Annotated in this window: 45 protein-coding genes (1 of these 45 running past the window's edge); 21 read left to right on the plus strand and 24 right to left on the minus strand. The window is 70.0% G+C overall.

Going from position 1 to position 57,671, the window contains the following annotated elements:
- The first annotated feature begins 137 nt into the window (after positions 1–137).
- The 3 genes from AB0E90_RS41940 to AB0E90_RS41950 all read left to right on the plus strand — a co-directional run bounded on the left by AB0E90_RS41940 (position 138) and on the right by AB0E90_RS41950 (position 4,604).
- Positions 138–2,759, plus strand: a complete 2,622-nt coding sequence (locus tag AB0E90_RS41940) for a LuxR C-terminal-related transcriptional regulator (protein WP_360417892.1) — start codon at positions 138–140, stop codon at positions 2,757–2,759.
- Positions 2,760–2,871: 112 nt separating this feature from the next.
- A complete protein-coding gene (locus tag AB0E90_RS41945) occupies positions 2,872–3,594 on the plus strand; it encodes a DUF4386 domain-containing protein (RefSeq protein WP_360417893.1) in 723 nt (240 codons plus the stop codon).
- Between the two features lie 137 nt (positions 3,595–3,731).
- Positions 3,732–4,604, plus strand: a complete 873-nt coding sequence (locus tag AB0E90_RS41950; protein WP_360417895.1) for a glutamate ABC transporter substrate-binding protein — start codon at positions 3,732–3,734, stop codon at positions 4,602–4,604.
- A gap of 153 nt (positions 4,605–4,757) precedes the next feature.
- Here the strand turns inward: AB0E90_RS41950 and AB0E90_RS41955 are convergent, their stop codons facing one another.
- Positions 4,758–5,660, minus strand: a complete 903-nt coding sequence (locus tag AB0E90_RS41955) for a helix-turn-helix transcriptional regulator (RefSeq protein WP_360417940.1) — start codon at positions 5,658–5,660, stop codon at positions 4,758–4,760.
- 36 nt (positions 5,661–5,696) lie between these two features.
- A complete protein-coding gene (locus AB0E90_RS41960) occupies positions 5,697–6,254 on the minus strand; it encodes a carboxymuconolactone decarboxylase family protein (protein ID WP_360417896.1) in 558 nt (185 codons plus the stop codon).
- A gap of 245 nt (positions 6,255–6,499) precedes the next feature.
- On the opposite strand from AB0E90_RS41960, the gene AB0E90_RS41965 reads away from it, so the two are divergent.
- The 3 genes from AB0E90_RS41965 (at position 6,500) to AB0E90_RS41975 (ending at position 10,950) form a co-directional block, all read left to right on the plus strand.
- Positions 6,500–7,894 (plus strand): DUF6461 domain-containing protein, encoded by a 1,395-nt coding sequence (locus AB0E90_RS41965; protein WP_360417897.1) that lies wholly within the window; start codon positions 6,500–6,502, stop codon positions 7,892–7,894.
- 31 nt (positions 7,895–7,925) lie between these two features.
- Positions 7,926–10,034: an ATP-binding protein gene (locus tag AB0E90_RS41970; protein ID WP_360417898.1), complete on the plus strand. Its 2,109-nt coding sequence runs from the start codon at positions 7,926–7,928 to the stop codon at positions 10,032–10,034.
- 70 nt (positions 10,035–10,104) lie between these two features.
- Positions 10,105–10,950, plus strand: coding sequence for an SDR family oxidoreductase (locus AB0E90_RS41975; RefSeq protein ID WP_360417899.1), 846 nt, complete (start codon positions 10,105–10,107; stop codon positions 10,948–10,950).
- Here AB0E90_RS41975 and AB0E90_RS41980 read toward each other — a convergent pair.
- Genes AB0E90_RS41980 through AB0E90_RS42005 form a run of 6 tightly spaced genes read right to left on the minus strand, consistent with a single transcriptional unit; the run spans position 10,926 to position 18,083 of the window.
- Complete coding sequence (locus AB0E90_RS41980) at positions 10,926–12,656, minus strand: beta-L-arabinofuranosidase domain-containing protein (protein WP_360417900.1); 1,731 nt, start codon at positions 12,654–12,656, stop codon at positions 10,926–10,928. The genes AB0E90_RS41975 and AB0E90_RS41980 overlap by 25 nt on opposite strands.
- On the minus strand, positions 12,653–13,627 hold the full coding sequence (locus tag AB0E90_RS41985; RefSeq protein ID WP_360417901.1) for a hypothetical protein: 975 nt from the start codon (positions 13,625–13,627) through the stop codon (positions 12,653–12,655). Before AB0E90_RS41985 ends, AB0E90_RS41980 begins: the two co-directional genes overlap by 4 nt.
- Positions 13,624–14,640, minus strand: a complete 1,017-nt coding sequence (locus AB0E90_RS41990; protein ID WP_360417902.1) for a hydroxyacid dehydrogenase — start codon at positions 14,638–14,640, stop codon at positions 13,624–13,626. Before AB0E90_RS41990 ends, AB0E90_RS41985 begins: the two co-directional genes overlap by 4 nt.
- Positions 14,637–16,178 (minus strand): ABC transporter substrate-binding protein, encoded by a 1,542-nt coding sequence (locus AB0E90_RS41995; protein ID WP_360417903.1) that lies wholly within the window; start codon positions 16,176–16,178, stop codon positions 14,637–14,639. Before AB0E90_RS41995 ends, AB0E90_RS41990 begins: the two co-directional genes overlap by 4 nt.
- 34 nt (positions 16,179–16,212) lie before the next feature.
- Complete coding sequence (locus tag AB0E90_RS42000; protein WP_360417904.1) at positions 16,213–17,094, minus strand: carbohydrate ABC transporter permease; 882 nt, start codon at positions 17,092–17,094, stop codon at positions 16,213–16,215.
- A complete protein-coding gene (locus AB0E90_RS42005) occupies positions 17,091–18,083 on the minus strand; it encodes an ABC transporter permease subunit (protein ID WP_360417905.1) in 993 nt (330 codons plus the stop codon). Before AB0E90_RS42005 ends, AB0E90_RS42000 begins: the two co-directional genes overlap by 4 nt.
- A gap of 353 nt (positions 18,084–18,436) precedes the next feature.
- On the opposite strand from AB0E90_RS42005, the gene AB0E90_RS42010 reads away from it, so the two are divergent.
- Positions 18,437–21,340: a hypothetical protein gene (locus AB0E90_RS42010; protein ID WP_360417906.1), complete on the plus strand. Its 2,904-nt coding sequence runs from the start codon at positions 18,437–18,439 to the stop codon at positions 21,338–21,340.
- A gap of 31 nt (positions 21,341–21,371) precedes the next feature.
- On the opposite strand, the gene AB0E90_RS42015 is transcribed toward AB0E90_RS42010, so the two are convergent.
- The 5 genes from AB0E90_RS42015 to AB0E90_RS42035 all read right to left on the minus strand — a co-directional run bounded on the left by AB0E90_RS42015 (position 21,372) and on the right by AB0E90_RS42035 (position 27,361).
- A complete protein-coding gene (locus AB0E90_RS42015; RefSeq protein ID WP_360417907.1) occupies positions 21,372–22,451 on the minus strand; it encodes a LacI family DNA-binding transcriptional regulator in 1,080 nt (359 codons plus the stop codon).
- 104 nt (positions 22,452–22,555) lie between these two features.
- Complete coding sequence (locus AB0E90_RS42020) at positions 22,556–23,311, minus strand: alpha/beta hydrolase (RefSeq protein WP_360417908.1); 756 nt, start codon at positions 23,309–23,311, stop codon at positions 22,556–22,558.
- Positions 23,308–23,955: a ThuA domain-containing protein gene (locus tag AB0E90_RS42025; RefSeq protein ID WP_360417909.1), complete on the minus strand. Its 648-nt coding sequence runs from the start codon at positions 23,953–23,955 to the stop codon at positions 23,308–23,310. The genes AB0E90_RS42020 and AB0E90_RS42025 overlap by 4 nt, the downstream gene beginning before the upstream one ends.
- Positions 23,955–25,865 (minus strand): glycoside hydrolase family 36 protein, encoded by a 1,911-nt coding sequence (locus AB0E90_RS42030; protein ID WP_360417910.1) that lies wholly within the window; start codon positions 25,863–25,865, stop codon positions 23,955–23,957. The genes AB0E90_RS42025 and AB0E90_RS42030 overlap by 1 nt, the downstream gene beginning before the upstream one ends.
- Positions 25,862–27,361 (minus strand): glycoside hydrolase family 43 protein, encoded by a 1,500-nt coding sequence (locus tag AB0E90_RS42035; protein WP_360417911.1) that lies wholly within the window; start codon positions 27,359–27,361, stop codon positions 25,862–25,864. Before AB0E90_RS42035 ends, AB0E90_RS42030 begins: the two co-directional genes overlap by 4 nt.
- A gap of 153 nt (positions 27,362–27,514) precedes the next feature.
- Here AB0E90_RS42035 and AB0E90_RS42040 point away from each other — a divergent pair, with 153 nt between their 5' ends.
- From AB0E90_RS42040 to AB0E90_RS42050, 3 genes are all read left to right on the plus strand, one after another.
- Positions 27,515–28,930 (plus strand): L-fucose/L-arabinose isomerase family protein, encoded by a 1,416-nt coding sequence (locus tag AB0E90_RS42040; RefSeq protein WP_360417912.1) that lies wholly within the window; start codon positions 27,515–27,517, stop codon positions 28,928–28,930.
- Between the two features lie 232 nt (positions 28,931–29,162).
- Positions 29,163–30,422 carry a DUF3500 domain-containing protein gene (locus AB0E90_RS42045; protein WP_360417913.1) on the plus strand — a complete coding sequence of 420 codons (1,260 nt, stop codon included), beginning with the start codon at positions 29,163–29,165 and terminating at the stop codon, positions 30,420–30,422.
- The gene (locus AB0E90_RS42050; protein ID WP_360417914.1) at positions 30,422–31,753 is read left to right on the plus strand and encodes a HupE/UreJ family protein; all 1,332 of its coding nucleotides are present in this window, start codon (positions 30,422–30,424) and stop codon (positions 31,751–31,753) included. The genes AB0E90_RS42045 and AB0E90_RS42050 overlap by 1 nt, the downstream gene beginning before the upstream one ends.
- On the opposite strand, the gene AB0E90_RS42055 is transcribed toward AB0E90_RS42050, so the two are convergent.
- A complete protein-coding gene (locus tag AB0E90_RS42055) occupies positions 31,737–32,969 on the minus strand; it encodes an alginate lyase family protein (RefSeq protein WP_360417915.1) in 1,233 nt (410 codons plus the stop codon). The two genes, AB0E90_RS42050 and AB0E90_RS42055, sit on opposite strands and share 17 nt — an antisense overlap.
- 206 nt (positions 32,970–33,175) lie before the next feature.
- Entirely contained in the window at positions 33,176–33,655 is a 480-nt protein-coding gene (locus AB0E90_RS42060) for a hypothetical protein (protein WP_360417916.1), read from the minus strand.
- On the opposite strand from AB0E90_RS42060, the gene AB0E90_RS42065 reads away from it, so the two are divergent.
- The 3 genes from AB0E90_RS42065 to AB0E90_RS42075 all read left to right on the plus strand — a co-directional run bounded on the left by AB0E90_RS42065 (position 33,639) and on the right by AB0E90_RS42075 (position 39,176).
- A complete protein-coding gene (locus tag AB0E90_RS42065; RefSeq protein WP_360417917.1) occupies positions 33,639–34,469 on the plus strand; it encodes an LLM class flavin-dependent oxidoreductase in 831 nt (276 codons plus the stop codon). The genes AB0E90_RS42060 and AB0E90_RS42065 overlap by 17 nt on opposite strands.
- A gap of 195 nt (positions 34,470–34,664) precedes the next feature.
- Positions 34,665–36,194 (plus strand): alpha-galactosidase, encoded by a 1,530-nt coding sequence (locus tag AB0E90_RS42070; protein WP_360417941.1) that lies wholly within the window; start codon positions 34,665–34,667, stop codon positions 36,192–36,194.
- 129 nt (positions 36,195–36,323) lie between these two features.
- Complete coding sequence (locus tag AB0E90_RS42075) at positions 36,324–39,176, plus strand: glycoside hydrolase family 3 C-terminal domain-containing protein (RefSeq protein ID WP_360417918.1); 2,853 nt, start codon at positions 36,324–36,326, stop codon at positions 39,174–39,176.
- Here AB0E90_RS42075 and AB0E90_RS42080 read toward each other — a convergent pair.
- Positions 39,160–39,999, minus strand: coding sequence for a response regulator transcription factor (locus AB0E90_RS42080; RefSeq protein WP_360417919.1), 840 nt, complete (start codon positions 39,997–39,999; stop codon positions 39,160–39,162). The genes AB0E90_RS42075 and AB0E90_RS42080 overlap by 17 nt on opposite strands.
- Positions 40,000–40,730: 731 nt before the next feature.
- On the opposite strand from AB0E90_RS42080, the gene AB0E90_RS42085 reads away from it, so the two are divergent.
- Both AB0E90_RS42085 and AB0E90_RS42090 read left to right on the plus strand, forming a co-directional pair.
- Positions 40,731–42,797 carry a M4 family metallopeptidase gene (locus AB0E90_RS42085; protein ID WP_360417920.1) on the plus strand — a complete coding sequence of 689 codons (2,067 nt, stop codon included), beginning with the start codon at positions 40,731–40,733 and terminating at the stop codon, positions 42,795–42,797.
- 69 nt (positions 42,798–42,866) lie between these two features.
- Positions 42,867–43,319 carry a hypothetical protein gene (locus AB0E90_RS42090; RefSeq protein WP_360417921.1) on the plus strand — a complete coding sequence of 151 codons (453 nt, stop codon included), beginning with the start codon at positions 42,867–42,869 and terminating at the stop codon, positions 43,317–43,319.
- On the opposite strand, the gene AB0E90_RS42095 is transcribed toward AB0E90_RS42090, so the two are convergent.
- Both AB0E90_RS42095 and AB0E90_RS42100 read right to left on the minus strand, forming a co-directional pair.
- The gene (locus tag AB0E90_RS42095; protein WP_360417922.1) at positions 43,312–44,739 is read right to left on the minus strand and encodes an endo-1,4-beta-xylanase; all 1,428 of its coding nucleotides are present in this window, start codon (positions 44,737–44,739) and stop codon (positions 43,312–43,314) included. The genes AB0E90_RS42090 and AB0E90_RS42095 overlap by 8 nt on opposite strands.
- A gap of 402 nt (positions 44,740–45,141) precedes the next feature.
- Positions 45,142–45,717 (minus strand): CGNR zinc finger domain-containing protein, encoded by a 576-nt coding sequence (locus tag AB0E90_RS42100; RefSeq protein WP_360417923.1) that lies wholly within the window; start codon positions 45,715–45,717, stop codon positions 45,142–45,144.
- 85 nt (positions 45,718–45,802) lie between these two features.
- On the opposite strand from AB0E90_RS42100, the gene AB0E90_RS42105 reads away from it, so the two are divergent.
- Together AB0E90_RS42105 and AB0E90_RS42110 are read left to right on the plus strand one after the other, a co-directional pair.
- A complete protein-coding gene (locus AB0E90_RS42105; protein WP_360417924.1) occupies positions 45,803–46,708 on the plus strand; it encodes a DMT family transporter in 906 nt (301 codons plus the stop codon).
- Positions 46,709–46,717: 9 nt separating this feature from the next.
- The gene (locus AB0E90_RS42110) at positions 46,718–47,548 is read left to right on the plus strand and encodes a GNAT family N-acetyltransferase (RefSeq protein ID WP_360417925.1); all 831 of its coding nucleotides are present in this window, start codon (positions 46,718–46,720) and stop codon (positions 47,546–47,548) included.
- On the opposite strand, the gene AB0E90_RS42115 is transcribed toward AB0E90_RS42110, so the two are convergent.
- Complete coding sequence (locus AB0E90_RS42115) at positions 47,512–48,375, minus strand: helix-turn-helix transcriptional regulator (protein WP_360417926.1); 864 nt, start codon at positions 48,373–48,375, stop codon at positions 47,512–47,514. The two genes, AB0E90_RS42110 and AB0E90_RS42115, sit on opposite strands and share 37 nt — an antisense overlap.
- A gap of 138 nt (positions 48,376–48,513) precedes the next feature.
- Here AB0E90_RS42115 and AB0E90_RS42120 point away from each other — a divergent pair, with 138 nt between their 5' ends.
- Together AB0E90_RS42120 and lon are read left to right on the plus strand one after the other, a co-directional pair.
- The gene (locus AB0E90_RS42120; RefSeq protein WP_360417927.1) at positions 48,514–49,236 is read left to right on the plus strand and encodes an SDR family oxidoreductase; all 723 of its coding nucleotides are present in this window, start codon (positions 48,514–48,516) and stop codon (positions 49,234–49,236) included.
- Between the two features lie 92 nt (positions 49,237–49,328).
- Positions 49,329–51,638: an endopeptidase La gene (gene lon, locus AB0E90_RS42125; protein ID WP_360417928.1), complete on the plus strand. Its 2,310-nt coding sequence runs from the start codon at positions 49,329–49,331 to the stop codon at positions 51,636–51,638.
- 51 nt (positions 51,639–51,689) lie between these two features.
- Here the strand turns inward: lon and AB0E90_RS42130 are convergent, their stop codons facing one another.
- Positions 51,690–53,576, minus strand: a complete 1,887-nt coding sequence (locus AB0E90_RS42130) for a DUF4173 domain-containing protein (RefSeq protein WP_360417929.1) — start codon at positions 53,574–53,576, stop codon at positions 51,690–51,692.
- A gap of 288 nt (positions 53,577–53,864) precedes the next feature.
- Between AB0E90_RS42130 and AB0E90_RS42135 the strand changes: the two genes are divergently transcribed.
- Together AB0E90_RS42135 and AB0E90_RS42140 are read left to right on the plus strand one after the other, a co-directional pair.
- Complete coding sequence (locus AB0E90_RS42135) at positions 53,865–54,083, plus strand: hypothetical protein (RefSeq protein WP_360417930.1); 219 nt, start codon at positions 53,865–53,867, stop codon at positions 54,081–54,083.
- A gap of 154 nt (positions 54,084–54,237) precedes the next feature.
- Entirely contained in the window at positions 54,238–54,963 is a 726-nt protein-coding gene (locus tag AB0E90_RS42140; RefSeq protein WP_360417931.1) for a DUF72 domain-containing protein, read from the plus strand.
- 150 nt (positions 54,964–55,113) lie between these two features.
- Here the strand turns inward: AB0E90_RS42140 and AB0E90_RS42145 are convergent, their stop codons facing one another.
- From AB0E90_RS42145 to AB0E90_RS42160, 4 genes are all read right to left on the minus strand, one after another.
- The gene (locus AB0E90_RS42145) at positions 55,114–56,031 is read right to left on the minus strand and encodes an ABC transporter ATP-binding protein (protein ID WP_360417933.1); all 918 of its coding nucleotides are present in this window, start codon (positions 56,029–56,031) and stop codon (positions 55,114–55,116) included.
- A complete protein-coding gene (locus AB0E90_RS42150) occupies positions 56,028–56,417 on the minus strand; it encodes a GntR family transcriptional regulator (RefSeq protein WP_360417934.1) in 390 nt (129 codons plus the stop codon). Before AB0E90_RS42150 ends, AB0E90_RS42145 begins: the two co-directional genes overlap by 4 nt.
- A 130-nt stretch (positions 56,418–56,547) precedes the next feature.
- A complete protein-coding gene (locus tag AB0E90_RS42155) occupies positions 56,548–57,582 on the minus strand; it encodes a transmembrane transport protein (protein WP_360417935.1) in 1,035 nt (344 codons plus the stop codon).
- Positions 57,579–57,671, minus strand: partial view of an ABC transporter ATP-binding protein gene (locus tag AB0E90_RS42160; RefSeq protein ID WP_360417936.1) — the 3' end only. Its footprint extends 822 nt past the window's final position; the window shows 93 of its 915 coding nt (coding positions 823–915); its start codon lies off the right edge, out of view; the stop codon is at positions 57,579–57,581. Before AB0E90_RS42160 ends, AB0E90_RS42155 begins: the two co-directional genes overlap by 4 nt.

Raw genomic sequence — 57,671 nt, forward strand, 5'->3', positions numbered from 1 at the left:
TCCAGCCGTTGCCAGTCCTCATCAGTCAAATCACCAGCCACGACGAGACAACGATCGATCATCGCAACCAGTGATGATCCGTCAGATGCGCCCTAGGCTCGAGGTGCGTCCGTCGTCGGCGCGCGAAGGGCGCTGTCATGGCCGGCTCGTTGGTGGAGACCAAGTTCTACCTGCCTCGGGTGCGGCGCGGCCTGGTCGCCCGGGAGCGGTTGGTCGAGCGGCTCGGCCGTGGGGCCGAGGCGCGGCTGACGCTGGTGTCGGCGCCGGCCGGGTTCGGCAAGACGACGTTGCTGGCCGAGGGGTTGGCCGGGGCGAAAGCGCGGGTCGCCTGGGTGTCGCTCGAGGAGAGTGACCGGCAGCCGGGTTCGTTCTGGAGCTATGTGCTCGCGGCGCTGGACCGGGTCGTGCCGGGCATCAAGCTGCTGCACGCGGCCCGGCTGCCGATCGAGGCGCTGCTCACCACCGTTATCAACGAGCTCAGCGCCGAGCCGGAAGACGTCTATCTGGTGCTCGACGACTACCACCTCGCCGACGGGCCCGAGATCCAAGCCGGCATGGCGTTCCTGCTGGCCCACCTCCCGCCGCAGGTGCATCTGGTGGTCAGCACCCGGGCCGACCCGGCTCTGCCGCTGGCCGGGCTGCGGGCGCGCGGTGAGCTGGTCGAGATCCGGGCGGCCGATCTGCGCTTCACGCTGGGCGAGGTCACGGCGTACGTCAAAGGGCTTGATCTGGCCGTGAGTGACATCGCCGTGCTGGCGGGCCGGACCGAAGGGTGGATCGCCGCGCTGCAGCTGGCCGCGCTGTCGATGCGCGGGCGCGCGGACGTGGCCGGGTTCATCGCGGGCTTCGCCGGTGACGATCGGTACATCGTCGACTATCTCGTCGGTGAGGTCCTCGATCGGCAGCCGGCCGAGGTCCGTGAGTTCCTGATCTCGACCTGTGTCCTCGATCGGCTGACCGGGCCGCTCTGCGACGCCGTCACCGGGCGGGCCGGGGGCCGGGCGATGCTGGAGGCGCTGGACCGGGGCAACCTGTTCGTGGTGTCGCTGGACGGCAACCGCCGGTGGTACCGCTACCACCACCTCTTCGCCGACATGCTGCTGGCCCGGCTCACCGACGGGCAAGACGAGCAGGACGAGCAGCCCGGCCAGGTCGCGGAGCTGCACCGGCGGGCCGCCGGCTGGTACGAGCAGAACGGCGAACCGGCTCCGGCGATCCGCCACGCCCTGGCCGCCGGCGACGTCGAGCGGGCGGCCGGCCTGATCGAGCTGGCCATCCCGGCGCTGCGCCAGGACCGGCAGGAGGCCACCATCCGGGGCTGGCTCGACGCGATTCCGGCCGAGGTCGTCCGGGTGCGGCCGGTGCTGGCGATCGGCTTCATCGGGGCGTTGATGGCCGGCAACGAGTTCGCCGACGTCGAGCGGCGGCTGGGCGAGGTGGCGGCGGTGCTGGCCGGCGACCGTGGGTCGATGGTGGTCGTCGACGAGAGCGAGTTTCCCCGCCTGCCCGCGGCGATCGAGATGTATTACGCCGCGTTCGCGCTGATGCGGGGCGACCCGGTCGCTGTCGCTACCCACGCCCGGCAGGCGATCGACCACGCGGCAGCGGGCGACCACGTCATCCGGGCGGCGGCGTCGGCCCTGCTCGGCCTCTCGCTCTGGAGCGGCGGCGACCTCGAGGCCGCACACCAGGCCTACTCGGCCAGTGTCGACGGGCTGCGGCGGGCCGGCCACCTCTCGGACGTGCTCGGCTGCTCGATCACCCTGGCCGACATCCGGATCACCCAGGGCCGGCTGGACGAGGCGCTGCGCACCTACGAGCGGGCCCTGCTCCTCGGCCCGGAGCTGCGCGGCAACGCCGACATGCACGTCGGGATGAGCCGGATCGCCCTGGAGCGCAACGACCTGACCGCCGCCGCCGAGCACCTGCGCCGGGCCGAGGAACTGGGGGAGCACACGTGGCTGCCGCAGAATCCGTACCGGTGGCGGGTCGCATCGGCGGCGCTGCGGGAGGCGCAGGGCGATCTGGACGGCGCCGTCGAACTGCTTCAAGAGGCACAGCGGGTGTACGTGGGTGACTTCTCCCCGAACGTACGCCCGGTCCCGGCCATGATCGCCCGGGTGCTGGCCGCGCAGGGCCGAATCGGCGAGGCTCTCGCCTGGGCCGGCGAGCAGGGCCTGGCCGCGGACGACGAGCTGTCCTACCTCCGCGAGTTCGAGCACATCACGCTGGCCAGGGTGCTGCTGGCCTCCCCGGCGCCGGCGGACGCCGACCGGCTCCTCACCCGGCTCCTCGCGGCGGCCGTCGCCGGCGGGCGGACCGGCAGCGCGATCGAGATCCTGGTGCTGCAGGCGGGCCGCCGCGGCGATCCGGTCGTCCTCGAGCGGGCGCTCACCCTGGCCGAGCCGCACGGCTACGTCCGGGCCTTCGCCGGCGTCGAACCGGCCCTGCTGCGCCGGCTCGCCAGACAACAACCAACCTGGGGGTACGTGCGGCGCCTGCTCGACTCCTCGGCCGGCCTCCCCGGGGCCGGCCTCCCCGGCGCCGGATCGGTGCCGCTCGTCGATCCGCTGAGCGAGCGCGAACTGGACGTGCTCCGGCTGCTCCGCTCCGACCTGGACGGGCCGGCGATCGCCCGCGAGCTCACCGTCTCGCTGAACACGCTGCGCACCCACACCAAGAACATCTACGCCAAGCTCGGCGTCAACAGCCGCCGCGGCGCCGTCCGCCGCGCCGCCGAGCTGGCACTTTTTCACTAGGCCGCTCACCACATGTGGTGATGTGCGGTCACCACCTGCGCTCCTACCTTTCGGATTGCTGGGCGCCCTGCGCGACCTCGGCCCCCTTGATCTCAGTGCATCGGAGTCAGCAATGACCGGCATCCGCAAGACCGCGCTCGTCGCGGGCCTCCTCTACCTGATCACCTTCGTCTCCTCGATCCCCGCCCTCTTCCTGCTGTCGCCGGTCCTGCACCACGCCGACTACATCATCAGCGCCGGCGCCGACACCCGGGTCGTCTGGGGCTGCCTGCTCGACGTGGTCAACGCCCTCGCCGCGATCGGCACCGCGGTCGCCCTGTTCCCGGTGGTGAAACGGCAGAACGAGGGCCTGGCGCTGGGCTTCGTGATGTCCCGCATGCTCGAGGGCGCGGTCGTCCTGATCGGCGTGGTCAGCCTCCTGGCGATCGTCACCCTGCGGCAGAACCCGGCCGGCGCCGACCCGGCCACGCTGCTGGCCACCGGCCATTCCCTGGTCGCGGTCCGCGACTGGACGTTCCTGCTCGGCCCGGGCCTGATGCCCGCCTTCAACGCCCTGCTGCTCGGCACCCTGCTCTTCCGCTCCCGCCTGGTGCCCCGCCTCATCCCGCTGATCGGCCTGATCGGCGCGCCGCTCCTGCTGGCCGCCGACCTGGCCACCCTGTTCGGCCACAACACCCAGACGTCCGCCGCGTCGTTCCTGCTGACCCTGCCGGTCGCCGCCTGGGAACTGTCCGTCGGCCTCTACCTGACCATCAAGGGCTTCCGCCCGTCGCCGATCCTGCCCGGCCCGGTCGCCACACCCACCCCGGACCGCAGCCTGGCCACCATCGCCTGACCGCCCGGACCGGAAACTTGCGAGCAGCTTTGAACCGTGCGCCGTGGTGCGCGTTGTGGTGCACGTGATGGATCGGATCTGACGTCTGTCCAGCACGGTTCTGAACACCCAGCGGGGATCGACTTTTCAGGAGAGCAATGTTGCGCATCACCCGATTGGCAGCGACGTTCGGCGCAATGACCATGGCGCTCGGCATGGCGGCCTGCGGCGGGGACGACAAGGGTTCCGACAGCGGCAGCACCAGCACCGCGAAGTCGGGCATCGTCGAGAAGGCGGCCAGCTCGAAGAAGCTGACCATCGGCGTCAAGGCCGACCAGCCCGGTCTCGGCTTGCAGACCGGTAGCACCTACACCGGCTACGACATCGAGATCGGCAAGCTCATCGCGAAGGGTCTCGGCGTCGACGAGAGCGGCATCACCTGGAAGACGACGGTGTCGGCGAACCGTGAGCCGTACATCCAGCAGGGCCAGGTCGACATCGTGGTGGCGACCTACTCGATCACCGACGACCGGAAGAAGAAGGTCAACTTCGGCGGCCCGTACTACATCGCCGGGCAGGACCTGCTCGTCCCGGCGGCGTCGACGATCACCGGGCCCGACCAGCTCGCCGGTAAGAAGGTCTGCTCGGTCAGCGGGTCCACCCCGGCCAAGAAGATCCAGACCGACTACAAGACCGCCCAGCTGCAGCAGTTCGACTCGTACTCCAAGTGCGTGACGGCGCTCGCCGGTGGTCAGGTCGACGCGGTCACCACCGACGACATCATCCTGGCCGGGTACGCCTCGCAGGATCAGTACGCGGGCAAGTTCAAGGTCGTCGGTAAGCCCTTCAGTACCGAGTTGTACGGCATCGGTATCAAGAAGGAAGACACCGCGGGCTGCAACAAGATCAACGACATCCTGAAGGCCGCCGCGGCCGACGGGTCGTACAAGAAGGCCTGGGACGACGCGCTCGGCAAGAGTGGCAAGGCCGCGCCCGAGCTGGACGCGTCGAAGCTGACCAACTGTTCCTGATCGGACCGGGTTGCTCCCGCCGCCCGGACGATGACCCACGCGTCGGCCGGGCGGCGGGCCGGAGCTCAGCTCGCCGGGATCGGCCGGCTGAGCATGGTGCAGACGCCGTGTCGGCCGGCTGGAACGTGACGGCACGGCACCGATCATCTCGAGTCACTGCTGCTCGGCCTGCGGCGTCATCCGCTGGTCACGCAGACCCGCTCGCAGATCATGCTCAACACCCTGAGGGGCCGGATCACTCTCTGAGTTCACCCGGCTCCGGCTCATCGCCAGCGAGGTTGCCTGGTCGCGGGTGGCGTCGTCGGCCGGGAAGAAGCACTCGATACGCAGTTCCTGCAGCGTTATGTCCTGCGCGGTCCCCAGCGTCGTTACGGTCGAGAAGTAATCGAACCGGCGGCCGTCGCGGGCGTACTGAATGGGTATCACCGGCATCGTGGGCAATATCGCGTCCAGCGACCGCAGCGAGGCCGGGACGCCGGGGTAGGCCAGAACTTCCCGCAGAATCGTTTGCGCGCGTTCGTCGCTGACTCCGCCGATGGCCTCGCGCCGCACCCGGCGAACCAGGGCCTCGGCAACCTCCGGCCAGTTCCGCACGTAGCGCCGGATACCGTCCGGGTGGAACATCCGGCGGAGCACGTTCGGCGGCCCCGGCGCCGCTGTGACGTGCCCCGCTTGCAGAAACGCGAAGAAGCGGGCGGCCGCGCCGTTGGCGTACCGGATGTTCCAATCCCGGTCGATGATCAGGGCGGGATACGGCTCCTGCTGGGCAAGGATCGCGTCGAGGGCCTGGCGGACCTCGGCCAGCTCCGGTCCGTCGAGTGCCGACTCCCGGTAGACCGGCGCGAAGCCGGCCGCGAGCAGGAGGGTGTTACGTTCCCGCAACGGCACGTCGAGGACCTCGGCCAACTTCAGGACCATGGCGCGCGACGGGCTCGAGCGGCCGGTCTCGATGAACGACAGATGCCGCAGCGAAACCGCAGACTCGGCGGCCAGCGCCAGCTGGCTGATCCGTCGAGCGTTGCGCCAATGTCTGATCAGCGTGCCGACCTCGGACATCACGTCAGTATCCTCGCTCGCTGTGTCCCGCCGGCGTCAGCGACTCGCGTCCCAGGCGTGCGCGCGCAGCTGATCCTCGAGCGGGAGGTCCGCGACCGTCGCCGCGTGGTTGCTCATCGTCGAGATCGCCACGCCGGTGATGACTTCGAGAACCTGGTCGCGGTCGAACCCGGCCGCCAGGAAATCCGCGGTCTGCGCCTGGTCGAGGTGGCCCCGTTGGCCGATCAACGCGCGGGTGAGCGCCGACAACGCGCCGAACCTCGGATCCTCGGGCAGCCCACGCCGACGGATCCTGTCGACCTCGGCCGCCGGTACCCCGTCCGCGAGCGCCTCCAGGGTGTGGAACGCGACCGCCCATCCGCAATTGTTGGTCACCGCGTTCGTCAACAGCAGCACCTGCCGCTCGGCCGCGCTGAAAGTGCCGTCGCCCCGGAAATGGCCGAAGGCCGAGAAGAAAGAGTTGATCAATGGCGCCGAATTCGCCATTGCCGCTGCTGCCGCCGGAATGAATCCGAAAGCCTCCTCAAGGACGGCAATGGGCTGCTTGGCGTAGTCCGGCGCCGTGTTGATGGTGTGGATCGGATAGTTCGTCATGGCGGCAACTCTGCGCTCACCCCCATCGCGAAACAATTCTCTCCGAGGTAAACCCCGAACAACCGCGGCCGGCGCTGGATGCGCTCATGCCGCTGTCGCGAGTGCCGGTGTTTTCGGGGAGACGGCCACCGTCCGGCCGGGCTGTCCGAGGTGACCCTGGTCAAGGAGTGACACCCGATGCAGGAGACGTGAGGAAAGCACTGCGGACACGTGAACCTCCTGGTGCGGTCGATCGTCGTTCAGGCATGCACATTGATGAACGAACCGTTCTGCGCACCGGGGAGTCTCTGTCGTCGTCGGTGTCCCTCGTCTCGGGTGGCGGGGCCTTCGCGCTGGAGCACCGCCCCGGCGGGGAACTTGTTCTGCGCGACCGGGCCCGTACCCGTGAAGTCTGGAAGGTCGGTCCCGTCCCGGCCGGACCGGGCCGGTTGGTGTTGATGCCCGACGGCTACCTGGTTCTGGTGGACCGGAGCGGTCGCCCGTTCTGGCGTTCCGGCGACGTCGACCGGCGGGTCGGCGCCGCGGTGCTGACCGACGACGGGCGACTGGTCCTGGTGGATCCGGACGGTTTCCCGCGCTGGAGCCGGGACCCGCTGACCGACACCGACCTGGCGAGCTGCCGGCCGGCCGCCGGTGACCGGCTGACGCGCGGGCAACGTCTCGACGGGCCCCTCGTCTCGGCGAACGGCAGGTACCTCCTGTCAGTCGATCCGGCCGGTCAGATCACGCTCGTCCGTGAGCGGGGCGGGATGGTCTGGTCGCGCGGCGCGAGCGCGCAGCTCACCCTCGGGCACGACGGGATGCTGCGGACCGGCGCCGATTCCACGCTGCTGGCCCGGTGGGCCGGGCGGCGGCTGGACCCGGCGGCGTACCCGATCTCGGCCCTGATCGTCGGCGACGACGGCGACCTCGTCCTGATCGGGGCGGACGGCTCGGAGGTCTACCGCAGCGGCACCGCCGCCGAGGAGGCGCGGCTCGACGAGCTGCAGGAGGAGTACGCGCGCCGGGAGCGGGAGAACGACGCGAAGCCGTTGCGGCCGCGGGACAGTGGCCTGCCCGCCGACTGGTTTCATCTGTTCGACCCCGGCCCTGACTTCCCGCACTACTCGATCACCCTGGTGCACCGGATTCCGGCCCGTGAGGCGTTGTTGCGGCTGGGCGTCGAGGAGGCTCAGATCGCGTCGATGACCTTCGCGGATCTCGCCGCGATCGAGCCGGTGGATGACGACATGCTGAAACGGGTGTTCGCCGTTCAGTTCGGCGACTGGGTGATGCTGATCGAACTGGACGCGCTGGACGCCGCCGACGAGATCGAGCCGTTGTCGCTCGGCACCAGGGCGGTGGTCAGCTCGCGGAGCTACGACGGCGAGGACTTCCTCGGCTGGGCGATCGACGGCACGTCGCTGGCGGTCTACTGGGACGACGGAGCACTGGAGCGGGGCGCGCCGGCGGGCGCAGGCACGCAACCGGACGCCATCGTCCCGTTCCTGCAAGCCGTCGGACTCGGGCGGTTCCGCGACACCCGCTACGACGACCATTTCCTGCCGCCGGCGCTGGAGGTCGCCTGCCTGATCGCGGACGTACGCCCGCGCCCCGAGCACTTCGCCGGCGAACACCTCGGCGCCGTCAGTCCCTGGTGAGGCTGCTACTTACGCGTGCTAGACAGAGGTGGTGGCCGGGCAACCAGCGGATTCGGCGCGGTTTCTGGCGGATCTCGCGTCAGCCCTGACCGTCGCGTCCACGGACCTCGAACGGGTGGTGCAGTGCGCCGCCCGGGCCGCCTCGGAGCTGATCGGCGACGGGGCGGTGGTGCGCCTGGCCAACGATGCGGGCGTCTTCGACCGGGCCGCCGTGCATCACCCCGATGCCGCGTCCGCGGAAATGCTGCGCCTGCTTCTGCCCCGGCAGCACCAGCGCGTCGACGACGGATTCGCCGCCGAGGTCCACGACAACGGCGGTGTCGTGGTCCGCAACAACCTCACCGAGGAGGCGATGCGGGAGATCGCCGGACCGCTGTGGCCCCACCTGAAACACCTGCGGTTCGGGTCGATCCTGATGGTGCCGTTGATCGCCGACGGCACCTACCTGGGCAATCTGTCGCTGGGTCGCAAAGGCCGGGACCGGCCCTTCACCGACCAGGACTCCCGGCTCGCCGTCGACGTCGCGGCCCGGGTCGCCCTGGCGGTGGCCACCGCCCGCTCGGTGGCCCGGCTGCGTGCCGAACGGGAGAACTACCGGCTGATCGTCGAGACCTGTTCGGAGGGGGTCTGGAAGATCGATGCCGAGGGCCGGACCACGTTCGTCAACGATCGGATGGCCGAGATTCTCGGTGTTGCCGCCGACCAGATGCATGGCCGGCCGGCCTCCAGCTGGCAACCGGACGATGAGGAAGGGCAGTGGTGGCGGCTGTCCGACGGGCGGCCGCACGAACGGAGACTGCGGCACGGGGACGGCCACTCGATCTGGGTGCAACTGTCGGTGTCGGCGCTCCCGGCGCCGGCCGACACGACACCCGAGTGGCTGATCATGGTCACCGACATCACCGACCGGATCCGCGGCCGTGAACTCGGCGAGCGCCTCGCGCAGATGCAACGGCTGGACAGTATCGGCCGGCTCGCCGGCGGTATCGCCCACGACTTCAACAATCTGCTGTCGATCATCGGCGGCGCCACCGAGCTGCTGCTCACCGAGGTGCCCGCCGCCTCGTCGGCCGCGGACCTGGCCCGGCAGGTCATCTGCGCGGTCGACCAGGGCGCGGCGCTCACCCGCCAGCTGCTGGCGTTCGGCCGCGGGCAGCCCGGCCATGCCGAGACCGTCGACGTCCTGGACGTGATCGCCGAGCTGGAGCCGATGCTGCGCCGCACCCTCGGCGAACACATCGAACTGGAATGCCCGGTACGCGGGACGCAGGGCGCCTCCGGTCTGGTCCGCATCGACCAGGGTCAGTTGCATCAGGTCATCGTCAACCTGACCACCAACGCCCGCGACGCGATGAACGCCGGCGGCCGGCTGCGCATCGACTGCGAACGCGTCCTGGTCGACCGGGCCGAGCTCGGCCCGGATGCGATGGACGACGACGGCGGCGACGGCAAGGCCTGGTTCGTGCGCCTGGCGGTGTCCGACACCGGAACCGGCATGGATGCCACGACCCTGCGCCGCGCCTTCGAGCCGTTCTACACCACCAAGGCCGCCGGGCACGGCACCGGACTCGGCCTGGCCGGCGTGTACGGCATCGTCCGCTCGGCGGGCGGCCTGGTCGTGCCCTACTCCGAACCCGGTCACGGCACCACCATCAAGATCTATCTACCGGCCACCGAGGCACCGATCGCCGGGCCGGACGCCGTCGTGCCGGAGGTCCGGGACCGCCCGGCGGCCAGGGCCGGCTCGCTGCATGTGCTCGTGGTCGAGGACAACCCCGCACTCGCCGAGGTCACGTGCCGGCTGCTGCGGCCCGGCGGCTACACCGTCACCGCCGTCCACGGCCCGCAGGCCGCACTGGCACTGCTGAACACCACGGACGTGGACCTCGTGATCACCGACGTGGTCATGCCGGACCTGACCGGTCCCGAACTCGTCGCCGAGATCCACCGGCGCCGGCCCGGACTACCGGTTGTCTACACCTCCGGCTACACCGCGGGCGTCCTCGGCGAACGCGCACACCTCAGCGCCGACGCGATCCTGCTCGAGAAGCCGTTCACCCGCGCCGGCCTCACCGACGCGGTCGCCCGTGCACTCGACGAGACCCCGCCCGGGATATCTGTTACCGGTGTGGTTGCGTAAATCGCGGCGCCGGGATTGCCGTCGTATTACGTCACCGATCTGGTGCACTTAATGGCGGGGAGGATTCGACATGGCTGGAGAGCTTTCCGGAAAGGTTGCCGTCATCACCGGCGGGACCAGCGGCATCGGCCTGGGAACGGTGGAACTGTTCGCCGAGGAGGGCGCGCAGGTCGTCGTCGGTGATGTGCAGGACGACCTCGGCACCGAGCTGCAGAAGCGGTTCCCCGGCACCGTCAGCTACCTGCATACCGACGTCACCGATGACGACCAGGTGGCGGCGCTGGTCGCGCACGCGGTGGCCACCTTCGGCCGGCTCGACGTCATGTTCAACAACGCCGGAGCCGGCGGGGACCAGTCGCCCATCCTGGAGCTCGGCTCGGCCGGGCTGGACCGCACGCTGCGGCTGCTGACCGGCGCGGTGGTGGCCGGGCACCGCTTCGCGGCACAGCAGTTCATCGCCCAGGGGACCGCCGGTTCGATCATCACCACGGCCAGTGGCGCCTCGTTCGAGGGCGGCTGGTCCAGCGCCGGCTACACCATCGCCAAGCACGCGGTGCTCGGTGTGATCCGGCAGGCCGCCGGGGAACTGGGCGGGTACGGCATCCGCGCCAACGCCATCGCCCCCGGCATCATCGTCACGCCCATCATGACGAAGCCGCTGGGCCTGTCGCCGGAGCGGACCGAGGAGTTCCGGCTGTTCCTGACCAAGCGACTGGACAGCTCGCAAGCCCTCGGCCGGGTCGGCCAGCCCCGCGACATCGCCCAGGCGGCGCTGTTCCTGGCCTCCGACCGCTCCACCTGGATCACCGGCGCCACGCTGCCGGTCGACGGGGGCCTGCTCGCCGTCACGCACAGCACCCTGTACGGCGACATCGGCTCGGCCGCACGTGATTACCTCGGTGGCGCCACCGTCTGATCCAGCGGGATCCAGACGCGCATGGCCGAGGGTCCGCGCCGCGCCCAGCGCCGATAGGGGATGAGCGGGACCGTGGCCTCCTCGCCCGTCTCCTGGTGCCGGAGAACTGCCGGGTCGGCCGAGACGAGCACGGCGTCGGCCAGCGCCCACCCGGCCGGGAGGTCGACCGATTCCAGCGCGAGCACGTCCGGCCCGCGCTGGACGGCCACGCAGCCGCGGACGGCGTCGACCCGATGGTCCGGGCGGGTCACCCGCTCTCGCAGGTCGAGGTCGACCGTGAAGGTGTCGCCCGGACTCCAGACCCGGGTGCGGCCGGGCGTGGACGGCGACCACTCCGGTTGCCGCAGCGTGATCGTGGCGGGCACGGCCGGCGCCTGCGTCACGGTGACGGTTATCGTGCCGGTCGTCGGATAGTCCGTCGTCACGTCGAGCGTGAACGGCGAACCGCCGATCGTCGCCTCGAGGGTCGACGACATGTACTGGTGGATCCGGATCCCCTCGTTGTCCGCCGTGGCGACGTAGTCGTCGAGGCCGGCCAGCGTGCGGGCCAGGTTCGGCGCGCAGCAGGACACCTCGTACCAGGGCTGGCGCTCGCCGGCGCCGCCCCGGATGCTGACCCCGTCGTCGTTGACCGGCACGTCGCCGCCCGGGTGCCGCTGGTGCAGGGTGTTGGCGTAGAAGAAGGACCGGCCGTCGTCGCCGGGCGCGGTCGCGAGGATGTTGTAGAGCGTCCGTTCGATCTGATCGGCATAGCGCGACTCGCCGGTGGCCAGCAGCAGCCGCCGGCTGAACATGATGGACGCGACGCCGGCGCAGGTCTCGCAGTAGGACCGGTCGGCCGGCAGGACGAAGTCCTCACCGAACGCCTCGTCCATGTGGTGCGAGCCCATCCCACCGGTGACGTAGGTACGCCGGTCCACCGTGTTCTGCCATTGGGTCTTCAAGGCCGCCAGCAGTTCGTCGTCGCCGGTCTCGACGGCGACATCGACCGCGCCGGCCGCGAGATAGAGCGCGCGTACGGCGTGGCCGCGCAGCACGGTGGCCTTGCGCACCGGCAGGTCGTCCTGGGCGAACGCCCGCCCGAACTCGATCAGCGGCAGGGTGCCGTGACCGCGCCGGTCGACGAACAGCGCCGCCTGGTCGAGGTAGCGGCGCTCGCGGGTCTCCCGGTAGAGGGCGACCAGCGCCAGCTCGATCTCGGCGTGCCCGCAGACCCGGTTGAGCCCGTGCGGCCCGAACATCACGCAGATGTGGTCGGCGAGCCGGACCGCCACGTCCAGCAGCGTGGTGCTGCGGTAGGCGCGGTGGTGCGCGACCGCCGCCTGCAGCAGGTGGCCGGCGCAGTAGAGCTCGTGCCCCCAGGTGAAGTCGCTGTAGCGGGGGCGCTGCCAGGGCCGGCCGAACAGGGTGTGCAGATAGCCGTCGGGCTCCTGGGCGGCGGCGACCCGGCCGGCCAGATCGTCGGCGACCGCGTCGAGCTCGCTGGGCCCGGATCGCAGGTGCTCCAACGAGATCGCCTCGATGATCTTGTAGATCTCCGAGTCGGCGAACTCCCGGCCGCGATGGTCGTAGCGCTCACCGGCCGCGGCCCGGTCGAAGTTCGCGACCCAGCCGAGCCGCGTCATCCACTGCACCGCGTGCGGAATCATCGCGGTTCGGTTGAGGCGCTGCAGGTCCGCCCACATGCCGCCGGTGATCCGGTTCATCGTCCGGCCTTTCGCAGGATGTCGAGGGTCTCGGTGAGCGGGCCGTCCGGGATGAGATGACCGAACGTGTCGTTGGCGAAGAACGACACCCCGTCGATCAGCTCCGCATGCTCGGCGACGACCTGCCGTTGATAGAGATAGGTGCGCCGGTCGTCGAGCCAGGTCCGGTACCAGTACCAGGGGTCGGCGAAGTCGAGGCCGAACAAGACCCGAGGTCCGCCCAGGGCGGCCTTGCCGCGCAGGTTAGGAATTATTTCCGTACGCTCCACGAGCACCGCGAACGCCGAGACCAGGATCGCGTCCATGGCGGCGTACGCCTGAGGTGGCATGCCCCACGCCGGCCGTTCGAGGTCCGCCCGCCAGTAGGTGTCCATCCAGTAGATCTGGCGCCGGCCGAAGGCCGCGCGCATCGCGGCGAAGAACCGGCCGATCCCGGCCGTGCGTTCCGGGGTGACCGGCGGGGCGTTGGCCGGATCCCAGAAGCCGAGCAGCCCGAACTGGTTACCGAGCAGGACTCCGTCGAGCCCGAAGTCGTCGACGTAGGCGGCCGTCTGCGCCGCGACGAAATCCCCGGCCGGAAGACCAGACGGAAACCCGCGGGGGTACGCGGCATAACCGCGCTCGTCGGCGGCCAGCGGCCGGGTCACGTCGAGGATGCCGGGCACGACGTGCCCGCCGGAGTCGGCGCCGGCCACCGCGACCTCGGGATGCCGCCGGGTCTTGAAATCGCTGCGGCAGAACTCCGGCCCGGGTTCCAGGTATTCGAGCAGGGTCAGCTCCATGCCGCGGGCCTGCGCGGCGTCGCGCACCGCGGCGTAGCAGCCGGCCAGCACGCCGTAGTCCATCCGCTGCTCGGAGAGGACCATCATCGGCCCGGCCGAGTACGGGTTGAACGAGCGCTCCCCGCCGTCGCGCACCCGGCGCAGCCAGTCCAGGTTGTGCGCCCGCGGCGGGACGCCCGCGGCGATCACGCGATCCGGGCGAGATCGTGCACGACGACCGGGTGCGCGAGGGGCCGGCCGGTGACGTACCGGTGCACCTCGTCCGCCGCCGACTCGCCCAGCCGGTGCAGCTCGTTGCCCTGTGCCCCGGCGATGTGCGGGGTGAGCACGACGTTCGGGAGTGTGTAGAGCGGTGAGTCGGGCGGCGGAACCTCCGGTTCGGTGGTGTCGATGACGGCGTCGATCCGGCCGGTGACCAGCTCCGCCACGAGCGCGTCCTGGTCGACGAGCGAGCCGCGGGCGGTGTTGATCAGGGTGGCGCCGTCCGGCATCCGGGCCAGTCCGGCCGCGTCGATCATGTGCCGGGTGCTGCGCAGCGCGGGCGCGTGCAGGCTGACGATGTCACTGCTGGCGAGCAGGTCGGGCAGGGTGGCCGAGGCGACGCCGAGCGCGGCCGCCTCGGCCGCGGTCACGTACGGGTCGAACAGGGTCACCTCCAGGTCGAACGGCCGGAGCAGCTCGATCACCCGCCGGCCGATCCGGGAGGCGCCGACGATGCCGACCCGGCGGCGGTACGCGCCCACGTGCGGGAACTCCGCGTTGCGGTCGACCGCCGCGCGCCGGGTGCGGTAGGTGTGTTCCAGCCGGCGGGCGCCCTTGGCCGCGAGCAGGATCCAGGCCAGCGCGTACTCGGCGACCGGCAGGGCGTTGGCCGCCGCCGCCGACGAGACGAGGATCCCGCGCTCCCAGCACTCCCGGCTGACGTGGCCCTTGACCGAGCCGCCGGTGTGCACGACGACGCGCAGCGCGGGCGCGGCGTCGAGCACCTCGGCGGTGATCCGGGGGCTGCCCCAGCCGGTGATCAGGACCTCGGCCCCGGCCAGGGCGGCCCGGGCCGGGGCGCTCTCGAACTCCTGCAACACCGGGCCGGGGGCTAGTTCGACGTCCTCGGCGAGCCGGCGCCGCACCGCCGGCGTGAACAGCAGGTCCGGCAGGTCGGCGGTCATCGCCAGCGCTGCGACGGGCCGGGTGCGGGCCGTCACTTGGCCTTCAGGTAGGCGTCGGCCTGCTTCTCCAGCTCCGCCTGGACCTTGGCGAGGCCGGCGCCGTCGATCGCCTTCTTCAGCTTGTCGAGGCCCTTGTCGACGTCGACGGCGCCGAAGAACAGTGGATTGGCGTACTGGGTGAAGGCCGCCGCCATCTGGGCGTCCTCCCGCTTGACCGGGGTCACGTCCGGGATGAACCCGGCGAACGTGTCGGTGGTGAAGTTGTCGTAGTTGCCGGCCCAGCTGAACCAGTCGGCCTCGGTCTCGCTGATCAGTTTGGACTTGCGCTCCAGCGACGCCCGCCAGCTCAGCGCGAAGCCGGGGAAGTTGTAGTCGGTGAGCTGCTCGAGGGTGTCGTCGCCCACCGGGTTCCAGTCGCGCCCCGGTATCCCGTACTCCAGAAGGTCGTGATTTTCCCGGATGGACAGCCAATCCTGCAGTTGCATGGCCTTGTCGTTGCTGGCGCCCTTGGTGTTGAGCACCACGAAGTTCTCGGCCTGGAAGGTCTGGCTGGGCTTGGACGCCTTCCCGCCGGCGAGCGGCATCACGTTGGCCAGGGCGGCGCCGGGCGTCGACTTCTTGAGCAGCGGGCCGTAGAAGGACGACGAGGTGCCGTCGGTGATGGCCCACGCGGTGGCCTGTTTGCCGTTGCCGAACAGGCTCTTCTGGGTGTCCGCGTCGACGTTCAGCGCGTCCTTGTTGATGATGCCGTCGAGGTAGTACTTCCGGATGGTGCGCAGGGCGTCGACCATGCCGGGGATGTCCCAGAACGGGATCGGCCGCGACGCCTTGGTGGTCGCGGCGTCGGCGGCGAACGCGAAGTACATCGAGTTGCCGCTGAACGACTGGGTGATCGTGTGCGGGTTCTCCCAGGTCCAGGGGTTGAGCAGGCCGATCGGGTTGGGGATGGCGATCAGGTTGGTCATGTTCGAGTTCAGCCCCATCGGCGTGACGCCGGGGACCTTCTGCTTGACGTCGTACCAGAACTTCTCGAGCGAGGCGTAGTCGGCGATGGTGCCGGCGCCGACCTTGTCGGCCAGGTCCTGCCGGACGACGAAGTGCTGGAGCCGGGCGGCGCTGTTGACCTGCGGAATTCCCCACAGGGTCCCGGACCACTTGTTGTTCTCGATCAGCCGGGAGTCCAGGGTCTTGCTGAGGTTGGGGTATTTCCCGCTGTCCAGCAGGCTGTTCACCGGCGCGAGCGACTTGCTGCCGACGAGCTGGATCATGTTGAGCCAGCGGGCCTGCAGCGCCGTGTCGAAGCGTTCGCCGGCGGTGAACTTGAGCAGCGCCTGGTTGCCGTAGTTGGTCCAGGCGATGAAGCGCGGGTCGATGGTGAAACCGTGGTCGGCCTTGAGCTTCGTGTTCACCTTGGTCAGCACGTCGGCGAAGCCGGTCGGGGTGTTGCCGGGCAGCAGCAGGGTGAGGGTGTCGGACTTGGCGGTCGAGCCGGAGGAGTCACCGCAGGCGGCCAGGAACGCGGCGACCGAGAGACCGCCACCGGCCGCGAGCAGGTTACGACGGGAAATAGGCATGGGGGTACTCCAAGAAGAAGGCGGGGGGTGGTGCTCAGCCCTTGGTGGCGCCGAGCGTGATGCCCTTGACGAAGTAGCGCTGAGCGAACGGGTAGGCCAGCAGGATCGGCCCGATGGTGACCACGGTGAGCGCGAGTCGCAGCTGGTAGACCGGCACCGCCTGCCCGGAGGTGGGCAGCATGGTGGAGGCGGACACGTTGGCGATGAGGTTCTGCAGCAGCAGCGGCAGCGGGAACTTGTCGATGTCGGAGATGAACAGCAGCGCGGTGAACCACTCGTTCCAGAAGGTGACCGCGTAGAACAGGCCGACGACCGCGAGGATCGGCTTGGACAGCGGCAGGCCGATCCGCCAGAAGATGCGCAGCTCGCTCGCGCCGTCGATCCGGGCCGATTCGAGGATCGACTCGGGGAGCTGGCGGAACGCGCCGACCTCGATGAAGACGAGGAACGGGGCGATCAGCAGCGGCAGGATCACCGCGAACCAGCTGTTGCCGAGGTGCAGGTATTGCGTGACGAGCAGGTAGAGCGGCACGAGCCCGCCGGTGAACAGCATCGGCAGGTAGGTCATCACCGCCAGCGGGCGGCTGATCAGCGGCAGGCGCCGGGCGATCACCCAGGCGAGGCCGGAGGTGCAGGCCAGTGCGAGAGCGGTGCCGACGATCGTGATGAAACCGCTGGCGATGTACGCGTCGACGACGGTCGGGCCGGCCAGGATCGTCCGGTAGGCCTCGAGGGAGAACGGGTGCGGGAAGAGGCTGTAGCCGGTCTCGGAGAGCTTCGACTCGGCGGTGAACGAGCCGGACAGGATGAGCCACAGCGGAGCGATCGACGCCAGCATGAAGAGGCTGACCCCGACGATGCTGACCACGGTGAAGGGCTCCAGCGGCGCCCGCCGGCGGCGAATGGCCGTACTCATAGGATCGAGTTCTCCTTGCTGTACCGGCGCTGGATCAGCACGGCGATCGTCACCAGGACGAAGCCGACGACCGACTGGAAGAGGCCGACCGCCGCGGTCGTGCCGAAGTCGCCGAGCTGGCGCAGGGACCGGAAGACGAACGTGTCGATGACGTCGGTGGTCGGGAAGAGCGTGCCGTTGTCACCGACGATCGCGTAGATCGTGCCGAAGTCGCCGTAGAAGATCCGGCCGACCCCGAGGACCAGCAGGATGGCCGCGGTCGGCCGCAGCATCGGCAGGGTGACCCGCCAGGCCAGCTGGGCCCGGGAGGCGCCGTCGATGGCGCCCGCCTCGTAGACCTCCTCCGGGATGGACGTGATCGCGGCCAGGAAGATCACACTCATGTATCCGCCGAGCTGCCACACCTTGACGATGGTGAGGATCCACGGCCACGGTCCGGGCTCGGTGTACCAGCTGACCTGCGGCAGGCCGAGGCCGAGCAGCGCGTCGTTGACCAGGCCGCCGGAGCCGCCCACCCCGGCCAGCAGCACCTGCAGGATGATGCTGATGACGATCGGCGAGACGAAGTACGGGAAGAAGACCGCCGACTGGGCGATCCGCTTGAAGAACCGGCCGCGGATCTCGTTGAGCATGATCGCGAGCGTGACGCCGGCGGCGAGCGTGGCCGCCAGGAACAGCACGTTCAGGAAGATCGTGTTGAGCAGGATGCGGCCGGCGTCGCCGGAGCTGAAGAAGTAGCGGAAGTTGTCCAGACCGGACCAGGGGCTGCCGAAGATCCCCTTGGAGATGTCGAACTCCTTGAACGCCACCACCAGCCCGGCCATCGGCAGGTAGTGGAAGACGACCAGGTAGATCACGGCCGGTAGGGCGAGGATCGCGACGCCGAGGCCGCGCCATCTGCTGGCCCGGACGGGTGTGGCGGCCGGGGGAGCGGCCTGCGGTGTGTCGCTCGTGGATCGTTCCGCCGCGGCGGTGCCGATCTGCGTCACAGGGGATCCTCCCGACTGTCGATGTCACTCAGAGTTGCCCGCTTGCTGAGGCATGCGGAAGGCCGTTACAGAAAACGTTTACTAGATTTGTTCCCGCAACATAGAACGACGCAAACGCCTGTGTCAAGGATCTCAGCGCGGCCAAGCTTCCCACCTCACGGGCGGTTCTGCGCCTATCGAGAGCGGGCGGCTCGATCGGGTCCGGGAAACGCCGGCGAAATCTTTGCCCTTGACCGGGCCGCCATCGAGGTCGAATGATGGCGAACGATGTAAGCGCGTACTCCTCTTCGGCGCTTCGGCACGACTCGGCTTCTCTAACTCTCAGTAGTCATCGTACGAAGGAGACGTCTGCCATGAATCCGATCAGCCGCCGCGGGGTCCTGCGTGGCGCCGGAGTCGCCGCCGCGGCCGCGGCCACCCCTGCAATTCCCTGGTCGGCGGCCGCGGCCGTGGCCGCCGCGGCGCCGCCCACCGCATCGCCGGTGCTCGATGCGGTGGTGTTCGGCGACGCCGCCTCGGAACGCTTGCACAACGTGACCGCCGAGCTGTCCGACGTGGTCGCCGGCGGGCTCGGGCAGAGCGCCCGGGTGCTCAACCCGCGCACCCCGGCGGACTGGTGGGGCGGCAGCGTCACCTGCACGCTGCGCGTCGATCCGGTCGCCACCAACTACGTCACGGTGAAGTTCTGGGGGAGCGACCTCTCCCCGAAAGCGGACAACGACTGGCGCCTGCAGCTCTTCCTGGACGGCGACATCCTCGGCTGGTTCGACCAGGCCGTCGTCGACAACATCGACCTGATCGACCTGGCGCCCCGGCTGCCGGGCCGCTTCTACACCCACACCCTGCCGCTGCCGCTGAGCCGTACGCGGGGCAAGCGCACCCTCGAGGTCACGATCCGGGCGATGGGCCGGATCTACGCGTACGGTCAGAACCCGGCCGGCTTCTACTACCCGATCACCACGCCGACCCGCGGCATCTACCGGGCCTACACCCACACGGCGCCGCACTTCACGCCGGCGGCCGGCGACGTCTACGGCACGACCGCAACGCCGACCACCCGGCCGAACACCGACGCCGAGCGGATCGCGGCGGTCCGCGCCCGGGTCCTCGCCGACCAGAACACGCTGCTCTACACGAAGGCGCCGTCGTCGTTCGACGGCTGGGCGTACCTGACTCTGCTGGAGGGCTACTTCTGGGCGGACTCGCCGGCCTACCGCAACCCGGACGCCCTGGAACGGGTCTGCCAGGCGATCGACGGCCGGTACCGCGCCTGGCTCGCCGACGACGCCGTGCTGACCGCCTCCGACCAGCAGTGGGAAGGTTTCGGCCGGGTCGGTCTCGTGCTCAGCAAGGCGTGGGACGAACTCCAGCCGGCCCTGGACCGGGACGTGGTGGCCGGTCAGGTCGGGCTGGCCAACCTGGGCTTCGAGGTCGGCGCGGCGACCCCGTCGAACTGGAGCGTGCCGGGCTGGGCGGCGGACGGCACCATCGCCCGCGACACCACCGTGGCGCACGGCGGCACGGCCTCGCTGAAGATGGTGTCGGCCGGCCAGACGATCCTGGCCACGCCGTCGTCGCGCAGCCTGGTCGGGCCGGGCGAGCTCACCTACTCGGTGTGGGCCAACACCGACGGCGTCGCGACGGCCCCGCACGTGCTGGTCCAGTTCTGGGACGCCGCCGGGACGTATGTGAGCGGCTCGCCCGATCACCACGTGACCACCGGCAGTGCGGGCTGGCAGGAGCTGACCAAGACCGTGGCGGTGCCGGCCGGCGCCACCCAGTACGAGTTCTGGCTGGTCAGCAACGGCGGGCAGACCGTCTGGTTCGACGACGTCACGATCACCGCGCCGCCGCCGGTGGTCGCCGGCGCCGTCCCTCGCCGCCAGGCCTACCGGGACATGATGCTGGCCAGCCGCGAGTACTGGCGGCAGCATCAGCGCCACTACTCCAACCAGGCGCAGTTCACCGCGATCGGCATCTACGAGTGCAACCGCGGCCTGGCCCTGCTGTCACCGGCCGACGCGTGGCCGGAGGCGAAGGCGAGGCGGTGGGTCCACGAGTCGCTCGGCATGGTGCCGTGGCGCGGCCCGGAGACCGCCGACGGCGAGGCCACCTGGACGCTCGGCCACGATTACCACGTCGCCACCCCGAAGGGCCTGACCCGGGAGCTCGGCTACGTCGCCGACTACGGCGAGATCTCCGGCATGCTCGTGCGGATGTACGAGGCGGTGACCCAGGGCAAGGGTGGGACGCCGGACGAGGCGCTCCGCAAGCGGATGGTCGAGATGATCAAGGTGCGCTCCTGGTTCCGGCACCCCGGCGAGGACTCCGAAGGCCACCGCGGCATGCGGATCGAGACGCAGATCGGCTGGCGAAACGAGCCGTACCCGGGCGACCTGGTCTACGTCCAGCGCACCGACTGGGACGGCCACCCGCTCGAGGCGGTGGCGGTGTTCCAGGACCCCGACCTGACCGGGTGGGCGCACCAGATGATCGCCGACGGCCAGCTCGCGCCGCAGCTCGACCTGTTGGTCAGCACCAGCCTCTACACCCGGGTCGGGCTCAACGCGTTCCGGTTCATCGCCCAGGACTGGCCCGCGTTCCAGAAGCTCACGGACAGCGGCAAGCGGCTGCCGGGCCGCTGGGGCGCCCCGGACTTCGTCTTCACCGACGAGACCGACGCCTGCGTGGCGATCAAACGCGGCGAGGAGATCTTCTACGCCTCCCTCTACTGGCGGGCCAAGCAGGGCGTCAACGACATGGCCCGGGTGCACCTGCTGACCCCGCAGTCGGAACGGTCGGCGACCGTCCGGGAGACGTCGATCTTCGCGAAGGATCCGCGGAACACCTACACGGTGCAGGACTGGGCGTGCTGGGACTTCGCGATCAACGACTCGGGTCAGGTCTCGACCATCCCGGCCGGCGGATTCGACTATCCCGGCGAGAAGGTGCACCAGGTGTTCGCCGGGGAGAAGTTCTACCTGGCGCCGATCCCGGCCGACGTCCCGGACCCGGCGCTCGGCTCCACCACCGTCGGGGTGGAGAAGGTCCTGGTCGGCAAGGCGCCGATGTACGTGCTCGCCTACGCCGGCTACACGGTGGTCATGAACACCACCACCGACCGGACCGTCACCTATCTGCCCGAGTGCGGCACCCGCGCCCGCGACCTGCGGACCGGCCGCCTGGTGACGCCGCGACACCCGGTGCGGCTGGCGCCGCAGACCACCCTGGTCCTGTACGACCCGGACGCGCGCTGAGTCGCTGAGCCGATGAGTCGCCGGCCCGGTTTCAGTGATGGAGCCGGGCCACCGACTGCCGCACCACCACGTGGGTGCCGAGCACCACGTGCTGATCTCCCTCGCGGGACCGGCCCTCCTTCAGGTCGATCGCCAGCCGGACGGCCGTGCGGCCCAGCTCCTCGTAGGGCACGTGCACGGTGGTCAGCCGGGGCCGCAGGTCCGAGGCGAGCTCGATGTCGTCGTAACCGACCAGCGAGATGTCGTCGGGCACGCGGACCCCGGAGTCCTCCAGCGCGGCGAGCGCGCCGGCCGCGACCATGTCGGTCTCCGCGAAGATCGCGGTGAACCGGCCGGCGCCCTGCTGCAGCCAGGCCTTGGTGCGCTCGTAGCCGGAGACCCGGGTGAACTCGCCGTGCTCGATCAGCGTCGGGTCGGGGGTGACCCCGAAGTCGGCCAGCGCCCGGTGATAGCCCAGCAGCCGGCCCACGCTGGTGGTGTGTTCCAGCATGCCGCCCAGGTAGAGGATGCGGCGGTGACCGTTGGCCAGCAGGTTGGTGGTGATCGCGTAGGCGCCGCCCTCGTTGTCGTACTCGACGGTGGTGGCGGGCACGTCGGCCCCCAGCGACGGCCGGCCGCAGAGGACCAGCCGGGAACCGCTGGCGTGCAGCCCCTGGGCGATCTCCGAATACCGCTCCCGGTACTGCTCGTCGTCGCGGACGCCGCCGATCAGGATCACCGCGCTGGCCTGCTGCTCCCGCATCAGCTGCAGGAAGGCCAACTCCCGCTCCTGGTCGCCCTCCGTGGTGCAGATCAGGCAGAGCCGGCCGCGCTGGTTCGCCTCCCGCTCGACGCCGTAGGCGGCCGCGCTGAACGACGGGCCACGCACGTCGTTGAGCACGAAGGCGACCGTCTCGGTGCGCACCCCGGCCAGGGCTCGGGCGTGGGTGTTGACCACGTAGTTGAGGTCGCGGACCGCGCGCATGACCCGCTGCCTGGTCTTGGCCGCCACCGGGTAGTTGCCGGCCAGCACCCGTGAGACAGTGGCCACCGAGACCTCGGCGCGCTCCGCCACGTCCCGGATCGTCAGCGCTGCGTCGTGCGCACCGCGACTGCGTCGTTCCGTTCCCACCGCACACCCCTGCCCGTTCGCGTGACGCCTAACAATGTAACCGGTTGCTGTTACATTTTCGAGGCATGATCCGGAGCACGGGGCGTTCCTGGTGATAGCGCTTTCTACAGCCAGTCGGTGAGGGTGCGGGCCAGTCGCTCCGGTTGCTCCTGATGAAGATAGTGGCCGGTGCCGGGCCAGTAGTCGACCCGGGAGCCCGGTGCCGCCGGCCGGTCGCGCGCCCACGCGGCGGCGGCCGGGTCGGCGAAGATGCTCAGCGTGCGGGCGGTGACCCGGCCGAGGTAGCGCTCGGTGGCGGCGCGCAGGCCGAACGACCGCCCGGTCAGGTACATCGCGACGAACGCGTCGGCCAGCACCCGCGTGTCCGTGGCCCGCAGGCCGGCCAGCACCTGGTCGCGGACCGCCGCCGGAGTGGCCGGCACGAACGCGCCCTCGGCGAACTCGTCGAGAGCGGCCCGGGCGTCAGGGGAGTACCACCGGTCGCGCAACACCTGCAGGTCGGCCACCGACGTCGCCCCGTACGCCGGATCGAGCACCACCAGGGCGGCGACCCGGTCGGCGTGGGTGACCGCCAGCGCCGTCACCAGCTGCCCGCCCCAGGAGTGCCCGATCGCCACCACCTGGCGCACGCCGGCGAGGTCGAGCACGGCGACGAGATCCTCGGCGATCACTTCCGGGTCGAAACCGCGCCCGTGGTCTGCGCCGGACCGGCCGTGCCCGCGCACGTCCACGGTAATCACCCGGTACTGCTCCAGGAAGGGCACGAGCGTGGCCCAGGTGCCGGAGTGGGAGCCCCAGCCATGCACCAGCAGCAGCACCGGGCGATCCGCACCCCCGGTGTCGGTGAAGTAGCCCGTCATGACCGGCCCGCCGCCCAGAGAAGGCCTCGTTCGGTGAGGGTGCGGGTCGGTGGCAGTTCGAGGTCGGCGGGGGCGTGGCCCAGTGTGGAGACGAACACCCGGCCCGCCCCGAAGCGGCGGATCCACGCGACCGGCATGACCGCGCCGGCCGTCTCCGGTGCGCCGTGGGCTCCGGTGAACGTGGTCGTGGCCAGCACGTCGAGGGTCGGATCGACGTGGCAGTAGTACTGCTCAGTGTGCACGTCGAAGCTGCTCAGGCCGGCCGTGATCGGGTGGTCGCCGGTGATGTCGACGCGGTAGTCGATCAGGCCGCCCGGATGGTTCAGGAAGCGGCCACCGACCATGTATTGGTAGTGGGAGGCCTCGTAACCGACGGCGAGCACACCGCCGTGCCAGCCGGCGAACCCGGCGCCGGCCCGGACCCGCTCGACGAGACCGTTCTCCTGCTCGGCAGTCAGGCGTCCGCGGGTCCAGCACTGGACGATCAGATCCGCGTCGGCGAGGGCGCTCTGATCGGCGTACACCTCAAGGGTCTCGGCGGTTTGCACGGCGAAGCCGTGTTTTTCCAGGAAGGCGCGGAACAGTTCGGTGCAGGCGACGGGCTGGTGGCCGTCCCAGCCGCCGCGGACGATCAGTGCTTTCATCAGGACTCCGTCCGGATCAGGTAGAGGCGGGCGTCGACGGTGCCGGGAAGCCGGAGCCACAGGCCGTCCGGGCCGGGGGTGGCCGGCCACGACGGTGCGGCGGCGGGGTAGAGCTGCTCCAGCGCGGTGACTCCGGGCAGCAACACCTCCGCGTCGTGTCCTCGGGACCACACCGCGAGCAGATTATCGAGGCGCAGGGCGAGCGCGGTGTCCGCGCGGCCCGGCAGGCCCAGCGGCCAGGACGGTGCCGCCTCGGCGATCGTGGTGCGCCATCGTCGATGCACCCGGACCCCCTCGGCGACGAGTGCCCGGCGGTTCTCGTCGAGGCGGTGCAGGAAGCCGGACAGGTAGAGCCGGCCGGCAATGCCGCCGAGCATTGCGAACGCGGTCTCGGCGAGGGGCATCTCCACGCTCGGGTAGGCCCAGTTGCCGGCCTGCTCGGGCGGGATGCTCATCGGCGCGGCGGCGGCGATCGCCGCGTACCGGAGATGGTCCTGCTGGTCGGAGGTGGACTGGATCGAGGAGACCTGCAGGAGGGCGGCGTCGGCCCGCATGCCGCCGGAGGCGCAGTTCTCGATCAGCAGGGCGGGGTGCCGGCGGCCGAGGTCCCGGAGCCAGTCCCGGTAAGCGCGGCCGTGTTCGAGCAGCCCGTCCGCGGCGCCCGGGTCGATGTTGTAGTCGAGCTTCAGATAGCCGACCCCCAACTCGGTGACCAGCCGATCGACCACCTCGTCGAGTCGTTCCCGCACCGCCGGGTGCCGGAAGTCGAGGTGGTAACGCTCGTGCTCGACGATCCGCTCCCCATGGCGGCGGAGGTATGCGTCGTCCGGCAGGCCGGCCGCCGCCGGGCTGCCCGTGCCCATCGCCTCGGGCTCCAGCCACAGTCCGGCGGTCATGCCACGCGCCCGGATGTGGCCGAGAACCGCGCGCAGGCCGCCGGTGAACCGGCCCGGCGCCTCGCGCCATGCGCCGACGGTGTGCCACCAGTCGCCGCCGTCCGCGAACCAGCCGGCGTCGACGCAGAACACCTCCGCGCCGGCTTCCGCCGCCGCGTCGATCAGGGGCACGACCTTCTCGGTGGACGGGTCACCCATCAGCGTGTTCATGAAGTCGTTGTAGACGACCGGCAGTCCGCCGAGCGTTGCCTGCCGCCGGGCTCGCCGGGCGACGGTGAGAGCGGCGACGGCGCCGTCGCGGCCCCGGTCGGACCAGGCCAGCAGGGCCGGCGCCGCGGCGAACTCGTCGCCGGGTGCCAGCGTCACGGCGAATCCGTGTTCGGTCCCGGTCGGGCCGAGCCCGGTGACGTGGACGCCGTCGAGGGCCTCGCCGCACTCCCACAGCCACGGGCTGCTGGTGGCCAGCTCCCAGCCGACGGCCTGGTCGCCGACGCTGAGCACACCGATCGGCAGGTGCTCGCCGGTCGACCAGGAACCGTGGCTGGTCACCGCCCAGCGGCCCCGGCCGTCCTGGTCGTGCAGCGGCAGCCCGACGTCCGGCAGATGGTCGCGCAGCGGCTCGGTCCGCCACCGTTGCTCGGCCAGCCAGCTGCTCTCCGCCCAGGTCACCTCGGCCGCCCCGGGCCGGATCCGGAACCCGAAGCTGGTCACGGCGGTCAGCGTCACCGGGCGGGACCCGCCGTTGCGCACCGTGTGCCGCAGCTCGATCGCCGAGTCGCCGAGCGTCTCGATGCGGCTGATCACCTCCAGCCCGGTAACCGGATCGGCCTGGCGGATCTCCGGGCCCGCTGAGGTCACCCGCAGGCGTTCGCCAACCGAGGTGCGGACGTAGCACCGGCTCGACCGGGCTCGCTGTTCGGCCGCGGTGCAGAGGTCCACCAGCGGATGATCGACCGCCGCGGCGATGGGGAGCCGGAGCCGGGCCGGTGCGCCGTCGTCGGTCCGCACGATCATGGGCACACCTCCGTGAAGTCGGCGTGGCAGCCCTCGCCCGCGAGGTCCTGCACCCAGAGGCCGGCGAACGCGCCGGTGAACCCGAACACCCGCACCTGGCCGTCGACTATCTCGTCGGCGTGCTCGTCGGACAGCACGGTCGCGTCGAGCTCGAGCCCGAGGTCGCGCCACCCGGTTCCGGTGTCACGGGCGAAACGCAGCACCGGACCGTCGAAGGTGAGCCACAGCCCGATGCGGTCGGGCACGTCCTTCTCGGTGTGGTGCACGGTCCGCCGGCCGCGAGAGCTGGCCGTCAGCACCAGCTCGCCGGCGGTGACCGCGAGGTAGTACCAGTTCCGGCTGTTGTAGTAGGCGGTGATCCCGGCGGCCTGATGGACACCGCCGGCGCGGAAATCCATCGAGACGGCAAGCGTTTCCTGCCGGTCGGTCACCCGGCGGGCGAGCAGGCTCGGCGCCCTCAGCCCGTACGGCGATTGCCCGCCCCGGATCCGGATGCGCTCGCCGGCCTCGGCCCACTCCGGAGTCACCGGGCGGCGCAGGCTGTTCCACGGTTTCGGCGCCGGCGGCCACGGATGGGCGGGCAGATCGGGGCCGGGCACCTCGACGGCGGGCACCGCGCCGGGCACCCGTGGCCAGCCGTCGGTCCACTCGATCCGCTGCAGGGCGGTCTCCCGGCCCAGCACGCACGGTCCGCGCCGGGAGTAGGGCCGCGCGACCAGGTGCGCCAGGTACCACTCGCCGGACGGCGTGCTGACCAGGCAGCCGTGGCCGGCCTTCTGCAGCGCCAGATCAGGGTCGTCGCGGGAGGTGAGCAACGGGCCTGCCGGGTCCGGCTCGTACGGGCCGAGCAGGGTGCGTGATCTCAGCACCCGCGCGCCGTGCTCGTAGCCGGTGCCGCCCTCGGCGACCAGCAGGTAGTACCAGCCGTCCACCCGGTAGAGGTGCGGTCCCTCGGTCAGCCCGCCCGCGGTCAGCGGCGCGATCAGCACCGGATCGCCGGCCACCGCGCCGTCGGCCAGCCGCTGGATCTCGATGCCACCGAACCCACCGTCCGGCCGGTCGTCGAACACCATGTTGACCAGCCATGTCGAGCCGTCCTCGTCGTGGAACAGCGACGGGTCGAAGCCACGCCCCGGCAGCGGCACCGGATCGGACCAGGGACCCTCGACCGCGGGGGCGGTGGTGAGCCGGACGCTCACGTCCTTGTAGCCGAAGGCGTAGTTGTCGACGACGCCGTAGACCAGGTGGAAGAGCCCGTTCGCATACGTCAGGTCGGGCGCCCACACGCCGCCGGAGTCGGGCACGCCGGCGAGATCGAGCAGCCGCGGCTCGTCCAGCACCCCGCCCAGCGACCGCCAGTGCACCAGGTCGCGCGAGTGATGCACCTGCACCCCGGGGAACCACTCGAAGGTCGAGGTCGCCAGGTAGAAATCGGCGCCGACCCGCAGGATCGACGGGTCCGGATGCGAGCCGGGCAGAATCGGGTTCCGGATCAACGAACCTCCTGAGGTAAGCGCTTACCAAGGTCACCTTATGGGTGCGCGTGCCCAGCATCAAGGACAGCATGGAAAACGCTTACTGGCCTTGACGGCGGTGCTGCCGGGCCGTAATCTGCCGGAAATACGTGAAACGTTTCAGGTGGAGGCGTCGTGATCCTCACCCCCAAGAAGCGCCGGAAGACCCGAATCGGCCTGGTGGCCGGTGGTCTGGGCACCTATTGGCCGCAGTTCCCGCATCTGCTGCCTCAACTCCAGGAGTCGGCGCGCTACGTCGCCGAGCGCTTCACCGAGATGGACGCCGAGGTCACCGACGCCGGCTTCATCTCCGACGCGCACGAGGGCGCGGCCGCCGCCGAGAAGCTCCGGCAGGCCGACTGCGACCTGATCGTGCTCTTCCTGACCACCTATCTGACCTCGTCGATGGTGCTGCCGATCGCGCAGCGGGCGAACACCCCGGTCCTGGTGATCGACCTGCAGCCGACCGAGCGGATGGACCACGCCACCTTCGACACCGGCGCCTGGCTGGCCTATTGCGGCCAGTGCCCGGTGCCCGAGGTGGGCAACCTGTTCCGCCGGGCCGGCATCCCGTTCCGCTCGGTCACCGGCTGGCTGCGGCAGGAGGCGGCCTGGCAGCGCATCGCCCGCTGGATCGAGGCCGCCCGCATCCGGGCCGCGCTGCGCTCCGCCCGGCACGGCCTGATGGGCCACCTCTACCCGGGCATGCTTGACGTTTCCACCGACCTCACCCTGCTGCCCACCACCTTCGGCTCGCACGTCGAGGTGCTCGAGTTCGACGACCTGCGCGAACGGGTGCTGGCGGCGACGCCCGCCGAGATCGAGGAACGCAAGGACCTGGCCCGCAAGATCTTCGTCCTGGACGGGTCGGTCAACGACGACGACTTCACCTGGGGCGCGCAGGTCTCGGTCGGCCTGGACCGGCTGGCCGACGACTTCGACCTGGACAGCCTCGCCTATTACCACCGCGGACTGGCCGGCGAGCAGCACGAGCGGCTCGGCGCCGGGATGATCCTGGGTGCTTCCCTGCTGACCGCGCGGGGGATCCCGACCACCGGCGAGTACGAACTGCGCACCACAGTGGCCCAGCTGGCGACCGAGGTGGCCGGCGCCGGCGGCTCGTTCTGCGAGATCCAGGCGCTCAACTTCACCGACAACGTGGTGGAGATGGGCCACGACGGCCCCGCGCACCTGGCGGTCAGTGCGAAACAGCCGCTCCTGCGTGGCCTCGGCGTCTACCACGGCAAGCGCGGCTGGGGCGTGAGCGTCGAGTTCGACGTGCGGCCCGGGCCGGTCACGCTCCTCGGCCTCGGCCAGGACCGGGACGGCTCGCTGACCTTCATCGCCGGCGAGGGCACCGTCGTCGACGGGCCGCTGCTGGCGATCGGCAACACCACCAGCCGGGTCGACTTCGGCCGCGATCCCGGCGAGTGGGTCGACGACTGGAGCGCCTCCGGGGTCGGGCACCACTGGTCGCTGTCCCTCGGGCACCGGGCCGCCGACTACCGGGCCGCGGCCAGCCTGCTCGGCATCGAGTTCCGGCAGGTCTGACGGCGCACCATTCTTTGCCGGTCATTTGAATGACCTGTATTTCTGCTTTGAGAACTCACCGGGAAAAGGTTTATGTCAAAACCATTCTTGGCCGCATCCTTGCTGGTGATGCGATTTCACAGGGTCTTGATGGGAGATTCATAACCACTATTATTGTCGATTCATTGCGTTTCCTTGATGAGGTTGCTGAGATTCCCCTGGCAATGGCAGCTCATCGTTGAAGGAGTAATTCGTGAAGGACGAGAAGACGACACGTCGCCCGTGGCGTGGGGTCGCGCTGGTGGCGGCGGCCGTCACCCTGCTCGGCGCGGGCATCGCCACGGCGAACGCCGCCACCGTCGGCAACAAGGGCGGCGATAACAAGACCAGGGCCGTGGTCGTCAAGGATCCGACCCGTGGCGCCAAGGGCATCAACGGTCTGGTGAACGCGGCCGACGCATTCGTCGCCACGCTCACCGACGACCAGAAGGCGGAGGTGTTGCTCGACTTCACCGAGGACAACGCCACTGCCTGGTCGAACCTGCCGTGCGGCTCGAGTTGCCGGGTCGGCATCCAGCTCAGCACTCTCACCGACGACCAGCTGACCGCGGCGAAGGCGGTTCTCGCCGCGGCAACCGGCACCGGCACCGGAACCGGCTTCGATCAGATCAGCGACGTCCTGGCCGCCGACGACAACCTCGCGGCGCAGGGGAGCAGCGGCGGTGGCGGCACCCCGCCGTCCGCGGACGCCTCCGCCCCGGCCTCCGACGCCTCCGCTCCGGCCGTCGATCCGAGTGCGTCCGCTCCGACCGGCACGCCGCCGTCGGGTGACCCGGGCGCCGGTGGCGGTGGTGGTGGCGGCTACGGCAGCGGCATCTACTTCCTGGCGTTTCTCGGCACCCCGTCGGCCACCGGCACCTGGCAACTGCACTTCGGCGGTCATCACCTGGCAGTCAACCTGACGTACAAGAAGGGCAAGGTCGCCGGGACCACGCCGTTCTTCATCGGCGTGGAGCCGACCAGTTTCATCGACGACGACGGCAACACCGTGCAGGCCCTCGCCAAGCAGAAGGACGCCATCTCGGCGCTGGTCACCAGCCTCACCACGACCCAGCTCACCAAGGCGAAGCTGACCGAGTCGTTCAGCGACGTGCTGCTGGGCCCGGACAAGGACGGCCAGTTCCCGGCGACCAAGGAGGGCATCTCGGTCAAGGCATTGTCGGCGAAGCAGAAGAAGCTGGTCCTCGACGCGATCAAGCCGTGGGTGTCGGTCGCGGACGATGCCACCACCAAGCAGTTGCTGAAGATCTACGAGTCCGAGCTGGACAAGACCTTCATCAGCTATGCCGGTACGACCGCGCTGGACACCCAGGGCGACTATGTCCGGATCGACGGTCCGGGCGTGTGGATCGAGTTCGTCTGCCAGAACGGCGTGGTCTACAACAACCAGATCCACTTCCACACCGTCTACCGCGACCACACCCGCGACTACGGCGGAGAGTTCTCCTTCTGATGCGACTCCCATCGCTGCTCGCGGTGGCCCTGCTGTCGGCGGCGCTCCTCCTGCTCGGAGCGTCGCCGGCCTCGGCCCATCCCATGCCGCACTCGGTGGTCCTGCTCGACGTGCACGAGACGTCGGTGACCGCGGAGCTCGAGCTCCCGCTCAGTGATTTCGTCCGGGCCAGCGGCATCGAGGTCACCGCCGCCACCGTCGCGGCGCAGCAGGACGCGCTGCGCAGCTACCTCATCGCCTACATCCGGCCGGCCACGACCGGCGGCGCGGCCTGGACGGTCCGCGTCGGGGACCTCTCGGTGACCGACGCCGAGCAGACGTCGACCGGGACCTACCAGGAACTTGTTGCCTCCGCGACGCTGACGCCACCGGCCGGCGGCGACCTGCGGCACTTCATTTTCCGGTACGACGTGGTGGTCCACCAGGTCGTCACGCACACCGTGCTGGTCTCGGTCCGCCAGGACTGGGCGGCCGGTCAGGTCGGCTCGGACGCCGTCCAGGTCGGCACGATCCAGATCGACAGCCGCACGATGACCGTGCCGCCGCTGACCGTGAACCTGGAGCACGGCAGCACCTGGTCCGGCTTCCTGGCCATGGCCGAGCTGGGCGGCAACCACATCCTGGCGGGCACCGACCACCTCCTCTTCCTGCTGATCCTGCTGCTACCGGCGCCCCTGCTCGCGACGGCCGGGCGATGGCGCGGCCTGATCGGCCCGCGTGCAGCGGCCGGCCGCATCGGGCGTACGACGCTGGCCTTCACCATCGGTCACTCCGCGGCATTGGCGCTGAGCGCGTTCACCCACCTGGACGTGCCGGCCTGGCCGGTGGAGTCGTTCATCGCGGTCAGCATCCTCGTCGGCGCGATCCACGCGATCCGGCCGATCTTCCCGGGCCGGGAGGCCACCGTGGCCGGCCTGTTCGGGCTCGGCCACGGGCTGGCGTTCTCCTTCACGCTCGCCGAGATGCAGCTGTCCACCGGCCGGCTGGCCCTCAGCCTGCTCGGCTTCAACCTCGGCATCGAGATCGTCCAGGTGGTCCTGGTCGCGCTGGCGCTGCCGGCGCTGATCGTGCTGACGCGGTCGCGGATCGGGCCGGCGTTCCGGCTGATCGGCGCCGCCCTGACCGGGATCGCGGCGACCGGCTGGCTGGCCGACCGGCTCGGCTTCCCGAACCCGCTCGCCCGCGCGGCCGACAGCGCCGGGGCCCACCCCGCCCCGATGCTGCTGGCGCTGACGGTGACGTCGCTGGCCGCCCTCGCCTGGACCTGCCTCGACCGCCGTCGCTCGTCCCCGGGCACCGCTGCCCTCCTGACGACTACCTGGTCGCGGTGAGGGTGCCGAAGCCCAGTTGGTCGTAGCCGCCGCTGTTCGGGCCGTAGTCGCCGCCGCCCCCCTCCGGGCGGACCTGGGCGGCGAACGCGGCGCTGTACGGCACGGACAATCCGCGCCGGCGCGCGTAGTGGTTGTATACCAGCTCCCAGATCGGGCGCACCTCGCCGCGGCCGGTCTCGGAGATCACCGACTGGACGACGCTGGTGGTGGCGCCGGGCGATCCGTAGACCCAGGTGTACGGGGTGTACGGGACGGTGCCGCCGAGGTTGTACTTGGCCACGTACTCGGCGCATTTCATGATGCGGTTGTTGCCGAGACCGTAGAGGTCGACGCCCTGATTCCAGGCCATCTCGCAGATGGTGCCGAGCAGCCCGATGCCGAGGGTGGCGTGGCCCTGGTCGCGGCCACTCTCCTGGAACTGGGCGAGACCCTGGTCGTCGTAGACGTACGGGATGGCGTGGTTGATCGAGCCGTTTCCGGCGCCGGTCTTGAAGTAGGTGATCGCCTGGTCGATCTTGGCCTGGTCGTCGCAGACGACGCCGATGGCGAGGACCGAGGCGATGTTGCAGAGGTCCCAGTTCGCCCAGTAGTGGGTGACGACGTTGCCGTTGTGGTTGCGTAGGAAATCGTCGTTCATCGGGTAGAAGACGTTGCGCAGCATCGTCTGGAAGCGCGCCAGGTCGAAGCCGCTGAAGGACCGGATCAACTCGGCGGCGTTGGCGAACTGGTAGCCGTAGAGGCCGGCGGCCAGGAACTTGTCGGACGTTCCGTCGATCTTCGTGAGCGTGCCGGACCAGGCGTTGAGGATGTCGCGGGCGCAGGTGCCGTAGGCGGTGATGCCGGTGACCCGGTAGCGCAGCGCGTTCTGGTAGGCCGCGTGGATGTCGTTGTAGAGCGTGCCGTAGTTCTCCGGGGTGCCGGTGCCGCGGTAGACGGTGGCCAGCGGGGTGGCTTTCCAGGTGTTCGCCGCATGCGCGTTAGCGGTCAGCCGGGCCCAGCCGTTCGTCCAGGGCTGTGCGCCGGCGCCGACCTCGGCGGCCATCCGGTTGATGTCGACGGAGGTGTGCAGCAGTCCGGGGTGGACGATCGTCGCGGCCGAGGCGGACGGCGCGGTCGCGATCACGGCCGCGCCGGTCGCGGCGCCGGCCAGGCCGACGCCGGCGGCTTTCAGCAGTGTCCGGCGGCTGGGCCCGGCCGGCTTGGTGTGCTCAGACATGGTTCTCCCTGTTACCAGCAGGCTCCTCGGTGGCGGAGCGGGATAGTAAGCGTTATCCGCGAGGCTAAGACCCATGGCATTGATGCACAACGATGTATTGCAAATATGTTTCCGAGACGGTGAATTCGCCACCCATTTGTGGTGTTATGAAAGCACTATGCTGCCCGTAGCGTTCTCGCCGGCAGCAGAAAACGCTTACTGTCCGATCAGCGTTTGGGTGCGGCGAAGCGGAGCATCGCCCGGTACATCCGCCGCGGGGCCGGCGGCTCGGGCAGGGGTGCGGCCGCGGTCGCCGCGCAGGCCTGCAGGAAGTACGCGACGAGCCGGGGCGACGTCTCCGGTGCGGCGTCGGCGGTGGCGGTGAGCACGCCTGCGTTGGCCATCAGGAACATGACCATGTCCTCGGCGACGAAGTCGTCGCGGAGCCGGCCGGTGGCCTTGGCGCGGTCGATGAGCGTCAGAAAGTCGGCGAAGGAGCGGTCGCGGTCGGCCTCGAACTGCTTGGCGGTCGGAAAGCTCAGGGTCAGCACGGTGGTGAAGCCGCGGTCCTCGGCCTGCATCGCGCAGACGCGTTCGACGTAGTCGCAGAAACCCCGCCACGGGTCGGGCTCGGCGAGTGCGGCGCGAGCTGCTTCGGCGTACGCCGTCATCTTCTGCTCGAATGCGGCCGTGGTCCTGGCCGCCATCGCCGCCCGCACCGAGCGGATCCGGCTCACCAGCGCCGTCACCGTGCTCAGCGTGCTCGACCCGGTCCGGGTCTATCAGGACTTCGCGACCGTCGACCTGATCAGCTCCGGCCGGGCCGAGATCATCGCCGGGCGCAGCGCCTTCGCCGAGCCGTTCGCGCTGTTCGGCGAGAGCGTGAACGACTACGACGCGCTGTTCGCCGAGAAGATCGACCTGCTGCTGCGGCTGCGCGCCGACGACCACGTCACCTGGTCCGGGAAGTTCCGGCCGCCGCTGTCCGACGCGCCCATCGCGCCCCGGGCCGCCCAGGCGGAGTTGCCGGTCTGGGCCGGGGTCGGCGGCTCACCCACCAGCGCGGTGCGGGCCGGGCTGCTCGGGCTGCCGATGGTGCTGGGTTACATCGGCGGGCCGCTGAGCCACGCCAAACGGGCCGTCGACCTCTACCGCGCGGCGGGGGAGCAGGCCGGGCACCCGGAGAAGCTGCGGGTCGGCATCTCCACCCACTTCTTCGCCGGAACCGAAGACGTCTTTCCCTACTACCACGAGTACCTGCGGCCCAAGGCCCCCGGCGGCCGCGGCTTCCTGGTGGACCGGGCCGCCTTCGAGGCCGCCACCCGCCGCGGCCAGGCCATCATGATCGGCCTCAGCGAACAGGTCGCCGAGAAGATCCTCGACGCGAAGGAAATGCTCGGCATCGACCGGTTCTTCGGCCAGTTCGACTGGGGCGGCCTGCCCCGCGCCCTGGTGGAGGACTCCCTGCACCGGTACGCCACCGAGATCGCCCCGATCGTCCGCAACCACGGCCGGCCATAGCCGCATTGACAGACGTCCATCTATATGAGGAGCATGTAACGGTCGTGTGAACGTTAACAACCCGTGAGGTGTGCCGTGGTCGCTGTCCGCCGTCTCTCGTCCGTGCTGGTCCTGCTCCTGCTGATCGCGCTGTCCGGGGCGGTGCCGGACCGGCCCGCGCTGGCCCTGGAGAACGGCGTCGGCCGCACCCCGCCGATGGGCTGGAACAGCTGGAACACCTTCGGCTGCGACATCAGCGAGACGTTGATCCGGCAGATGGCCGACTCCATCGTCAGCACCGGCCTGCGCGATCTCGGCTACCAATACGTCGTGGTGGACGACTGCTGGTTCAACCCGGTCCGAGACTCGGCCGGCAACCTGCAGGGTGATCCCACCCGGTTCCCGAGCGGAATGAAGGCGCTGGGCGACTACCTGCACGGCAAGGGCCTCAAGTTCGGCATCTACCAGGTCCCGGTCGATCAGACCTGCGCGCAGTACTTCGATTCCTATTCCGGGTCGACCGGCAGCCAGGGCCACGAGGCGCAGGACGCCCGGCAGTTCGCCGCCTGGGGCGTGGACTACCTCAAGTACGACTGGTGCTCGCCGAACGGGACCATCGACGACCAGGTCGCCGCCTTCGCCAAGATGCGTGACGCCCTGGCCGCGACCGGCCGGCCGATCCTCTACAGCATCAACCCCAACAGCATCCACGCGAAGACCGGCCCGCTGCGCAACTGGGGCGACGTCGCGAACATGTGGCGGACCACCGAGGACATCACCAACGCCTGGGACAGCGGGCAGTCCAACGGCTATCCGATGGGGATCCAGAACATCGTCACGGTCACCGTGCCGCTGGCCGCCTACGCCGGGCCCGGCCACTTCACCGACCCGGACATGCTCGAGGTCGGCCGGGGCGGCATGACCGACACCGAGATGCGCAGCCACTTCGCGCTGTGGGCGATGATTGCCTCGCCGCTGATCGCCGGCAACGACGTGCGCTCGATGACCTCGGCGACGAAGACCATCCTGGCCAACGCGAACCTGATCGCCGTCAACCAGGACACCCTCGGCCTGCAGGCGGTCCAGGTGGCCGGCGACGGCATCCGCCGCGTCCTGGTCAAGCGCCTCGCGAACGGCGATGTCGCGGTCGCGCTGTTCAACCAGAGCGCCTCGGCCGCGACGGTCTCGACGACGGCCGCCGCGATCGGCAAGTCGGGCTCCTCGTTCACCCTGCGCGATGCCTGGACCGGCGCGACCTCGACCAGCACCGGCACCATCTCGGCGTCGGTTCCGGCCCACGGCACGGTGGTTTACCGGGTCGCCGGCGGAACCACCAGCGCGGTCGCCGCCTCGCCGACGGCGAACGGGATCAAGCTCGTGAGCGCGGCCTCCGGGCGGTGCCTCGACGATCCGCAGAGCGCCACCGCCAACAACACCCAGCCGGTGATCTGGGACTGCAGCGGTGCCACCAACCAGCGCTGGAACGTGGTCAGCGGCGGCACCATCCAGATCTTCGGCAAGTGCCTCGACGCCCCGATCGGCGCCACCGCGGGCGCCGTGCCGGTGCTGTGGGACTGCAACGGCGGCACCAACCAGCGGTGGACCGTGAACGCCGACGGCACCATCAGCGGCGTCGCCTCGGGGCTCTGCCTGGATGTGAATCTTGCCGGCACGGCCAACGGGACCACCGCGATCCTGTGGTCGTGCACGGGCGCGGCCAACCAGCGCTGGACCGCGACCGCCTGATCGGCGGGGCGCGGTTCCGGTACGTCAGAGCCTTTCATCGCACCGTGAAGGAAGTCATGCTGTGGATGTCACGCTCATGACCGTCGATCCCCCGTCGACGCCGCGCCCCGTTCCCCATCGGGAGTCCCCGTGCTTCACCGACGACTCGCCGCGATCGCCGCCACCGTCCTGGCTGCGTCCGCGCTCACCGCATCTCCGGCCCAGGCCGCCGATCAGCCCTGGATGAACACGTCTCTCGCGCCCGCCGAGCGGGCCGGTCTGCTGCTCGCCGCCATGACACCGGCCGAGAAGCTGACCATGCTGCACGGCGGCTCATCCTGCGGTTACGCCGGCTGCGTAGACGGCAACACCCGGCTCGGCATCCCCGCCCTGCACCTGCAGGACGGCCCGGCCGGCGTCGGTGACGGCGCCGGCGCCGTCACCCAGCTCGCCGCCCCCGTCGCCGGGGCAGCCAGCTGGGATACCGCCCTGATGAAGCAGTACGGCACGGTGCTCGGCGCCGAGCAGTACGGCAAGGGCACCAATGTGGTGCTGGCCCCCACCATCAACATCGTCCGCGACCCGCGGTGGGGGCGGGCGTTCGAATCCTTCGGGGAGGATCCCTACCTCACCGGGCAGATCGGCGCCGCCGACATCCAGGGCATCCAGAGCCAGGGGCCGATGGCGCAGGTCAAGCACTACGCGGTCTACAACCAGGAGACGGCGCGCAACAACGCCGCGGACAACGCGATCGTCTCCGACCGGGCCGAACGGGAGATCTACCTGCCCGCCTTCGAGACGTCGGTGAAACAGGGTGGCGCCGACTCGGCGATGTGTTCGTACTCGGCCATCAACGGGCCGTTCGCCTGCGAGAACGGACCGCTGCAGAACAGCATCCTGAAGAACGAGTGGGGCTTCGACGGCTTCATCACCTCGGACTGGGGCGCCACCCACTCCACGGTCGCCTCGGCGAACAACGGGCTCGACATGGAGATGCCGGACAGCAACTACTTCGGCAGCGCGCTGACCGGGGCCGTGGCCGGCGGCCAGGTGTCGCAGGCGACCATCGACGACCACGTCCGGCGCATTCTCACGCCGATGTTCCGGCGCGGGCTCTTCGACCGGACGCAAACGGGCTCGATGGCGAACGCGGTGACGACCGCCGCTCATGTGGCGGTGTCCCGGCAGGTCGCGGCGGAGGGCAGCGTGCTGCTCAAGAACACGAACTCGGTGCTGCCGGTGCCGGCCACCACGAGGTCGATCGCGGTCCTGGGCGCCGGCGGCAACAGCGCGCCGATGTATCAGGGCGGCGGCAGCGCGAGCGTGAACTCATCCGGCTCGGTCAGCCCGTACCAGGGCATCAAGACCCGGGCCGGGACCGGTGTCACGGTCACCTACGCCGCCGGCACCCTCGGCGCCGGCATCACCGGGCTCGCCGGCAAATGCATCGACGTAGCCGCGGCCAACACCACCAACGGCACACCCATTCAGCTGTACGACTGCAACGGCACCGACGCGCAGAGCTGGACTCTCAGTTCGGACGGCAGCCTGCGGGCGCTCGGCAAGTGCATGGACGTCACGGCCGCGGGCACCGCCGACGGCACCAAGATCCAGCTGTACGACTGCAACGGCACGACCGCGCAGAAGTGGACCGCCACGAACGGCACCCTGGTCGGCACCGGCTCCGGCAAATGCCTCACCGCCGGCGGCTCCGGCAACGGCACCCAGCTGCAGATCGGCACCTGCACGGGCGCTGCCGGCCAGCTGTGGACGCTGCCCTCCGGTAACGCGCACGACCAGGCGGTGGCGGCCGCCCGTACAGCCGATCTCGCCGTGGTCTTCGTCGGCAAGTTCGAGTCCGAGGGCAGCGACCTGTCCGACATCAACCTGCCCGCCGACCAGAACCAGCTGGTCACCGACGTCGCCGCGGCCAACCCGAACACCGTCGTGGTGGTCAGCAGCGGCTCCGCCGTCACGATGCCGTGGGCCGGCTCGGTCCGCGGCATCATCGAGAGCTGGTACCCCGGCCAGGAGTACGGCAACGCGCTCGCGTCCCTGCTGTTCGGCGACGTCAACCCGTCGGGGAAGCTGCCGGTGACCTTCCCCGCGTCGCTCGCCGACGTGCCCGCGCACACCACCGCACAATGGCCCGGGCAGAACAACGCCGTGCAGTACTCCGAGGGCGTCGACGTCGGCTATCGATGGTACGACCGGCAGAACATCGCACCGGCCTTCCCGTTCGGCTTCGGCCTGTCCTACACCAGTTTCGGCTACGCCAACCTGACCGTCGGCGCGCCCGACACCGGCGGCATCGTCACGCTGTCGTTCGACGTGACCAACACCGGCACACGCACCGGCGCCGAGGTGGCCCAGGTGTACGTCGGCCAGCCGCAGTCCACCGGCGAACCGCCCAAGAACCTGCGCGGCTTCACCAAGGTCAGCCTCACCCCGGGGCAGACCCAGCGGGTCACCGTGACCCTGGACGCACGGAGCTTCCAATACTGGAACGGCGGCTGGTCCACCGCGGCCGGCAGCCACCAGATCATGGTCGGCGCGTCATCCCGCGACATCCGGCTCACCGGCACGGTCACCCTGGGCTCGTCCGGCTCGATGGCGCTGAACCGTACCGGCTGGACCGCGACGGCCTCGCCGTCCAGTGCGACCGACGTGCCGGCCCGGATGCTGGACGGCGTCACCGGCACCCGCTGGAGCTCCGGCACCCCGATGACCAGCGGCAACACCGTCACCCTCGACCTGGGCGCCGCACGCACCTTCGGCACCGTCGTGATGGACTCGGCCGGCAGCGCCGCTGACTACGCCCGTGGGTACCAGATCGCCGTGTCCGCCGACGGCGCCACCTGGCGGACCGTCGGCACGGGCGCCGGCACCACCGCCGTGGTGACCGCCGCGATCGGCAGCCAGACCGCCCGCTACCTGCGCATCACGCAAACCGGCTCCGCCGCCTCGTGGTGGTCCATCGCGGAGCTCAACCTGTATGCCTGACCGAGGCAACATTCCTCGCCGGCTGATGCTGCTCAGGGGTCAGGTGTGCGGTCAATGACGCGATCGGCGCTTGGTCCCAAAGGGAAAGGGGGGACGGCATCTCATCGTCGTGAACCGGACGTGCGCTGGAATAGGCGTCGTCGGCGCGAAGGCGGCTTCCCGTCGCTGGTGCGACGAACTTGTAGCCGACTTGGCGGACGGTGCCGATCATCGTCTCGCAGTGCGGTCCGAGCTTTGCCCGCAGGCGACGAACATGCACGTCCACCGTGCGCGTGCCGCCGAAGTAGTCGTAGCCCCAGACCTCACGCAGCAACTGATCACGGCTGAACACCCGGCCGGGTTGCTGAGCGAGGAATTTGAGAAGCTCGAACTCTTTGTAGGTCAGCGCAAGGGACTCGCCACGCAGCCGGGTCGTGTAGCTGTGGGTATCGATGGTCAGATCGCCGATGTGGATCAGTTCCTGCTCGGTCGCGGCCTGCAGGCCGCGACGCTCGACCGCCATGTTCAGGCGGGTCGCAACCTCCGCCGGGCCGGCGGTCGCCAGAATGAAGTCGTCGACACCCCAGTCGGCCGCGACGGAGGCCAGGCCGGCCTCGCGAACCAGCGCTATCAACGGTGCGTTCAGGCCGTTTGCCCGAATCAGCCGACAGGTTGCGCGGGCCTGGCTCAGCTCGCCACAGGCGTCGACCAGGACCAGGGCTACGTGCGGTCCTTTGGTTGCCTCGGCCCAACTGCCCGGCGACGCGACCTGGACGGCGTACGGCAGCAAGTCGAGCACAGGCAGCACATCAAGATGGCTGTCCGTCAGCAGGAGAAGATTCATGAAGCCCTTTCACGACAACCTTTGGGGTACACGAACGGCCTTCGACGGCGCATAGCTCGGTGGTACGGAGGACCGGACGTCGGCGCGACTCCGCAGTGCTGCGCTCGTCCGTACGCTAATCGCGGACTGTTACCGACGGATATCGCACCGATGCCACCCTCCGGGGGTCATCCGCGCGCCATGCCGGTCGTCGCTGCTCGAACTGCCGAGCGATCTTGTAGTACGCGTCGGTGTCGTGGTCGATCATCCAGGCGGCGAGCGCGGCCGCCGAGTCCGACAACGGTTGGTGTGGATGTCGGCCAGTCCCCGGGGCCCGAGCCGTCCGATCGCGTCGGTCACACCGGCGCCGGCCCGCGATTCTCCCGGGCCGCACCTTAAGGGCGCCGGAAGCCCGGATATCGAAATGATAACGGACATTCAGCGTATGCATTTTTGCTTATCTCGAGGGTTGCTGGCCCTCCATTAATCGCCGCATCAATTATTCGTCACGGCGAGGTGACTCATCGTCACCACCAAGCCTCAGCTCGGTAAACATTGCCGTAAGCCCAGCGTAAGGCGGCGAATTTCGGGCCGGTCGACCATTAAGCATTGCTTAAGCGCATTGACTTCGTTCTTTTCCGACGCCAAGACTGACACCGCTCGATAGACGAGCGAATCCCTCACTTCGCGACGGCGGATGATCGGGCACGAGCCGAGAATCCGGGCCGCGCGTAATCGCGCTAGGAGCACCGTTGAAACGCAAAGTCGCGCTGGCGACCGGCCTGGCGGCCGTCACCGTAGCGGGGTCTATCGCCCTCACCATGCCGCAGGGGAACGCGGCCACCTCCCCGGCCCCCTCGGCGCCGAAGGCCGGGGCCACCGCCGCCGACCCGTCCCGGGCGATCACCTCGGCGTCGGCGCTGGTCGCCGAGAAGCCGAAGCTGTTCTTCAAGGGCGACCGCGAGAAGCTGGTGAAGCGGCAGGTGGTCAGCCAGCACGGCCTGCAGTACGTGGCCTACGCCCGCACCTATCAGGGTCTGCCGGTCGAGGGCGGTGACGCGGTCGTCGTCACCGACGCCAACGGCTCGGTGCTGGACAACTACGTCGCCCAGCAGCAGGCGCTGTCGGTCGGCACCACCGCGAAGGTCTCGGCCGCGGCGGCGGTCAAGACCGCGCGCAAGCAACTCGCCAAGGTCACCTCCGCGGACGCCGGCACCCTCAAGGTCGTCGCCCAGGAGGCCGGCATCCTGGCGTACGAAGTGGTGGTCTCCGGCAGCAAGCGGGTCGAGGGCCGGCTGGTCCCGAGCGTGCTGCACGTCTTCGTGGACGCGACCACCGGGAAGGTCCTGGGCGACCTGACCCGCGACGACGTCGTGGACGCCACCGGGCACGGCGCCTACTACGGCGACGTCACGATCAACACGCAGAGCTCCGGCGGGCAGTTCGTGATGAGCGACGCGACCCGCCCCGGACTGTCGTGCGGCCCGCAGACCGGCCAGCCGTTCACCAGCACGACCAACGTCTGGGGCACCGGCAGCGCGACCGACCTGGTCACCGGCTGCGTCGACGCGATGTACACGGTGTCCGAGGAATGGGACATGCTGCGCGAGTGGCTCGGCCGCAACGGCATCGACGGCAACGGCAAGGCTTTCCCGGTACGGATGGGCCTGCAGGACGTCAACGCCTTCTGGAACGGCTCGCGGGTCGAGATCGGCCACTCCTCCGACAACAAGCGCCTGCTCACCACGATGGACGTGCTCGGTCACGAGTTCGGTCACGCCATCAACCAGTTCACCCCGGGCGGCTCCAGCGCGGGCAACGAGGCCGGCGGCATGAACGAGTCCACCGGTGACATCTTCGGCGCGCTGACCGAGTTCTTCGCCGACGACCCGAAGGACAAGCCCGACTACACCGTGGGCGAGCTGGCCAACCTGACCGGCAACGGGCCGATCCGCAACATGGCCGACCCGTCGAAGGTCGGCGACCCGAACTGCTTCTCCAGCGCCATCCCCAGCACCGAGGTGCACGCCGCGGCCGGTCCGCAGAACCACTGGTTCTACCTGCTGGCCGAGGGCTCACGCCCGACCGACGGGCAGCCCACCAGCCCGACCTGCAACAACAGCACGGTCACCGGGATCGGCATCGAGAAGGCCGGCCAGATCTACATGGCCACGCTGAACCGCAAGACCAGCGGCTGGACGCACGCCAAGGCGCGGGCCGCCTCGGTGGCCGCGGCGGCGCAGCTGTTCGGCAACGGCACCGAGTGCGCGACCGTCAAGGCCGCGTGGACCGCGGTGAGTGTCCCGGCGGGCAGCAACGAGGCGGCCTGCACCGGCACCGGTTCCACCACGACGCCGACGACGGCGCCGACCACCCGGCCGACCACGACGCCGACGACCGCGCCGACGACTCGGCCGACCACCGCGCCCACTACTGGGCCGACCACTGGGCCGACCACTGGGCCGACTGCCGGGCCGACCACTGAGCCCACCGGCACGCCGTCGGGTGACTGCCAGGCCGGCTTCGCCTCGCACGACAGTGGCGCCATCGCCGCCGGTGCGACCGCGGTGACCGACACGTTCACCGCTGCCGCCGGCCGGCACGCCGCCTGCCTGACCGGTCCGTCCGGGGCCGACTTCGACCTGTACCTGGACAAGAACGTCAACGGGCGATGGACGAACGTGGCCAAGGCCACCGGTGAGACGGCGCGCGAGAACCTCGCGTACACCGGCACCACCGGCTCCTTCCGCTACCGCATCGTGTCCTACGCCGGCGCCGGCAACGCCGCCCTCGGCTGGAACGCGCCCGCCGGAAGCTGATCACCGAGGCCGGCCGGGGTGGCGTTCACGCCACCCCGGCCGGCTTTGCCAAATGATGAGGAGCCCGCGGTGCGAAAGTCACACCTGTCCGTAGTCCTGGCCGCGTTGCTGCTGGGCGGTGTCGCCGGGTGCGCGGGCAACGAGCAGCCCGCGGCTCCGGCGCAGTCCGCCTCGGCCGCGGCGCCGATGTTCCCGCTCACCATCACCCGCCGGGGCGGCTTCGCCGGTGTCGACGACCGCGCTGAGATCACCGCCGACGGCGCGACGGTCGTGACGCGCCGCGGGAAGCCGCCGGTCCGCGGCTCGCTGCCGGCCGACGCGATGGCGGACCTCCGTCAACTGCTGACCGCACCAGCTTTCACCGGCCGGCCGACTCCCACGGACTCTTCGCCGGTGTGTGCGGACGGCTACGAGTACGAGGTCACCAGCCCGTCGGCGACCACGTCGGTCCACGTCTGCGGCGTCCCGGAGGACGCCGCGCCGGCCCGGATGGTGGCCATTGCCGCCACCTTGTTCAGCTGAGGCTGAACCGCTGGTTGGCCTGGCCGCTGCAGTCGTAGATCTGGACCTGCTGGCCGTTGCCGGTGCCCCACACGTCCAGGCAGCGTCCGGACTGCACGCCGGTGATGGTTCCGTTGGAGTTGACGTTCCACTGCTGGTTGGACTGGCCGTTGCAGCTGTAGATCTGCACGGCCGAGCCGTTGCCGGAGCCGGCGGCGTCCAGGCACCTCGAGCCGTACACCGTCAGTTGCTTGCTCGACGTGAGCGTCCACGTCTGCTGGGCCTGGCGGTTGCAGTCGTAGAGCTGAACCCGCGTGCCGTTGTTCTGCGACGCGGACGTCACGTCGATGCAGCGGCCCGACTGGGCACCCAGGATTCGGGTTCCGCCACCGGAGGGCGGCGGGGTGGTCGTGCTCGGCGGGGGAGAGGAGGGGTTGGTGGGACCGGCCGAGTTGAGGGCGTTGAGCACCGAGGTGTAGGCGGCCTTCTTGTTGCCGTTGCCGTCGAACAGCAGCGGGTTCTCGCTGGACCGCCAGGAGTCGCTGTCGCGGACGCCCCAGACGGTGATGCCGATGCAGCGGGGCACATTGAGGCAGGCCTGGGTCAGACCCGCGTACTGCGAGGTCGACGAGTTGGTGACGTCGACCTCGGTGAGGGCCACGTCGACGCCCAGGGCCGCGAAGCTCGACAGCGTGGTCTGGAAATTGCCCGGCAGCGAGCTACCACCGGTGAAGTGGGTCTGCAGGCCCACGCAGTCGATCGGCACGCCCCGTGACTTGAAGTCCCGGATCATGTTGTAGACGCCCTGCGTCTTGGCGTACGACCAGTTCTCGATGTTGTAGTCGTTGTAGCAGAGCCGGACCGACGGGTCGGCGTTGCGCGCGGTGCGGAACGCCACCTCGATCCAGTCGTTGCCGGTGCCCTGCAGGTTGGACGACCGCCGGCTGCCGTCCTCGTTGAACGCCTCGTTGACCACGTCCCAGGCGGCAAGTTTGCCCTTGTAGTGGGCCATCACGCCGTTGATGTGATCGATCATCGCCTGGCGCAGGCTGCTGCCGTTGAGGCTCTGCATCCAGCCCGGCTGCTGAGCGTGCCAGGCGAGGGTGTGGCCGCGGACCTTCAGGCCGCGCTGGGTCGCCCAGTTGTAGATCTGGTCGCCGGAGCTGAAGTTGAACTGGCCGCGGTTGGGCTCGGTGGCGTCCGGCTTCATCTCGTTCTCGGCCGTGACCATGTTGAACTCACGCGCGGCGATGGTGCTGTACGTCGAGTCGCCGAGCCGGCCGGCGGCGATGGCCGTGCCGAAGTATCGGCCCGATTGTGCAGCCGCGGCGCCCAGCGTGCTCTCGGCGGCGCTCGCGTTCGGCATCACCGTGAGCACGCCCGCGGCCGCGGTGACCGTGACCGCGGCACCGATCAGTAGCCGGAGCCTTGAGGACTTCATGAGGGTCTCCCTTCTCATTTCCGGATCCGGGGCCTCGAGCGAGGAGTGGGCGAAGGAATCGCTGGGGCGCGCATCCCAGGCCGGATAACGACGAGAATCAATGTGGGGCCCATGCTGACACGGTTAATGCCAGCGAAACAATACTTCTCGGAAAACTTCCGGAAGTCGCTGGGTGCGTTAACCGGTTTAGGAAGCCACTGAGCTGGTATTTCACCCGTCAAGGCGTCAATTCCTGCGAATGGCATCGAGCGCCGCGGTCACGTATTAGCGAAACTTCCGCAATGGGAAACAAAAGTCCATGGTGAAGTCGGAGTGATCTGGTAGTGCGAAAATGGGCGTACTGAAATCCGTTATCTCTCGCTCCGCCTGATCAGGATCTCCTCGGTTCGAGGCCGCCGCCTCTCAAGGCTGCGACTGCGGGGCGCGCGGTGGCCGGCTGCGGTGGCGGTCACGGAAGGTGGCCATTTTCGCGCGATTGCCGCAGTTGGCCATCGCGCACCACCGGCGTGAGGCGTTGCGTGAGCTGTCGATGAAGACCCAGCGGCAGTCGTCGCCGCGGCAGGCCTTGACGCGGGACCAGCCCGGCCGGCCCGTGGCCCGCAGCAGAGCTGCGATGGTTGCGGCTCCGATGTCACGCGCGAGATCGCCGGGCACGTCGGCGCGCAAGGACGGCGTGCCGTGCAGATCCAGGCGCAGCGGAAGCGCGTCCAGGCCGGAGGCGCCGCTCAGGTCCGGTTCGACGCCGTTGTTTCGCAGGGCCAGGCCGCGGATCAGGACCCGCAACGCGCGCAACATCGCGACGCTGTCTGTCACGTCCGGACGGCTCTCCCGGGTGGTTGCCGGCGAGCCGATTCCGAGCCACCAGGCGCGGGTGGACGGGGCGTCGGCGAGCTCGTCCTGCTCGCCGTGGGCGGTGTTGGCGACAGCCAGGAGCAGATCCTCGTCGTCGAGACCGGGCCAGGGCACGTTCGGGGCCATGTAACCACCGTACACGTTTTATCGGTTGACCCCGTTGGTAACCGGTGTAACGGTTATGCCGGTTGCATTCGATCGGGAGGTCACGATGGCAGCGCACGGCATGGTCGCGGAACGACGAGGCATCCGGCTGCGCGCCGGGGAGTCGGCGTTGCTGCTGTCGGCGGCGGTCTACGGGGTGAGCACGACGGTCTCGGTGGTCGCGCTGCGGTCGGTGCGGCCGGCCGATCTGCTCGCGGTCGAGGTCTCCGGCGCGGCCGCCGCGCTCCTGGTCACCGCCGTCGTCGGCGGGCGGCTGCGGTGGCGGGGCGCGCCGCGGCAGATGCTGGTCGGTGTGCTGGTGCCGGGCCTGGCGTTCCTGTTCGGCGACCTCGGTCTGGCCCGGACCAGTGCGTCGAGCGGCAGCCTGCTGCTGGCGGCCGAGCCGTTGCTGTCGGTGTTGCTGGCCCTTCTCGTGCTGAGGGAGCGGATGTCCGGCCGGGCCATCGTGGCATTGCTCCTCGGCCTGGCCGGCGGGGCGCTGGTCGCCCTGGACCCCGGCGGATCCGGCGGCGACAGCGCGTTCGGCAATGTGCTGGTGCTGCTGGCGGTGGTGTCCTCCGGGGTGTTCCTGATCGCGACCCGCCGTTTCAACGACGAGGGCGACGGCCTGAACGAGAGCGCCTGGCAGAGCACCGGCGGCGCGCTGAGCGTGACGCCGTTCGTGCTCACGTCCTGGTCCACCGGCGGCACGCGTCTCGACGCGGTCGGAGCCGCCGGCTGGGCGGCCTGCGTCACGGTGGTTGTCTGCGGCGCGGTCGGCGGCGTCCTGTTCAACCGGGGCATCGCCCGGGTGCCCGCGGCCCGCGCCGGGCAGTTGGGCAACCTGACCCCGGTGATCGGCACGCTGACCGCCGTGGCGTTCCTCGGCGACCGGCCTTCGCTGCTGCAATGGGCCGGCGGCGCCGGGATCCTCGCCGGTCTCGCGCTGCTGCTCCGCAATCCGTCAACCTGAGGAGATTCCATGCTTTTCGGTGATGTCACCCTGGCCGCGCGCATCGAGCAGGCCGAGGCGCAGTTCATCGCCGCCTGCAGCGAGGCCGCCGCCGGTCGGCGGGGCGACCGCGCCGGCTTCGTCGTGCCGATCGCGGGCGGTGTCGCCAGCTATGCCGAACCCGGCTCGCCGCTGAACAAGGTGGCCGGTCTCGGCTTCGCCGGCCGGCCCGAACCGGCCGATCTGGACGCGATCGAGCAGGCGTACGCCGCCCGGGGCGCGCCGGTCCAGATCGAGCTCTCCTCGCTCGCCGATCCGGCGGTGCTGGAGCTGCTGGCCGAACGCGGTTACCGGCTGGTGTCCTTCGAGAACGTGCTCGGCCGCGCCCTCGGTGACGGTGTCGAGCCGGTCGAGGCGCCGGGCGTCGAGGTCCGGCCCAGCGGTGACGACGAGTTCGGCGCCTGGCTGGAGGTCGTCGTCGAGGCGTCGCTGCACCCCGACACGCAGGGTGTCCCGTGGCTCGAGGAGTTTCCCCGCGAGGTCCTGGAGAACGCCGAGCGGGACGCCGCCGGGCTGGTCCGGCGTTACCTGGCCGAGCTGCACGGGGCGCCGGCCGGGGGCGGCAGCATGCGGATCGCCGGCGGCATCGCCCAGCTCACCGGGGCCGGCACCGCACCCGCCTACCGCCGCCGTGGCATCCAGAGTGTCCTGCTCTCGGCGCGGCTGGCCGATGCCGCCGCGGCCGGCTGCGACGTCGCGGTCATCACCGTCCAACCCGGCTCGAAATCGCAGCAGAACGCGCAGCGCCGCGGTTTCGGCCTGCTCTACACCCGGGCCGTGCTGGCCTCCGGGCCGGTCTGAGATTGCCAGGAGGCGAGCAGGCGAAGGCTCGCCTCCGACGGCGATCCGGGCTCCGCGGTGTAGGTGACCAGTGTCTGGTCGGGATCGTCCGGGGCGCGGAGCGCCTCCTGTGCCAGCACCATGACGCCGACGAGGGGATGGCTCACCTCATACCCGGCATGGGCTTTGTCGGCGACCGGGTGTTCGGGCCACACCTGCCGGAAGATCTCGCTGTGCAGGGACAGCTCGCCGACGAGCTCGGCGAGAAGCGGATCGTGCGGATGGCGGCCGGCGTCGAGGTGTAGGAACGCGATGATGTCCCGCGCCTTGCGGCGCCGATCGGGGAACAGCGCCCCGATGTGCTCGTCGAGCAGGACCAGCCGAGCGAAATTGCGCTCCCGTGGCGGTAGCGCCGGGAAGTCGGCGATCAGGGCGGCGCCGAGGGGATTCCACGCCAGCACGTCGGTGCGCCGGCCGACGACGAACGCGGGGACATCGGTCATGGCGTTCAAGAGCTGGCGTAGTTGTGGCCGGACCCGTTGCGGCGTGGCCGGACGGCGGGCGGGGCGGTGCGGACGGGCGAGGTCTCGCAGATGCGCGCGTTCGTCGTCGGCCAGGCGAAGGGCGTTGGCGACCGCATCGAGTACGGCGTCGGAGACGTGGTGGCCGCGGCCCTGCTCCAGGCGTACGTAGTAATCGACGCTGACCCCGGCCAGCTGGGCGAGCTCCTCGCGACGCAGGCCTGGCACCCGTCGCCGGGTGAGCGACGGCGGCAGCCCGACATCCTCGGGTCGCAGCCGCGCTCGCCGGGAGCGCAGGAATTCGCCCAACGTGACATGCCGGTCCATGAGGCCAGTATGGCCACCCGGCTCCCGGTGAGCGTGGTTCTGCCAGACCCAGGGTCGATCCTTGCCCTGGTTGCCTCGCCGCTGGCCGGCGGACGCTGACCGGGCAACCACCCACCGACTCGTACGGGAGTACTGATCATGTCGGACCTGAACAACGTCACGGCCCTGGTAACCGGCGCCAACCGGGGCATCGGGCGCGCGATCGTCGACGCGTTGCTCGCCCGCGGCGCCACGAAGGTGTACGCGACCGCCCGTGACGTCGACACCCTGGCCGGTCTCGCCGCCGATCCACGTCTGGTCGTACTGCGACTGGACATCACCGACGCCGATGAGGTCGCGGCGGCAGTGGCTGCGGCCGGCGACGTCACGCTGCTGGTGAACAACGGCGGCTCGCTGGCATTCGGGGACCTGCTCGCCGCCGACCTCACCGGGATCCGGTCGGACCTGAGCACCAACTACCTCGGGACGCTCGCCGTCACGCGGGCCTTCGTTCCGGTGCTGCGGAACAACGGGGGCGGCGCGATCGTCAACCTGCTGAGCCTGGTGGCGCTGGGCGCGGTACGCGGCATGGGCGGCTACAGCGTGTCCAAGGCGGCCGCGGCGTCGATGACCCAGGCGGTACGCGCTCAGGTCGCCGACCTGGGCATCACCGTGCACGGCGTGTTCCCCGGCGCGGTGGACACCGACATGATCAAGGCCTTTGAGATGCCCAAGACCGGCGCGCCGGAGGTCGCCCAGGCGATCCTCGACGGGGTTGAGGCCGGTGAGGAGGACATCTTCCCCGACGCGATGGCGCGCGCCGGCCGCAAGGTGTGGCGCGACGACCCGAAGGCGCTCGAACGGCAGATGGCCGCCATCTGACCGCCGTAGATTTTCGCTGGCAGTGAACACCGGAAGATGCTGGGGGCCTGCGCAGTTGAGCGGCACATACTCAACTTTCTCGGAGGTACCGGGTGACCAGCAAACGACTTCCCGTTCTGTTCCTTGACGATGTTGTCCTGCTGCCGGGCATGGTCGTTCCGGTCGAGCTGGACGAGGCGGCCCTGGCCGCCGTCGATGCGGCTCGCACGTCGGCCGGCTCCGAGCTGCTGATCGCGCCGCGGCTCGCGGATCGCTATGCGACCTACGGCGTGGTGGCCAAGCTCGAGCGGGTCGGCAAGGTCCGCGGCGGGTCGCCCGCCGCCGTGTTGCGTACGAGTGTGCGCGCCCGCATCGGCGCCGGCGTGACCGGTCCGGGAGTGGCTCTCTGGGTCGAGGCCGAACCGGTCACGGCCGGCCCGCTGGGCGAGCACGTCAGCGAGCTGGCCGCCGAATACAAGCAGCTGGTGGTCTCGGTGCTGCAGCGTCGCGAGGCGTGGCAGGTCATCGACTCGGTCAGCGCCATCGACGACCCGGGCGACCTGGCCGACACCGCGGGCTGGGCGCCGTACCTGTCCAACGACCGCAAGCGTGAGCTGCTGGAGACGCCGGATGTGGAGGCCCGGCTGCGGCTGCTCGTCGAGTGGACCAAGGACTTCCTGGCGGAGTCCGAGGTCAGCGACAAGATCGACACTGACGTACGCGAGTCGGTGGAGAAGCGCAACCGCGAGTACCTGTTGCGCGAGCAGCTCAAAGCTATCCGCAAGGAGCTCGGCGAGGGCGAGGCGGACGGCACCGACGACTACCGCGCCCGGGTCGAGGCGGCCGATCTGCCGGAGAAGATCCGCGAGGCGGCCCTGGCCGAGGTCGGCAAGCTGGAGCGGGCCGGCGACCAGAACCCGGAGGCCGGCTGGATCCGGACCTGGCTCGACACGGTCCTGGACCTGCCGTGGAACGTCCGCACCACGGACGCCACCGACCTCGGCGCGGCGCGGGCCGTGCTCGACGCCGACCACCACGGCCTGGACGAGGTCAAGGAGCGCATCGTCGAGTACCTCGGCGTGCGCGCCCGCCGCGAGTCCCGCGGCCTCAACGTCGTCGGCGGCCGCGGCTCCGGCGCGGTGATCCTGCTGGCCGGTCCGCCCGGAGTCGGCAAGACCTCGCTGGGCGAGTCGGTCGCGCGGACCCTCGGCCGCAAGTTCGTCCGGGTCGCCCTGGGCGGCGTGCGGGACGAGGCGGAGATCCGGGGCCACCGCCGGACGTACGTCGGGGCCCTGCCCGGGCGCATCGTGCGGGCGATCCGGGAGTCCGGCTCGATGAACCCGGTCGTGTTGCTCGACGAGGTCGACAAGGTCGGCAGCGACTACCGCGGCGACCCCGCGGCGGCGCTTCTCGAGGTGCTCGACCCGGCGCAGAACCACACCTTCCGCGACCACTACCTCGACCTGGACCTGGACCTGTCCGACGTGCTGTTCATCGCGACCGCGAACGTGCTGGACACCATCCCGCAGGCGCTGTTCGACCGGATGGAGCTGATCGCGATCGACGGCTACACCGAGAACGACAAGGTCGCCATCGCCCGTGACTTCCTGGTGCCCCGGCAGCTGGAGAGGGCCGCGCTGTCGGAGGACGAGGTGACGGTCACCGAGGACGCGCTGCGTGAGATCGCGGCGAACTACACCCGCGAGGCCGGCGTACGGTCGATGGAGCGGTTGCTCGCCAAGGCGTTCCGCAAAGCCGCCCTGGGCGATCTGCCGGCCACCGTCGACGCCGCCGACCTCAAGGACCTGATCGGCCGGCCGCGGTTCACCCCGGAGTCGTCCGAGCGGACCGCCGTCCCGGGCGTGGCCACCGGCCTGGCCGTGACCGGCATGGGCGGCGACGTGCTCTACATCGAGGCGTCGTTGCTGCCCGGCGACAAGGGCGGCCTGTCGGTTACCGGCCAGCTCGGCGACGTGATGAAGGAATCGGCGCAGATCGCGCTCTCCTACGTCCGGGCCCACGCCGAGGAGCTGGGCATCTCACCCGAGCAGCTCGACCACCCGATCCACCTGCACGTGCCCGCGGGCGCGGTGCCGAAGGACGGGCCGTCGGCCGGCGTCACGATGACGACCGCGCTGGTGTCGTTGCTGCTCGGCCGTAACGTCCGGGCCGAGGTGGGGATGACCGGCGAGGTTTCGCTGACCGGGCGGGTGCTGCCGATCGGCGGTGTCAAGCAGAAGCTGCTCGCCGCCCAGCGGGCCGGCCTCACCGAGATCTACCTGCCGAAGCGCAACGAGCCCGACCTCGACGAGGTGCCGGCCGACGTGCTGTCCGCGCTGACCGTGCACATCGTCTCGGACGTCCGCGAGATCCTGGCCACCGCCCTGGAGCCCGTCTCGGCGGGCCTGCTCGCGGCTGCCTGACACCTGTCCGGTGGGGGATGGCGCTCCGGTTCGGAACCGGAGCGCCATCCTTCATCTGCGTGTCTTGGGCAGGTCGAACTGGTCGGCGGACTTGCAGTCCTTCTGGTTGCCGATCGCGGCCGGGCCCAGCTCCTTGAGGGCCTCGCGAGCCTGTTGCCGGCCGAGGTTCCATGCGTACCAAGGATCGGGCTTCTTGAGATCTTCGGCGATCCAGCTGAGCGTGCAACGGCGTACCGGATCAGGCAATTTGGTCAGACCGGGAGTCGCGTCGGCGGAGAGGGCACGCAGGTACCAGGCGTCGATCTTGCCGGAACCCTGGTAGCGGGCCGCGTTTCGGCTGGCCACGTAGCCCTCGGGGTCGAGGGCGGCCAGGCCGAGCAGCATCAGTACGGCCAGGCCGACGGTGGTTGCCGGGATCCACCGGCCCTGCCATTTGATACCGGCGACCGCGATCAGCACGAAGATCACGCCGAGCAGCATCTCGGACGCCATCACGAAGATGCGCTCGCCGGTGAAGCTGTAAACCCGCTGGTACTCCCACATCCGGGACAGCGCGGACGCCACGATGACGACGCTCAAGGCACAGAGCAGGCCCAGGAGTACGCGTAGGAGCAGCCGTTCGGACGGCTGGTCCCGTTTCGCCCAGCGGGCCAGCGCCGCGATCAGCGCCAGCGACAGCAGCGTCACCGCGACCAATTGCCAGAAGCCGCTCCGGGCGTACTGCGAGTAGCTGAGGCCGGCCGTCTTCAGCACGTGCCGGCTGCCGCCGAACAGGACGGTGAACTGCACCGCCACGAAACCGCCGAAGAGCAGGACCAGCGCGGCGCCGGCCGGTGCCCACTCGACCAGGCCGAACCGGCCCTTGCCCTCGGTGTCCAGGCTGGACGTCGCGGGCGGCGCGGTCAGCGTGTAGAGGCCGGACACGGCCAGCAGGGCGCCGGCTACCGCCAAGAAGATCCACTTGACGATCGAGCCGATCGCGAAATCGGGGATGACGTCGTCCAGGATCTGCGAGAACGCTACGTCGGCCGAGGACAGCAGCGCGCCGAAGACGAGCAGCACGACGACGGTCAGGGCGACCGAGAAGAAGGTCCGCCGGGCGATGCCGGGGGTGCGGCTGTCCTTCAGGTGCCGGCGGACCCACGGAATGCCGGCGAAGGCCGCCCAGGGGGCGGCAATCAGGCTGAACAGGATCGACCGGACCTGCCGGCCGCCGACGATCGCCAGCGCGGTGCAGCCGATCGCGCCCAGCACGCTGAACGTCACCAGCCACCACGCGTTGCGGAACGCCGGGACGAGCATCAGGGCGAGCGCCGCGGCCGCCCAGCCGGAACGGATCAGCCGCTCCCGGCGCGTCAGATCGGGAGATTTGCGTACGCCGAACGCCACTCCCAGCGTCAGCGCCAGCCAGCCGAGGAACCAGCCGATACCCACCCGGTCCAGCGGCAGGAAGATCAGGAAGCCGAGGGCGCCGGCGAGCACCCCGGCCGGGACGGCCCAGCCCTGGGCATTCTTCGGCCCGGGCCAGTTCTTCTTGCGGAACTTCTGCCACGGGGTCGGTTCCCGCTCGTACGTGCCGTAGGGGCGCACCGGGTTCGGGAACGGCTGAGGTTGCGGACGCTGAGCAATCGGCACCGGGGGCGCCGGGGGCGCGCTCACGGCCGGCGGCGGAGCAACTGCGGCCGGCGCGGTTGCGGCCGGAGTGGTTACGGCCGGCGTGATCGCGGCCGGCTTTACCTCAGCCGGTTTGACTTCGGGCTTGGTGTCCGCTGTGGCGGACGCTTGGGCCGGGACCATCGGTACGAACAGGGCGTACCCCCGCGTGCCGGATGGGATCTGGATCGGGATCGCCCATGCCGTTTCCCCGTCGGTCCCGGGCCAGACCATCGACGGGATCGCGTCGGTAGGCGGCATGACCAGCAGTTGGGGTGCCGGCACAGGGGCGACGGGAACGGCTTTTGCCGCCTCCGCGGGTTCAGGCTGCTCTGGTGGCAGGTCCGCCACTTCACCCTCCTCGGTTGGTCAGTGCGCACACCGTAAGCCGTGCGCACGGCAATATCTACGCCGCGACGGGTCCGTATCGCCCCGACGAACGATCGGATTGGCACGGATGCGGGAGGTCCGTCAGCTCAGGTCTCGACGTCGCGACCGCCCCGGGCCGGTTTCGGCCGGCCGGTGGAGGGGATTAGGCAGATATCGGGATGGACGTATGGGAGGAGAATTTCCATGGGTGACAACGAGCACGACGTCAATCGCAGCGCCCGGAGCGGGCAGTTCGTCAAGGACAGCACGGTGGAGCGTGAGCCGAGCAAGACGACCACCGAGCACGTCGGGGGCGACACCGACGAGGGTCGTGCGGTCAATCGCAGCGCGAGCAGCGGCAAGTTCGTCAAGGAGGCCACTGTCGAGCGGCACCCCGACACGACCGAGACTCAGCAGATCTGACGCGCGCCTCGGATCATGTCCGGGCCTCCGTTTCCGCCGGCTTGTCGGTGGCGGGGCTGGGCGCTTACCTCGGCGGCCACCTTTCGTACGCGCAGGGATGGTCCAGGTGTGCCAGCCCTGAGGCTGTTCGGGTTTTTGCCGAAATGGGACACGCATGAACGTTCACATCGGGACGTCAGGCTGGAGTTACGGCCATTGGGACGGCGTCCTCTACCCGCCGGCCCTACCTGCGCGGGCTCGCCTCGAGCACTATGTGCGGCGGTTCGCCACGGTCGAACTCAACGCGAGCTTCTACCGCTGGCCCGCGCCGGCGACGTTCGCCGGCTGGCGGCAACGGCTGCCCGACGGGTTTCAGCTGTCGGTCAAGGCGCCCCGTGGTCTGACGCATGCGAAGAAGCTGTACGCGCCTGAGGAGTGGATCCAGCGCATCGGCGCCGGCCTGCACGAGCTCGGCGACCGCCGCGGGATCTTCCTCGTACAGCTGGGCCCGAATCAGCAACGAGACGACGCGCGCCTCGCATATTTTCTCGACCAGCTGCCGGGCTGGGTGCGCACAGCGGTCGAGTTCCGGCACCCGAGCTGGCAGGACGACGAGGTGTTCGACCTGTTGGAACGCCGCGGCACGGCCTATTGCGTGATGAGCGGCGCCCGGTTGCCGTGCGTGCTGCGGGCCACCGCGCCGTTCGTCTATCTGCGCATGCACGGGCCCGATCCGGAGCAGCTGTACGCCGGGTCGTACCCGCGCGACAGCCTCGCCTGGTGGGCGGACCGGATCCGGGAATGGAACGGCCAGGGCCGAGAGGTGTACGCCTACTTCAACAACGACGGCGAGGGCAACGCCGTGCGTGACGCGGAGACCCTGCGGTCGCTGCTCGGCTGAAGGTGCCGTGCTCCGGGCCGGTGGCCCGGTGATCGGCCGGGCCATGCACGGGCCTGTTCGCTGCGGCGGGGAGTGTCGGTGAATCCCGTACTGGAAAAAGGAGCTGGAGCGGCGCGGGAAAGCGCCACCCCAGCGGGTTTCGGGTCGGGCTCAGAGGCGGGTGGTCTGCGGGTGGCCGACGGGGCGGCTGCCGGGTGGGTCGGTGGGGCGGCTCATGTAGGCGAGGACCAGCTCTTCCAGGCCGAGGCGCTGGATCTGGGGGCCCTGGATCTGGGGGCCCTGGTAGGGCAGGGAACCCGGGGCGTGGACGATCAGGGTGCTCTGGCGACCGGTGTGTTCGGCCTGGATGACCGTGGTGCCGGGGGGTAGGTCGTCGAAGTTGTCGTGGGCGCCGAGCAGGCGGTAGTGGGTGCTGATCAGGTCGTCGATCTCGCCGGCTATCTGGACGCGGCCGTCGGCCACGACGATCAGGTAGTCGCAGACGCGCTCCAGGTCGCTCAGGACGTGGGAGGACAGGACGACGGTGGCGCTGAGTTCGGCGACGATCTCCATCAGACCCTGCAGGAAGCGGCGGCGGGCCAGCGGGTCCAGCGCGGCCACCGGTTCGTCGAAGATGAGCAGCTCGGGACGCTTGGCGGCGGCCATCGCGAGGGCCAGTTGGGCGCCCTGGCCGCCGGACAGGCGGCGGGCCTTGTCGCGCATGTCCAGGCCCAGGCCGCGGATGCGGTCGTCGGCGAGTTTGCGGTCCCAGCGGGGGTTGAGCTTGGCGCCCAGTTTGAGGTGTTCGCCGACGGTGAGGTCGGGGACCAGCGGGGTGTCCTGGGCGACGAAGCCGACCCGGGCCAGGTGGGCGGCGCTGACCGCGGGCCGTTCGCCCAGCACCTTGATGCTGCCGGTGGTGGGCTGCATGAGGCCGCACATCAGGCCGAGCAGGGTGGACTTGCCGGCGCCGTTCGGGCCGACCAGGCCGACGGTGCGGCCCACCGGCACGGCCAGGTTGCAGTCGGTCAGGGCCACCTTCGACCCGTATCGCATGCCGAGGTCGACGGCCTCGATGGCGAGTGTCACTTCGTTACTCCCACGGTGGCTCGGAAGGTGGTCCGGAAGAGCGCCTCGATGCTTTCGGCGCTCAGCCCGGCCTGGTGCGCATGGGCGAGCCACTGCAGAAGTTCCTGGCGCAGCGGCTCATGGGCGGGCAGCGAGCTGTCAGCGAGCGTACGGGTGACGATGGTCCCGACGCCGGGCCGCAGCGACACCAGCCCTTCCTGTTCGAGTTCGCGGTAGGCCTTCAGGACGGTGTTCGGGTTGATCGCCAGTTTCGCGACGACTTCCTTGACCGTGGGGAGCTGGTCACCGACCGACAGCAGACCCAGGTGAAGGGAGTGCCGGACCTGCTGGACGAGCTGGATGTACGGCGCGATGCCGGAGCGGACGTCCAGTTGGAAGTCGATCAAGACAGCACCGCCGTTCAGCTATGAAGCACAGCTCCTGAGCCTACCAAGCGGACCGTGAACGCCCACGTCAGCGGCGTGCCGACGACTGTCGGAGCACACCGCTGGACGTGTGGTCACCGGCCCGGACGGACTAACCGCGGACCCGGCGGATCTGCCAGAAGGCGAGCCCGGACAGCAGGCCGCCGAGGATGAGGAAGGCAGCGAACTCGATCCACTGGAAGGACCAGTAGCGGCTCGGCGGCTGCAGCCGGATCGAGAAGTGCAGGTTGTGCTGCGCCACGCAGTTCTCCAACTGGTCGAGCCCGTTGGCCTGCTGCTGGGGTGCCTGCCCCTGGGTGCCGGTGCAGTCCTGCACGGTCTCGGCGCCGGCCTTCTGCCCGGAGCTGGTCAGCAGGTCCTCGTGGTCGGTCAGCATCAGCGCGCCCGGCACGGCGTAGCCGGTCACCGCCATCGGCGCGTCCCGGTTGATCGAGAGGATGCCGCCCTGTTCCCGCACCGCGGCGTCGTAGGCCACCGACTGGGTGACCGGCGGACGAAGGTACGGCCGGGCGATCGTCGGGATGAACAGCTGGATGACGCCGACCAGCAGCAGGGTCACGGCCATCGCGTTCACCGTGCGGCGCAGGAACAGGCCGACGGTGGTGCCGAGGACGAACGCGAAGATCACGTAACCGATCGGGGCGACGTTGCGGGAGGCGAACGACAGCGGGTCGAACCGGCTGCCGATGAGCTGGTCGTACCGGCTTGCCGCCCAGGTCAGCACGAGGCTCAGCGCGCCGGTGACGACCATCGCGATGAGGCCGACGATGGCGAGCTTGACCGCGAGCCAATGGGTGCGGGTCACGGTCTGGTTCCAGACCAGGCGGTGGGTGTTGGTCTCGAGCTCGCGGGTGATCAGCGGGCCACCCCAGAACACCCCGATGATCGCGGGTACGGCGATGAGCACGATCGCCGGGATCGTGACCATGCTGCGGTGGTCCTGGATGAAGAGGTCCTTGACCTTGTCGAGCTCGCAGCCGTTCGCCGGCAGGCAGCCGAGGATGTCGGTGTTGTAGGCGTTCCGGATCGTGTATCCGACATAGATCAGGTACGCCGTGAGCGCTGTCAGCAGGGCGATGGACGCCAGGAACTGGCCGCGGAACTGCCGCCAAGTGAGCCAGATCATCGCCGAGCCTCCGTGGAGAGTGAGTAGACGTTGTTGAGGTCGCCGGAGCCTTCGTTGGCCCGGACCATGTACGCGAGGATCATTTCTTC

The sequence above is a fragment of the Actinoplanes sp. NPDC026619 genome, from assembly GCF_040638295.1.
GTDB lineage: Bacteria > Actinomycetota > Actinomycetes > Mycobacteriales > Micromonosporaceae > Actinoplanes.

Coding starts and splice junctions, on each gene's coding strand:
- AB0E90_RS42105 (WP_360417924.1), top strand. CDS start 45,803: ATGGCAGCGCACGGCATGGTCGCGGAACGACGAGGCATCCGGCTGCGC.
- AB0E90_RS42030 (WP_360417910.1), bottom strand. CDS start 25,865: ATGATCGTGCGGACCGACGACGGCGCACCGGCCCGGCTCCGGCTCCCC.
- AB0E90_RS42100 (WP_360417923.1), bottom strand. CDS start 45,717: ATGGCCCCGAACGTGCCCTGGCCCGGTCTCGACGACGAGGATCTGCTC.
- AB0E90_RS42080 (WP_360417919.1), bottom strand. CDS start 39,999: ATGAATCTTCTCCTGCTGACGGACAGCCATCTTGATGTGCTGCCTGTG.
- AB0E90_RS42025 (WP_360417909.1), bottom strand. CDS start 23,955: ATGAAAGCACTGATCGTCCGCGGCGGCTGGGACGGCCACCAGCCCGTC.
- AB0E90_RS42115 (WP_360417926.1), bottom strand. CDS start 48,375: ATGGACCGGCATGTCACGTTGGGCGAATTCCTGCGCTCCCGGCGAGCG.
- AB0E90_RS42000 (WP_360417904.1), bottom strand. CDS start 17,094: ATGAGTACGGCCATTCGCCGCCGGCGGGCGCCGCTGGAGCCCTTCACC.
- AB0E90_RS41975 (WP_360417899.1), top strand. CDS start 10,105: ATGGCTGGAGAGCTTTCCGGAAAGGTTGCCGTCATCACCGGCGGGACC.
- AB0E90_RS42110 (WP_360417925.1), top strand. CDS start 46,718: ATGCTTTTCGGTGATGTCACCCTGGCCGCGCGCATCGAGCAGGCCGAG.
- AB0E90_RS41940 (WP_360417892.1), top strand. CDS start 138: ATGGCCGGCTCGTTGGTGGAGACCAAGTTCTACCTGCCTCGGGTGCGG.
- AB0E90_RS42155 (WP_360417935.1), bottom strand. CDS start 57,582: ATGATCTGGCTCACTTGGCGGCAGTTCCGCGGCCAGTTCCTGGCGTCC.
- AB0E90_RS42140 (WP_360417931.1), top strand. CDS start 54,238: ATGAACGTTCACATCGGGACGTCAGGCTGGAGTTACGGCCATTGGGAC.
- AB0E90_RS41950 (WP_360417895.1), top strand. CDS start 3,732: ATGTTGCGCATCACCCGATTGGCAGCGACGTTCGGCGCAATGACCATG.
- AB0E90_RS41945 (WP_360417893.1), top strand. CDS start 2,872: ATGACCGGCATCCGCAAGACCGCGCTCGTCGCGGGCCTCCTCTACCTG.
- AB0E90_RS41960 (WP_360417896.1), bottom strand. CDS start 6,254: ATGACGAACTATCCGATCCACACCATCAACACGGCGCCGGACTACGCC.
- AB0E90_RS41955 (WP_360417940.1), bottom strand. CDS start 5,660: ATGTCCGAGGTCGGCACGCTGATCAGACATTGGCGCAACGCTCGACGG.
- AB0E90_RS42135 (WP_360417930.1), top strand. CDS start 53,865: ATGGGTGACAACGAGCACGACGTCAATCGCAGCGCCCGGAGCGGGCAG.
- AB0E90_RS42055 (WP_360417915.1), bottom strand. CDS start 32,969: ATGTCTGAGCACACCAAGCCGGCCGGGCCCAGCCGCCGGACACTGCTG.
- AB0E90_RS42070 (WP_360417941.1), top strand. CDS start 34,665: ATGGGCTGGAACAGCTGGAACACCTTCGGCTGCGACATCAGCGAGACG.
- AB0E90_RS41965 (WP_360417897.1), top strand. CDS start 6,500: ATGCACATTGATGAACGAACCGTTCTGCGCACCGGGGAGTCTCTGTCG.
- AB0E90_RS42010 (WP_360417906.1), top strand. CDS start 18,437: ATGAATCCGATCAGCCGCCGCGGGGTCCTGCGTGGCGCCGGAGTCGCC.
- AB0E90_RS41980 (WP_360417900.1), bottom strand. CDS start 12,656: ATGAACCGGATCACCGGCGGCATGTGGGCGGACCTGCAGCGCCTCAAC.
- AB0E90_RS41995 (WP_360417903.1), bottom strand. CDS start 16,178: ATGCCTATTTCCCGTCGTAACCTGCTCGCGGCCGGTGGCGGTCTCTCG.
- AB0E90_RS42050 (WP_360417914.1), top strand. CDS start 30,422: ATGCGACTCCCATCGCTGCTCGCGGTGGCCCTGCTGTCGGCGGCGCTC.
- AB0E90_RS42120 (WP_360417927.1), top strand. CDS start 48,514: ATGTCGGACCTGAACAACGTCACGGCCCTGGTAACCGGCGCCAACCGG.
- AB0E90_RS42095 (WP_360417922.1), bottom strand. CDS start 44,739: ATGAAGTCCTCAAGGCTCCGGCTACTGATCGGTGCCGCGGTCACGGTC.
- AB0E90_RS42060 (WP_360417916.1), bottom strand. CDS start 33,655: ATGGCGGCCAGGACCACGGCCGCATTCGAGCAGAAGATGACGGCGTAC.
- AB0E90_RS42020 (WP_360417908.1), bottom strand. CDS start 23,311: ATGACGGGCTACTTCACCGACACCGGGGGTGCGGATCGCCCGGTGCTG.